General features: G+C 69.2%; 56 protein-coding genes (2 of these 56 only partly in view). 36 read left to right on the top strand and 20 right to left on the bottom strand.

What is annotated here, in order from left to right:
- The 11 genes from AC07RV_RS10365 to AC07RV_RS10315 all read left to right on the top strand — a co-directional run.
- Positions 1-918 carry the 3' portion of a microcin C ABC transporter permease YejB gene (locus tag AC07RV_RS10365; RefSeq protein WP_093341754.1) on the top strand. It extends 117 nt beyond the left edge of the window, so only the last 918 of its 1035 coding nucleotides appear in the window; its start codon lies off the left edge, out of view; it ends in the stop codon at positions 916-918.
- 4 nt (positions 919-922) lie between these two features.
- Positions 923-1981, top strand: coding sequence for an ABC transporter permease (locus tag AC07RV_RS10360; RefSeq protein ID WP_093341756.1), 1059 nt, complete (start codon positions 923-925; stop codon positions 1979-1981).
- Positions 1978-3624, top strand: a complete 1647-nt coding sequence (locus AC07RV_RS10355) for an ABC transporter ATP-binding protein (RefSeq protein ID WP_296787834.1) — start codon at positions 1978-1980, stop codon at positions 3622-3624. The genes AC07RV_RS10360 and AC07RV_RS10355 overlap by 4 nt, the downstream gene beginning before the upstream one ends.
- 39 nt (positions 3625-3663) lie before the next feature.
- On the top strand, positions 3664-4884 hold the full coding sequence (locus AC07RV_RS10350; protein ID WP_296787837.1) for a YbfB/YjiJ family MFS transporter: 1221 nt from the start codon (positions 3664-3666) through the stop codon (positions 4882-4884).
- A gap of 235 nt (positions 4885-5119) precedes the next feature.
- Positions 5120-5764 carry a ribosome maturation factor RimP gene (rimP, locus tag AC07RV_RS10345; protein WP_296787839.1) on the top strand — a complete coding sequence of 215 codons (645 nt, stop codon included), beginning with the start codon at positions 5120-5122 and terminating at the stop codon, positions 5762-5764.
- A 16-nt stretch (positions 5765-5780) separates the two neighbouring features.
- On the top strand, positions 5781-7265 hold the full coding sequence (gene nusA / locus AC07RV_RS10340) for a transcription termination factor NusA (RefSeq protein WP_093341763.1): 1485 nt from the start codon (positions 5781-5783) through the stop codon (positions 7263-7265).
- Between the two features lie 24 nt (positions 7266-7289).
- Positions 7290-10313, top strand: a complete 3024-nt coding sequence (infB, locus tag AC07RV_RS10335; RefSeq protein ID WP_296787841.1) for a translation initiation factor IF-2 — start codon at positions 7290-7292, stop codon at positions 10311-10313.
- Between the two features lie 117 nt (positions 10314-10430).
- Positions 10431-10802 (top strand): 30S ribosome-binding factor RbfA, encoded by a 372-nt coding sequence (gene rbfA / locus AC07RV_RS10330; RefSeq protein ID WP_093341767.1) that lies wholly within the window; start codon positions 10431-10433, stop codon positions 10800-10802.
- A gap of 2 nt (positions 10803-10804) precedes the next feature.
- Positions 10805-11761 carry a tRNA pseudouridine(55) synthase TruB gene (gene truB, locus AC07RV_RS10325; RefSeq protein ID WP_296787844.1) on the top strand — a complete coding sequence of 319 codons (957 nt, stop codon included), beginning with the start codon at positions 10805-10807 and terminating at the stop codon, positions 11759-11761.
- Positions 11758-13590 carry a translational GTPase TypA gene (typA, locus tag AC07RV_RS10320; protein WP_093341770.1) on the top strand — a complete coding sequence of 611 codons (1833 nt, stop codon included), beginning with the start codon at positions 11758-11760 and terminating at the stop codon, positions 13588-13590. Before truB ends, typA begins: the two co-directional genes overlap by 4 nt.
- A gap of 16 nt (positions 13591-13606) precedes the next feature.
- Complete coding sequence (locus AC07RV_RS10315) at positions 13607-14530, top strand: DMT family transporter (protein WP_296787846.1); 924 nt, start codon at positions 13607-13609, stop codon at positions 14528-14530.
- A 57-nt stretch (positions 14531-14587) separates the two neighbouring features.
- Here the strand turns inward: AC07RV_RS10315 and AC07RV_RS10310 are convergent, their stop codons facing one another.
- The 7 genes from AC07RV_RS10310 to AC07RV_RS10280 all read right to left on the bottom strand — a co-directional run bounded on the left by AC07RV_RS10310 (position 14588) and on the right by AC07RV_RS10280 (position 20533).
- A complete protein-coding gene (locus tag AC07RV_RS10310) occupies positions 14588-16483 on the bottom strand; it encodes a hypothetical protein (protein WP_296787848.1) in 1896 nt (631 codons plus the stop codon).
- Positions 16484-16598: 115 nt separating this feature from the next.
- A complete protein-coding gene (locus tag AC07RV_RS10305; protein WP_093341773.1) occupies positions 16599-16994 on the bottom strand; it encodes a COG4315 family predicted lipoprotein in 396 nt (131 codons plus the stop codon).
- Positions 16995-17073: 79 nt separating this feature from the next.
- On the bottom strand, positions 17074-17892 hold the full coding sequence (locus AC07RV_RS10300) for an anti-sigma factor family protein (protein ID WP_296787851.1): 819 nt from the start codon (positions 17890-17892) through the stop codon (positions 17074-17076).
- 4 nt (positions 17893-17896) lie between these two features.
- Positions 17897-18460, bottom strand: a complete 564-nt coding sequence (locus tag AC07RV_RS10295) for a sigma-70 family RNA polymerase sigma factor (RefSeq protein WP_296787853.1) — start codon at positions 18458-18460, stop codon at positions 17897-17899.
- 21 nt (positions 18461-18481) lie between these two features.
- Positions 18482-18865, bottom strand: coding sequence for a COG4315 family predicted lipoprotein (locus tag AC07RV_RS10290; protein ID WP_093341776.1), 384 nt, complete (start codon positions 18863-18865; stop codon positions 18482-18484).
- 107 nt (positions 18866-18972) lie between these two features.
- Entirely contained in the window at positions 18973-19449 is a 477-nt protein-coding gene (smpB, locus tag AC07RV_RS10285; protein WP_057591776.1) for an SsrA-binding protein SmpB, read from the bottom strand.
- 85 nt (positions 19450-19534) lie between these two features.
- Positions 19535-20533, bottom strand: coding sequence for an AraC family transcriptional regulator (locus AC07RV_RS10280; protein ID WP_208507819.1), 999 nt, complete (start codon positions 20531-20533; stop codon positions 19535-19537).
- Between the two features lie 131 nt (positions 20534-20664).
- On the opposite strand from AC07RV_RS10280, the gene AC07RV_RS10275 reads away from it, so the two are divergent.
- The 6 genes from AC07RV_RS10275 to AC07RV_RS10250 all read left to right on the top strand — a co-directional run bounded on the left by AC07RV_RS10275 (position 20665) and on the right by AC07RV_RS10250 (position 25482).
- Positions 20665-21453 carry an SDR family oxidoreductase gene (locus AC07RV_RS10275; RefSeq protein WP_296787856.1) on the top strand — a complete coding sequence of 263 codons (789 nt, stop codon included), beginning with the start codon at positions 20665-20667 and terminating at the stop codon, positions 21451-21453.
- A 52-nt stretch (positions 21454-21505) separates the two neighbouring features.
- Positions 21506-22780 carry a styrene monooxygenase/indole monooxygenase family protein gene (locus AC07RV_RS10270; protein WP_296787858.1) on the top strand — a complete coding sequence of 425 codons (1275 nt, stop codon included), beginning with the start codon at positions 21506-21508 and terminating at the stop codon, positions 22778-22780.
- A 2-nt stretch (positions 22781-22782) separates the two neighbouring features.
- Positions 22783-23325, top strand: a complete 543-nt coding sequence (locus AC07RV_RS10265; RefSeq protein WP_057591703.1) for a flavin reductase family protein — start codon at positions 22783-22785, stop codon at positions 23323-23325.
- 51 nt (positions 23326-23376) lie between these two features.
- Positions 23377-24615, top strand: a complete 1239-nt coding sequence (locus AC07RV_RS10260; RefSeq protein WP_296787860.1) for a dienelactone hydrolase family protein — start codon at positions 23377-23379, stop codon at positions 24613-24615.
- Between the two features lie 77 nt (positions 24616-24692).
- Positions 24693-25139: a type II toxin-antitoxin system RatA family toxin gene (locus tag AC07RV_RS10255; protein WP_093341784.1), complete on the top strand. Its 447-nt coding sequence runs from the start codon at positions 24693-24695 to the stop codon at positions 25137-25139.
- A 7-nt stretch (positions 25140-25146) separates the two neighbouring features.
- Positions 25147-25482: an RnfH family protein gene (locus AC07RV_RS10250; RefSeq protein WP_296787864.1), complete on the top strand. Its 336-nt coding sequence runs from the start codon at positions 25147-25149 to the stop codon at positions 25480-25482.
- A 15-nt stretch (positions 25483-25497) separates the two neighbouring features.
- Here the strand turns inward: AC07RV_RS10250 and AC07RV_RS10245 are convergent, their stop codons facing one another.
- Positions 25498-26016, bottom strand: coding sequence for a DUF4124 domain-containing protein (locus AC07RV_RS10245; RefSeq protein WP_296787865.1), 519 nt, complete (start codon positions 26014-26016; stop codon positions 25498-25500).
- Positions 26017-26218: 202 nt separating this feature from the next.
- On the opposite strand from AC07RV_RS10245, the gene guaB reads away from it, so the two are divergent.
- The 4 genes from guaB to guaA all read left to right on the top strand — a co-directional run bounded on the left by guaB (position 26219) and on the right by guaA (position 30088).
- Positions 26219-27688, top strand: a complete 1470-nt coding sequence (gene guaB, locus AC07RV_RS10240; RefSeq protein ID WP_203205972.1) for an IMP dehydrogenase — start codon at positions 26219-26221, stop codon at positions 27686-27688.
- Between the two features lie 90 nt (positions 27689-27778).
- Positions 27779-28027: a type II toxin-antitoxin system Phd/YefM family antitoxin gene (locus AC07RV_RS10235; RefSeq protein WP_296787868.1), complete on the top strand. Its 249-nt coding sequence runs from the start codon at positions 27779-27781 to the stop codon at positions 28025-28027.
- Complete coding sequence (locus AC07RV_RS10230) at positions 28024-28458, top strand: type II toxin-antitoxin system VapC family toxin (protein WP_057591696.1); 435 nt, start codon at positions 28024-28026, stop codon at positions 28456-28458. The genes AC07RV_RS10235 and AC07RV_RS10230 overlap by 4 nt, the downstream gene beginning before the upstream one ends.
- A gap of 10 nt (positions 28459-28468) precedes the next feature.
- Positions 28469-30088, top strand: a complete 1620-nt coding sequence (gene guaA / locus AC07RV_RS10225) for a glutamine-hydrolyzing GMP synthase (RefSeq protein ID WP_203205974.1) — start codon at positions 28469-28471, stop codon at positions 30086-30088.
- Positions 30089-30137: 49 nt separating this feature from the next.
- Here the strand turns inward: guaA and AC07RV_RS10220 are convergent, their stop codons facing one another.
- From AC07RV_RS10220 to AC07RV_RS10190, 7 genes are all read right to left on the bottom strand, one after another.
- Positions 30138-31109 (bottom strand): zinc-dependent alcohol dehydrogenase family protein, encoded by a 972-nt coding sequence (locus AC07RV_RS10220; RefSeq protein ID WP_296787870.1) that lies wholly within the window; start codon positions 31107-31109, stop codon positions 30138-30140.
- A 66-nt stretch (positions 31110-31175) separates the two neighbouring features.
- Positions 31176-31478, bottom strand: a complete 303-nt coding sequence (locus AC07RV_RS10215) for an ArsR/SmtB family transcription factor (protein WP_093341792.1) — start codon at positions 31476-31478, stop codon at positions 31176-31178.
- Positions 31479-31532: 54 nt separating this feature from the next.
- On the bottom strand, positions 31533-32570 hold the full coding sequence (locus AC07RV_RS10210; protein WP_296787873.1) for an MBL fold metallo-hydrolase: 1038 nt from the start codon (positions 32568-32570) through the stop codon (positions 31533-31535).
- Between the two features lie 35 nt (positions 32571-32605).
- Positions 32606-33196, bottom strand: a complete 591-nt coding sequence (locus tag AC07RV_RS10205; RefSeq protein WP_296787875.1) for a TetR/AcrR family transcriptional regulator — start codon at positions 33194-33196, stop codon at positions 32606-32608.
- A gap of 199 nt (positions 33197-33395) precedes the next feature.
- Positions 33396-34340 (bottom strand): bifunctional Delta(1)-pyrroline-2-carboxylate/Delta(1)-piperideine-2-carboxylate reductase, encoded by a 945-nt coding sequence (gene lhpI / locus AC07RV_RS10200; RefSeq protein WP_296787877.1) that lies wholly within the window; start codon positions 34338-34340, stop codon positions 33396-33398.
- A 31-nt stretch (positions 34341-34371) separates the two neighbouring features.
- Complete coding sequence (locus AC07RV_RS10195; protein WP_296787878.1) at positions 34372-37830, bottom strand: molybdopterin-dependent oxidoreductase; 3459 nt, start codon at positions 37828-37830, stop codon at positions 34372-34374.
- Positions 37831-37847: 17 nt separating this feature from the next.
- Positions 37848-39329, bottom strand: a complete 1482-nt coding sequence (locus AC07RV_RS10190) for a short-chain fatty acid transporter (protein ID WP_444813844.1) — start codon at positions 39327-39329, stop codon at positions 37848-37850.
- Positions 39330-39452: 123 nt separating this feature from the next.
- Here AC07RV_RS10190 and AC07RV_RS10185 point away from each other — a divergent pair, with 123 nt between their 5' ends.
- Entirely contained in the window at positions 39453-40391 is a 939-nt protein-coding gene (locus AC07RV_RS10185; protein ID WP_296787880.1) for a LysR family transcriptional regulator, read from the top strand.
- A 46-nt stretch (positions 40392-40437) separates the two neighbouring features.
- Here the strand turns inward: AC07RV_RS10185 and AC07RV_RS10180 are convergent, their stop codons facing one another.
- Positions 40438-41304, bottom strand: a complete 867-nt coding sequence (locus AC07RV_RS10180) for a pirin family protein (protein ID WP_296787882.1) — start codon at positions 41302-41304, stop codon at positions 40438-40440.
- A gap of 131 nt (positions 41305-41435) precedes the next feature.
- Between AC07RV_RS10180 and AC07RV_RS10175 the strand changes: the two genes are divergently transcribed.
- From AC07RV_RS10175 to AC07RV_RS10145, 7 genes are all read left to right on the top strand, one after another.
- On the top strand, positions 41436-42338 hold the full coding sequence (locus tag AC07RV_RS10175; RefSeq protein WP_296787884.1) for a LysR family transcriptional regulator: 903 nt from the start codon (positions 41436-41438) through the stop codon (positions 42336-42338).
- Between the two features lie 210 nt (positions 42339-42548).
- On the top strand, positions 42549-43172 hold the full coding sequence (locus AC07RV_RS10170) for a hypothetical protein (RefSeq protein ID WP_296787885.1): 624 nt from the start codon (positions 42549-42551) through the stop codon (positions 43170-43172).
- A gap of 12 nt (positions 43173-43184) precedes the next feature.
- The gene (locus AC07RV_RS10165; RefSeq protein ID WP_296787887.1) at positions 43185-43727 is read left to right on the top strand and encodes a GTP-binding protein; all 543 of its coding nucleotides are present in this window, start codon (positions 43185-43187) and stop codon (positions 43725-43727) included.
- Positions 43724-44107, top strand: a complete 384-nt coding sequence (locus AC07RV_RS10160; RefSeq protein WP_296787889.1) for a roadblock/LC7 domain-containing protein — start codon at positions 43724-43726, stop codon at positions 44105-44107. The genes AC07RV_RS10165 and AC07RV_RS10160 overlap by 4 nt, the downstream gene beginning before the upstream one ends.
- A 90-nt stretch (positions 44108-44197) precedes the next feature.
- Positions 44198-44557, top strand: a complete 360-nt coding sequence (locus AC07RV_RS10155; RefSeq protein ID WP_296787891.1) for a hypothetical protein — start codon at positions 44198-44200, stop codon at positions 44555-44557.
- A gap of 233 nt (positions 44558-44790) precedes the next feature.
- Positions 44791-45399 carry a nitroreductase family protein gene (locus AC07RV_RS10150; RefSeq protein ID WP_296787893.1) on the top strand — a complete coding sequence of 203 codons (609 nt, stop codon included), beginning with the start codon at positions 44791-44793 and terminating at the stop codon, positions 45397-45399.
- 176 nt (positions 45400-45575) lie between these two features.
- Positions 45576-46232 carry a 2'-5' RNA ligase family protein gene (locus AC07RV_RS10145; RefSeq protein WP_296787895.1) on the top strand — a complete coding sequence of 219 codons (657 nt, stop codon included), beginning with the start codon at positions 45576-45578 and terminating at the stop codon, positions 46230-46232.
- A gap of 8 nt (positions 46233-46240) precedes the next feature.
- Here the strand turns inward: AC07RV_RS10145 and AC07RV_RS10140 are convergent, their stop codons facing one another.
- Entirely contained in the window at positions 46241-46900 is a 660-nt protein-coding gene (locus tag AC07RV_RS10140) for an outer membrane beta-barrel protein (protein ID WP_296787897.1), read from the bottom strand.
- A 229-nt stretch (positions 46901-47129) separates the two neighbouring features.
- On the opposite strand from AC07RV_RS10140, the gene AC07RV_RS10135 reads away from it, so the two are divergent.
- Complete coding sequence (locus AC07RV_RS10135; RefSeq protein WP_296788005.1) at positions 47130-48014, top strand: NAD(P)-dependent oxidoreductase; 885 nt, start codon at positions 47130-47132, stop codon at positions 48012-48014.
- Here AC07RV_RS10135 and AC07RV_RS10130 read toward each other — a convergent pair whose 3' ends face one another.
- A complete protein-coding gene (locus AC07RV_RS10130) occupies positions 48015-48830 on the bottom strand; it encodes an AraC family transcriptional regulator (protein ID WP_296787899.1) in 816 nt (271 codons plus the stop codon).
- Positions 48831-48885: 55 nt separating this feature from the next.
- The gene (locus AC07RV_RS10125; RefSeq protein WP_093341826.1) at positions 48886-49800 is read right to left on the bottom strand and encodes a LysR family transcriptional regulator; all 915 of its coding nucleotides are present in this window, start codon (positions 49798-49800) and stop codon (positions 48886-48888) included.
- Positions 49801-49928: 128 nt separating this feature from the next.
- Between AC07RV_RS10125 and AC07RV_RS10120 the strand changes: the two genes are divergently transcribed.
- From AC07RV_RS10120 to AC07RV_RS10095, 6 genes are read left to right on the top strand one after another with little or no spacing between them, the layout of a single operon-like run.
- A complete protein-coding gene (locus AC07RV_RS10120; RefSeq protein ID WP_296787901.1) occupies positions 49929-50921 on the top strand; it encodes a 2Fe-2S iron-sulfur cluster-binding protein in 993 nt (330 codons plus the stop codon).
- Between the two features lie 30 nt (positions 50922-50951).
- Positions 50952-52211 carry an aromatic ring-hydroxylating dioxygenase subunit alpha gene (locus AC07RV_RS10115; protein WP_093341829.1) on the top strand — a complete coding sequence of 420 codons (1260 nt, stop codon included), beginning with the start codon at positions 50952-50954 and terminating at the stop codon, positions 52209-52211.
- Positions 52208-52690 carry an aromatic-ring-hydroxylating dioxygenase subunit beta gene (locus AC07RV_RS10110; RefSeq protein ID WP_296787904.1) on the top strand — a complete coding sequence of 161 codons (483 nt, stop codon included), beginning with the start codon at positions 52208-52210 and terminating at the stop codon, positions 52688-52690. Before AC07RV_RS10115 ends, AC07RV_RS10110 begins: the two co-directional genes overlap by 4 nt.
- A 3-nt stretch (positions 52691-52693) precedes the next feature.
- Complete coding sequence (locus AC07RV_RS10105) at positions 52694-53062, top strand: chorismate mutase (RefSeq protein WP_296787906.1); 369 nt, start codon at positions 52694-52696, stop codon at positions 53060-53062.
- Positions 53059-54018, top strand: a complete 960-nt coding sequence (locus tag AC07RV_RS10100) for a Bug family tripartite tricarboxylate transporter substrate binding protein (protein WP_296787908.1) — start codon at positions 53059-53061, stop codon at positions 54016-54018. The genes AC07RV_RS10105 and AC07RV_RS10100 overlap by 4 nt, the downstream gene beginning before the upstream one ends.
- 29 nt (positions 54019-54047) lie before the next feature.
- A complete protein-coding gene (locus AC07RV_RS10095) occupies positions 54048-54368 on the top strand; it encodes a non-heme iron oxygenase ferredoxin subunit (RefSeq protein WP_208509101.1) in 321 nt (106 codons plus the stop codon).
- Here AC07RV_RS10095 and AC07RV_RS10090 read toward each other — a convergent pair.
- Positions 54347-54846, bottom strand: partial view of a DUF2726 domain-containing protein gene (locus tag AC07RV_RS10090; protein ID WP_296787911.1) — the 3' portion only. The gene runs 118 nt beyond the window's last position; only the last 500 of its 618 coding nucleotides appear in the window; its start codon lies off the right edge, out of view — the gene reads right to left on this strand; it ends in the stop codon at positions 54347-54349. The genes AC07RV_RS10095 and AC07RV_RS10090 overlap by 22 nt on opposite strands.

Raw genomic sequence — 54846 nt, 5'->3', positions numbered from 1 at the left:
GCGCAGTTGCAGGGCCGCGATTCGGGCGGCGAGCGGGCCGCGAGCAGCGGTGCCGGCTACCGCGGCCGCCAGGGCCTCGATCCGCAGCGCATCGAGGAGATCAAGAAGCTCTACGGCTTCGACAAGCCGGCCCACGAACGCCTGTGGACCATGCTCAAGTCCTTCGCGCGCTTCGACCTCGGCACCAGCTTCTACCAGCGCAAGGACGTCTGGGAACTGGTCAAGGAGAAGATGCCGGTCTCGATCAGCCTGGGCCTGTGGACCTTCTTCATCAGCTACCTGATCGCGGTGCCGCTGGGCGTGGCCAAGGCGGTGCGCGCCGGCTCGCGCTTCGACTTCTTCACCACGCTGATCGTGCTGGTGGGCTATGCCATCCCGGGCTTCGTGCTCGGCGTGGCGCTGCTGGTGATCTTCGGCGGCCAGTTGCAGTGGTTCCCGCTGCGCGGCCTCACCTCGCCGAACTGGGAAAGCCTGAGCTGGGGCGCGCGCATCGTCGACTACCTCTGGCACATCGCGCTGCCGGTCACGGCGATGGTGATCGGCAGCTTCGCCGTGACAGCGATGCTGACCAAGAACTCCTTCCTCGAGGAGATCCGCAAGCAGTACGTGCTGACCGCGCGCGCCAAGGGCCTCGCCGAGCGGCAGGTGCTCTGGAAGCACGTGTTCCGCAACGCGCTGATCCCGATCATCACGGGCTTCCCGGCCGCCTTCATCGGCGCCTTCTTCACCGGCTCGCTGCTGATCGAGACCCTGTTCACGCTCGACGGCCTGGGCCTGCTGAGCTACGAGAGCGTGATCCGGCGCGACTACCCGGTGGTGCTGGGCACGCTCTACCTGTTCACGCTGATCGGGTTGGTGACCAAGCTGATTTCCGATCTCTGCTACGTCTGGGTCGATCCGAGGGTGAAGTTTGACTGAATCGATGCCCACTCCCGCCGCGCCGCGTCCGCCGGCCAAGTCGGACAGCCCGGGCCGGCGCGCCTGGCGCCGTTTCCGCCGCAATCCGCTGGGCTTCTGGAGCCTGGTCCTGTTCTCCGTGCTGGTGGTGCTGAGCCTGTTCGCCGAACTGCTGTCCACCGACAAGCCGCTGGTGGTGCGCTACGAGGGCCAGACCTACTTCCCGGTGCTGCGCGACTACTCCGAGAAGACCTTCGGCGGCGACTTCGAGACCCCGGCCGACTACCTCGATCCCTTCATCCGCGACCGCATCACGGCCGGTGCCAACTGGGCGCTCTACGCACCCAATCCCTACGGCCCGCGCACGCTCAACTACTTCGCGAAGCAGCCCAATCCAGCCGCGCCCTCGGGCGAGAACCTGCTGGGCACCGACGACCGCGGGCGCGACCTGCTGGCGCAATTGATCTACGGCTTTCGCGTCAGCGTGCTGTTCGCGCTGGCGCTCACGGTCGTGGGCGTGGTGCTGGGCATCGCCATCGGCGCGATCCAGGGCTTCTTCGCGGGCAAGACCGACCTGTTCCTGCAGCGGCTGCTCGAGATCTGGGGATCGATGCCCGAGCTCTACCTGCTGATCATCTTCAGCGCCATCTTCACGCCCAGCGTGCTGCTGCTGCTGGTGCTGCTGAGCCTGTTCGGCTGGATGGCGCTGGCCGACTACGTGCGCGCCGAGTTCCTGCGCAACCGCCAGATGGACTACGTGCGCGCCGCGCGCGCTCTCGGCGTGAGCAACCTGCAGATCATGCGGCGCCACATCCTGCCCAACAGCATGGTGCCGGTCGTCACCTTCCTGCCGTTCCGCATGAGCGCGGCGATCCTCGCGCTGACCTCGCTCGACTTCCTCGGGCTCGGCGTGCCGCCGGGCACGCCCTCGCTGGGCGAGCTGCTCAACCAAGGCAAGGCGAACATCGACGCCTGGTGGATCTCGATGTCCACCTTCGGCGTGCTGGTCTTCACCCTGATGCTGCTGACCTTCATGGGCGACGCGCTGCGCGACGCCCTCGATCCACGGAAGGCCGACAAGTGAAGCCGGGCGCAATCTCCCTCGCGGCCGGCGCGCCGCTGCTCGACGTGCGCGGCCTGCGCGTGGCCTTCGGTGGCAAGCCGGTGGTGCACGGCGTCGATTTCCGGATCGCGGCCGGCGAGAAGTTCGCGCTGGTGGGCGAGTCGGGCTCGGGCAAGACCGTCACCGCGCTGTCGCTGCTGCGGCTGGTGCAGAACGCCGAGCTCTCGGGTTCGGCGCGGCTGTTCGATGCCGAGCGTGCACAGGACGGACGTGACCTGCTGTCGATCCCCGAGCGCGAGCTGCGCGGCATCCGCGGCAAGGAGATCGCGATGATCTTCCAGGAGCCGATGACCGCGCTCAACGCGCTCTACAGCGTGGGCGACCAGATCGCCGAGGTGCTGCAGCTGCACGAGGGCCTGCCGGCGCGCGCCGCGCAGGAGGCCGCGGTGCAGCTGCTGGCCGACACCGGCATTCCCGAGCCGGCGCGGCGCGCGCGCGCGCTGCCGCACCAGCTCTCGGGCGGCCAGCGCCAGCGCGCCATGATCGCCATGGCGCTGGCCTGCCGGCCGCGCCTGCTGCTGGCCGACGAACCGACCACCGCGCTCGACGTGACGGTGCGCGCGCAGATCCTCGCGCTGCTGGCCGAGCTGCAGCGCAAGTACGGCATGGCGGTGCTGCTGATCACCCACGACCTGAACCTGGTGCGGCACTTCGCCGACCGCGTCGCGGTGATGGAGCAGGGCCACATCGTCGAGCACGGCCCGGTCGCGGGCGTGTTCGAGGCGCCGCAGCATCCCTACACGCGCAAGCTGATCGACAGCCATCCCACGCGCGACGTGACGCCCGCGCCGGCACGCCCCGACGCGGCGCCGATCCTCTCGGCCACGGGCTTGCGCGTGAGCTACCCGGTGCCCAAGCCGGGTTTCGCCGGCTGGTTCGGCAAGGGCGAGTTCGTGGCGGTGCAGGGCGCCGATTTCCGCATCGCGCCCGGCGAAACCCTGGGCGTGGTCGGCGAGTCGGGCTCGGGCAAGTCGACCCTGGCGCTGGCCGCGCTGGGGCTGCTGCGCTTCCAGGGCGCGCTCAAGGTCGAGGGGCAGGGCTGGGGGCAGGGCCAGGCGTCGGACCTCGCGCTGCGGCGCGCGATGCAGGTGGTGTTCCAGGACCCGTTCTCCTCGCTCTCGCCGCGCATGACCGTCGAGCAGATCGTCGGCGAGGGCCTGCTGGTGCACGCGCCCGAGCTCAAGGCCGCCGACCGGCGCGCGCGCGCGCTGCAGGCGCTGGCCGACGTCGGGTTGACCGAGGCGCAGTTCCCCGCGCTGCTCGACCGCTATCCGCACGAGTTCTCGGGCGGGCAGCGGCAGCGGCTGGCGATCGCGCGCGCGCTGATCGTCGATCCGCGCCTGCTGGTGCTCGACGAGCCCACCAGCGCGCTCGACGTCACGATCCAGAAGCAGGTGCTGGGGCTGCTGCAGCGGCTGCAGCGCGAGCGCGGGCTGAGCTATCTGCTGATCACGCACGACGTGGAGGTGATCCGCGCCATGGCGCACCAAGTCATCGTCATGAAGGACGGGGCGATCCTCGAATCGGGCCCGGTCGACCGGGTGCTCGATGCGCCCGAACACCCCTACACGCAGAAACTGGTGGCCGCCGCGCAACTGGCCTGACGGCGAACACGACCACAACAACGAGCATTGCGCGAAAAGATGTCGGAAATCGGACAAGACAGGCGCGGCGCCTGGCGGGCGGCGCTCGCCTGCATGGTGACGCTGGCGGTGGCCATGGGGCTGGGGCGCTTCGCCTTCACGCCGATGCTGCCGATCATGCTGCACGAGGGCAAGCTCGAGCTCGAGGCCGGCGGGCTGCTGGCTTCGCTCAACTACCTCGGCTATTTCGTTGGCGCGGTGAGCTGTGCCGCCATCGGCGTGCGCGCCAAGACCATGGTGCGCGGCGGCCTGCTGGCCACCGCCGTGCTGCTGATCGGCATGGGGCTGCTGCACAGCTTCGGTGCCTGGGGCGTGCTGCGCGCGGCGGCCGGCGTGATGAGCGCCTGGGTTTTCGTGTTCGCCTCGAGCTGGGGCCTGCGCCGGCTGGCCGAAACCCGCTCGCCGGCGCTCGGCGGCGTGATCTACACCGGCCCGGGCGTCGGCATCGCCATGACGGGGCTGCTGGGCGGGGCGCTCGGCCGCTGGGGATCGGAAACCGGCTGGATCGGCCTGGGCCTGCTGGCGCTGGTGCTGATCGCGGTGATCTGGCGTGTCTTCAACGACGGCGAGCAGGTAGTGGCCGGCGGGGCGGCGCCCGCGCCCGCCGCGGCGCCGAGCGCGCGGGATTCGGCCGCGGCGCGCACCGATGCGATCTGGCTGGTCGCGCTCTACGGGCTGGCGGGCTTCGGCTACATCATCACCGCCACCTTCCTGCCGGTGATCGCGCGCCAGGCGCTGCCGGGTTCGTTCTGGCCCGACTATTTCTGGCCGCTGTTCGGCGCGGCCATCATCCCGGGCGCCCTGATCGGCGCGCGCGCGCCGGTGCACTGGGACAACCGGCTGCTGCTGGCGATCGCCTATGCGCTGCAGGCGGTCGGGGTGGTGCTGTCGGTGGCCTGGCCCAGCGTGGTCGGCTTCGCCCTCGGCAGCCTGCTGCTGGGCATGCCGTTCACCGCGATCACGCTGTTCGCGGTGCGCGACGCGCGCCGGCTGCGCGGCAACGCGGCGGCCGGGCTGATCGGCTATGCCACCGCCTCGTACGGCGTGGGACAGATCATCGGCCCGCTGTTCGCGGCGCCGCTGGCGCAGCGCACCGGTTCGTTCCAGATCCCGCTGCTGGTGGCGGCGGCCGCGCTGGCGCTGGGCGCGGTGCTTTTCGCGGCTGTCTGGGCACGTTCCAGGCGCGTCGCCGCCGCCCGCGAAAGGGCCGCCATGCCCTGAGCTGCGAACGGGTGTGGCCCGTGTGCAGAAGTGCCCCTTCATTTATCACAGAAGTGGCATATAATTCGAGGCTCACGACCAAACGGGCGGGTACCAACCGCCCGTTTTTTTTGGTCCATCCGTTCTCGGATCGCTGGGCAAGACCCGGTTTCTCACGGATTTTTTTATCGATCGCGCGGTACCTGGCGGGCGGGTCCTGCGCATCGTTGACTGAATAAAAGGCACCTTCGAACACGTGGCATTGCAGCAGACAGTGGAACAAACCGTGGCCGGTCTCGGCTACGACCTGGTCGAGATCGAACGCTCGGCGGGAGGATTGCTGCGCGTGACGATTGATTTGCCGTGGACGGCCCCCACATCGGAGGCTCTCGCCGCCGGCACGCCCGAGCCCTTCGTCACGGTCGAGGACTGCGAGAAGGTCACGCGACAGCTCCAGTTCGCGCTCGAGGTGGATGGCGCCGATTACAAGCGGCTCGAGGTGTCCTCGCCGGGTATCGACCGTCCGCTGCGCCACGAGAAGGATTTCGAGCGCTTCGAGGGCGAGGTGATCGACATCACGCTGAAGGCGCCGATCGGCGAGGCGGCGGCCGGCCAGGTGTCGGCCAATCGCAAGAAGTTTCGCGGCACGCTCGAGCGGGCCGCACAGGCGGGAGGGGCCGACGGCCCTCAGGGCTGGCAGATCGTCTGGAGCGACGAGCCGGAGCCCAAGCCGGGTCAGAAAGTCAGCAGGAAGCGCGCGCCGGCACCGTTGCAGGCGCTGGGCTTCGTGCTGGACGAGCTGCGCGAAGCGCGGCTGGCACCCATCGTGGATTTCAAGGGGCGCAAGCCCAGGGCCCGTCAGGGCTCGCAGGACATTGGCGGAACAAAGGTTCCGGACTGACTAGAGGAGTGGTGGCATGAATCGCGAAATGTTGATGTTGGTGGATGCGATCTCGCGCGAGAAGAACGTCGAGCGTGACGTCGTCTTCGGCGCGGTCGAGTCCGCGCTGGCGCAGGCCACCAAGAAGCTGTACCAGGGCGAGGTGGACATCCGCGTCGCCGTCGACCGCGACAGCGGCGACTACGAGACCTTCCGTCGCTGGCACGTGGTGCCCGACGAAGCCGGCCTGCAGCAGCCCGACCAGGAAATCCTTCTGTTCGAGGCCAAGGAAGAGATGCCCGACATCGAGGTCGACGAGTACATCGAGGAATCGGTGGACTCGGTGCCGATCGGCCGCATCGGCGCCATGGCCGCCAAGCAGGTGATCCTGCAGAAGATCCGCGACGCCGAGCGCGAGATGCTGCTCAACGACTTCATGTCGCGCGGCGACAAGATCTTCGTGGGCACCGTCAAGCGCCTGGACAAGGGCGACATCATCGTCGAGGCCGGCCGCGTCGAAGGCCGCCTGCGCCGCAGCGAGATGATCGCCAAGGAAAACCTGCGCAACGGCGACCGCGTGCGCGCGATGATCATGGAGGTCGACCTGACGCTGCGCGGCGCGCCGATCATCCTGTCGCGCTCGGCCCCCGAGTTCATGATCGAGCTGTTCCGCCAGGAAGTGCCCGAGATCGAACAGGGCCTGCTCGAGATCAAGAGCTGCGCCCGCGACCCCGGTTCGCGCGCCAAGATCGCCGTGCTCTCGCACGACAAGCGTGTCGACCCGATCGGCACCTGCGTCGGCGTGCGCGGCACCCGCGTCAACGCCGTGACCAACGAGCTCGCCGGCGAGCGCGTGGACATCGTGCTGTGGAGCGAGGACCCGGCCCAATTCGTGATCGGCGCCCTGGCGCCGGCCAACGTGTCGTCCATCGTGGTGGACGAGGAAAAGCACGCCATGGACGTGGTGGTCGACGAGGAAAACCTCGCGATCGCGATCGGCCGTGGCGGCCAGAACGTGCGTCTGGCTTCCGAGCTCACCGGCTGGAAGATCAACATCATGGACGCCAACGAGTCGGCCCAGAAGCAGGCGAACGAAACCGACGCCGCGCGCCGCCTGTTCATGGAGAAGCTCGACGTCGACGAGGAAATCGCGGACATCCTGATCTCCGAGGGCTTTACCAGCCTCGAGGAAGTGGCCTACGTGCCGATCTCCGAGATGCTCGAGATCGAAGCCTTCGACGAAGACACGGTCAACGAACTGCGCTCGCGTGCCAAGGATGCGCTGCTGACCATGGAAATCGCCAAGGAAGAGGGCGTCGATACCGTCTCGCAGAATCTGCGCGACCTCGAAGGCCTGAACCCCGACCTGATTCCGAAGCTGGCCGAGGCGGGGGTGAACACCCGCGACGACCTGGCCGACCTCGCGGTCGATGAACTCACCGAGATCACCGGCCTGAGCGCCGATGACGCCAAAACCCTCATCTTGAAGGCCCGCGAACACTGGTTCGCTGGCCAAGAGTGATGGTCATGGAGGCACGAAACGAATATGTCCAGTACCACTGTCGCCGAGTTCGCGAATGAACTCAAGAAGACTCCCGAAACCTTGCTCGATCAGCTTCGCAGCGCCGGCGTGCCCAAAGCGGCCGCCAGCGACGCGCTGACCGAGTCGGACAAGCAGCGCCTGCTCGGTTTCCTGAAGGCCAGCCACGGCACTGTCGAGCCCGAGCGCAAGAAGATCACGTTGACCAAGAAGTCGACCAGCGAGATCAAGCAGGCCGACGCCACCGGTCGCGCCCGCACGATCCAGGTCGAGGTGCGCAAGAAGCGCACCTTCATCCAGCGCGACGAAGGCCCCGCGGGTGCCGTCGAGGCCCCGGCACCGGTTGCCGCCGCGCCCGTCGCCGCGCCGGCCGAGCCGGCCACGCCGCGCATCGATGAAGCCGAACTCGCCCGCCGCGAGGAGGAAGCCCGCCGCCAGGCCGAGCTGATCCGCCGCCAGGAAGAAGAGCTGGCCGAGAAGCGTCGCCAGCGCGAGGAAACCGAAGCGCGCGAACGCGAGAAGGTCGAACGCGCCGAGCAGGCCGAACAGGCCGAGCAGGCACGCCAGGAAGCCGCGCAGGCGGCTCGCCAGGAAGCCCAGAAGAAGGCCGAGACGGCCGCCGAAGCGGCCAAGCCGGTCGCCCGCAGCTCCGCCAACAGCGCCGCCAAGGCCGAGGCCGAAGTCGCCGCGCTGAAGGAAGCCGCGGAAGCGCAGGTCGTCGCCGCCAAGCAGGCCGCCGAGGCCAAGGCCGCGGCCCAGGCCGCCGCCACGCAGGCCAAGGAAGATGCGAAGGCCAAGGCCGCCGCCGAGTCCAAGGCCCGTGCCGACGAGGAAGCCGCGCGTGCGCGCGACCTCGACGAGCGCCGCCGCAAGGCCCTGGCCGAAGCCGAGGCCATCCGCGCCATGATGAATGCACCGGCCCGCGTGCTGGTGCCGCACAAGGTCGAGAAGCCGGTCGCCGAGGTCAAGCCCGCCGGTGGCGTCAAGGGCACGCTGCACAAGCCGACCGCGCCCGCGGCCCGCGCCGGAGCCCCGGCCGCGCCGGGTGCTGCGGCCGCGCCTGCCGGCGGTGCCGCCGGCAAGGAAGTGAAATCGGCCAAGCTCTCCTCGAGCTGGGCCGGCGACACCGCCAAGAAGAAGGAAATCAAGACCCGCGGCGACGCGAGCGGCGGCGTGGGCCGTGGCAACTGGCGCGGCGGTCCGCGCGGACGCCGCGGCAACGACCGTGGCCACGACGACCAGCAGCACGCACCGGCAGCACCGGTCGAGGCCCGCATCATCGAGGTGCACGTGCCGGAAACCATCACGGTGTCCGAGCTCGCGCACAAGATGTCGGTCAAGGCGTCCGAGGTGATCAAGCAGCTGATGAAGCTGGGCCAGATGGCCACGATGAACCAGGCGCTCGACCAGGACACCGCGATGATCGTGGTGGAGGAAATGGGTCACAACGCGGTGGTTGCCGCGCTCGACGATCCCGAAGCCTTCACCGACGAGGACGTGTCGGCGCAAACCGCCGAAGCCCTGCCGCGCGCACCGGTCGTGACCGTCATGGGTCACGTCGACCACGGCAAGACCTCGCTGCTGGACTACATCCGCCGCGCCAAGGTGGCCGCGGGCGAAGCCGGCGGCATCACGCAGCACATCGGTGCCTACCACGTGGAAACCGAACGCGGCATGGTGTCGTTCCTCGACACCCCGGGTCACGAGGCGTTCACCGCCATGCGTGCCCGTGGCGCGCAGGCCACCGACATCGTGATCCTGGTGGTGGCGGCCGACGACGGCGTCATGCCCCAGACCAAGGAAGCCATCAAGCACGCGAAGGCGGCGGGTGTGCCGATCGTGGTCGCGATCAACAAGATCGACAAGCCCGATGCCAACCTGGACCGCGTGAAGCAGGAACTGGTGGCCGAAGAGGTGGTGCCCGAAGAGTACGGCGGCGACGTTCCGTTCGTCGGCGTCTCGGCCAAGACCGGCCAGGGCATCGACGACCTGCTCGAACAGGTGCTGCTGCAGGCCGAAGTGCTGGAACTCAAGGCGCCGGTGGATGCCGCCGCCAAGGGCCTGGTCATCGAAGCGCAGCTCGACAAGGGCCGCGGCCCGGTCGCGACCGTGCTGGTTCAGTCCGGCACGCTCAAGACCGGCGACGTGGTGCTGGCCGGCTCGACCTATGGCCGCGTGCGCGCCATGCTCGACGAGGACGGCAAGCCGACCAAGACGGCCGGTCCGTCGATCCCGGTCGAGATCCAGGGCCTGACCGAAGTGCCGCAGGCCGGCGACGAGTTCATGGTGATGAGCGACGAGCGCCGTGCGCGCGAAATCGCCACCTACCGTGCCGGCAAGTTCCGCAACACCAAGTTGGCGAAGCTGCAGGCCGCGAACCTGCAGAACATGTTCACCGACCTGTCGGCGGGCGAAGTGCAGACGCTGCGCATCATCATCAAGGCCGACGTGCAGGGCTCGCAGGAAGCGCTCGCGCAATCGCTGCTCAAGCTCGCGACCGACGAGGTCAAGGTGCAGGTGGTGTATGCGGGCGTGGGCGGCATCAGCGAAAGCGACATCAACCTCGCGATCGCCTCGAAGGCGGTGGTGATCGGCTTCAACGTGCGGGCCGATGCCGGCGCGCGCAAGCTGGCCGAGGGCAATGGTGTCCAGCTCAACTACTACAGCATCATTTACGACGCGGTGGACGAGATCAAGGTCGCCATGTCGGGCATGCTGGCACCGGAGCGCCGCGAGGAAATCATCGGCTCGGCCGAGATCCGCACGGTGTTCGTGGCCTCGAAGATCGGTACCGTGGCCGGTTCGTACGTCACCTCGGGCTATGTCACCCGCAGCTCGCACTTCCGCCTGCTGCGCGACAACGTGGTGGTCTACACCGGCGAAGTCGACTCGCTCAAGCGCATGAAGGACGATGTCCGCGAAGTGCGCGAAGGCTTCGAGTGCGGTATCAAGCTCAAGAACTACAACGACATCAAAGAGGGCGATCAGCTCGAGTTCTTCGAAATCAAGGAAATCGCGCGTACGTTGTAAAGCGCGCCACGATATCGGGCTCATTGCCGCGTTGCAGCCGCCTTGCCGTACGGATGTACTGTCTGCGGCGGCGCGCCTTGCACTGAGCCCGATCTCGTGACGCTAGTGATTGATCAAATGCCCAAAAGAAAAGCCGCCACTCCCAACCGCGCCTTCAAGGTCGCCGATCAGATCCAGCGCGATCTGACGGAGCTGATCGCGCGCGAGTTGAAGGACCCGCGCGTGGGCATGGTCACGTTGCAGGCGGTGGAAGTCACGCCCGACTATGCGCACGCGAAGATCTTCTTCAGCCTGCTCACCGGCGACGTGGACGAGACCACCGAAGCGCTCAACCAGGCCGCGGGCTTCCTGCGCAACGGCCTGTTCAAGCGCCTGCACATCCACACCGTGCCCACGCTGCACTTCGTGTTCGACCGCACCACCGAGCGTGCCGCCGACATGAACGCGCTGATCGCGCAGGCCGTCGCTTCGCGTTCGAAAGACGACTAGCCATGAATGCGCCACGCACAAGGGTGCAGCGGCGCCCTGTGCATGGGGTGTTGCTGCTCGACAAACCGCTGGGACTGTCCAGCAACCAGGCCTTGCAGAAGGCCAAGTGGCTGCTGCGCGCCGAGAAGGCGGGCCATACCGGCACGCTCGATCCGCTGGCCACCGGCGTGCTGCCGCTGTGCTTCGGCGCGGCCACCAAGTTCAGCCAGCTGCACCTCGACGCCGACAAGACCTACGTCGCCACCGCGCGGCTGGGCATCCGCACCGCCACCGGCGATGCCGAGGGCGAGGTGATCGCCGAACGTCCGGTCCAGGTCACGGCCGAGGACCTGGCGCGCGCCGAGGCGCTCTACACCGGCCCGATCCGCCAGGTGCCGCCGATGCACAGCGCGCTCAAGAAGGACGGCAAGGCGCTCTATGAATACGCGCGCGAGGGCATCGAGGTCGAGCGCGCGCCGCGCGACGTCGTCATCCACGCGCTGAAGATCGCGCAGACCGCGGCCGATGCCATCCGCATCGAGGCCTCGGTCAGCAAGGGCACCTACATCCGCACCCTGGGCGAGGACATCGGCGAGGCACTGGGCTGCGGTGCCCACCTGAGCTCGCTGCGCCGCACCGCCACCGGCGGCTTCGTGGCGGCCCAGTGCATCACGCTCGAGGCCCTCGAGGCCATGGACGAGGACGAGCGGCTGGCGCGGTTGTTGCCTGCCGAATGTCTGGTCGAGGGCCACACGATCGTCACGCTGGGCAGCGAGGATGCAGGGCGCTTTCTGTCCGGCCTGCGTCGGCGCGGGCCGTGGGCCGATGCGGCCCGGGTCGCGGTGTTCGGCGAATCGCCCCCGGCCTTCCTCGGCACGGCCCACGTGGCCGCCCATGAACTGATCCCGGGGCGCTTGCTGAACCCCATCGAAATCCAGCAAATTCTTTTGAACGCACCACAGACCGAAGCGACACCATGACCAAGCAAATCCGCAATATCGCCATCATTGCCCACGTGGACCATGGCAAGACCACGATGGTCGACCAGCTGCTGCGCCAATCGGGCACCTTCGCCGAGCACGAGAAGGTCGTCGACACGGTGATGGACAACAACGCGATCGAAAAGGAACGTGGCATCACGATCCTGGCGAAGAACTGCGCCGTGACCTGGCAGGGCACGCACATCAACATCGTCGACACCCCCGGCCACGCGGACTTCGGCGGTGAAGTGGAACGCGCGCTGTCGATGGTCGACGGCGTGGTGCTGCTGATCGACGCGCAGGAAGGCCCGATGCCGCAGACGCGCTTCGTGACCAAGAAGGCACTGGCCCTGGGCCTGAAGCCGATCCTGGTGGTGAACAAGGTCGACAAGCCCGGTGCCAACCCCGACAAGGTGGTCAACGCCGCCTTCGACCTGTTCGACAAGCTCGGCGCAACCGACGAACAGCTCGACTTCCCCGTGGTCTACGCCTCGGGCATCAACGGCTGGTCCTCGCTCGAGGAGGGCGCGCCCGGCGAGCAGTGGGGTCCCGACATGTCGGCCCTGTTCGACACCATCCTGAAGCACGTGCCTTCGCAGAAGGGCGACCCGGCCGCGCCGCTGCAGCTGCAGATCTCGGCCCTCGACTTCTCGACCTTCGTCGGCCGCATCGGCGTGGGCCGCATCAGCCAGGGCACCCTGAAGCCGATGATGGACGTGCTGGTGATGGAAGGCCCGGACGGCCAGTCCGTCAAGGGCCGCATCAACCAGGTGCTGACCTTCCAGGGCCTGGACCGCGTGCAGGCCACCGAAGCCGGCCCGGGCGAGATCGTGCTGATCAACGGCATCGCCGACATCGGCATCGGCGTCACCGTGACCGACCCCGCGAGCCCGGCGCCGCTGCCGATGCTCAAGGTCGACGAGCCCACGCTGACCATGAACTTCTGCGTCAACACCAGCCCGCTGGCCGGCCGCGAAGGCAAGTACGTCACCAGCCGCCAGATCTGGGACCGCCTGCAGAAGGAACTGCAGCACAACGTGGCGCTGCGCGTGAACGAGACCGACGAAGAAGGCGTGTTCGAGGTCATGGGCCGCGGCGAACTGCACCTGACCATCCTGCTGGAGAACATGCGCCGCGAGGGCTACGAGATGGCCGTCTCGAAGCCGCGCGTGGTGTTCCGCAACGTCAACGGCGAGAAGCACGAGCCGATCGAGCTGGTGACGGCCGACATCGAAGAGCAGCACCAGGGCGGCGTGATGCAGGCCCTGGGCGAGCGCAAGGGCGAACTGGTCAACATGGAACCGGACGGCCGTGGCCGCGTGCGCCTCGAGTACCGCATCCCGGCGCGTGGCCTGATCGGCTTCACCAACGAATTCCTGAACCTGACGCGCGGTTCGGGCCTGATCAGCAACATCTTCGACAGCTACGAGCCGCACAAGGGCGAGATCGGCAGCCGCAAGAACGGCGTGCTGATCTCGATGGACGACGGTGAAATCTTCACCTACGCCCTCGGCAAGCTCGACGACCGCGGCCGCATGTTCGTGAAGGCGAACGATCCGGTGTACGAAGGCATGATCGTCGGCATCCACAGCCGCGACAACGATCTGGTGGTGAACGCCACCCGCACCAAGCAGCTCACGAACTTCCGCGTCTCGGGCAAGGAAGACGCGATCAAGATCACGCCGCCGATCGACCTCACGCTCGAATACGGCGTCGAGTTCATCGAGGACGACGAGCTGGTCGAGATCACGCCCAAGAGCGTGCGCCTGCGCAAGCGCTTCCTGAAGGAACACGAGCGCAAGCGCGCGAGCCGCGAATCGGCCGTCTGAGGACCGCCTCCGCGCCATGCCCCTGCACCTGACCCACGGCGGCGCCGTGGGGCTGATGGTGGCCGTGACCCTGATGTGGGGCACGGCGGGCATGGTCACGCGCCATCTCGAGGGCGCGCACAGTTTCGAGATCACCTTCTGGCGCGGCCTGTTCACCGTGCTGTCGCTGTGCGCGATCCTGCCGCTGTGGCGCGGGCCGAAGGTGTTCCGCGCGCTGCTGGCCGGCGGGCGCGAGCTCTGGATCTCGGGCCTGTGCTGGGCCGTGATGTTCACGGCCTTCATGGTGGCGCTCACGCTGGCGTCCACCGCGAGCGTGCTGGTCACCATGTCGCTGGGGCCGTTGCTCACCGCGCTCGCGGCGCGGCTGTTCATCGGCCACAGGCTGCCGGCACGCACCTGGCTCGCCATCGTGGTGGCGGGGCTGGGCATCGGATGGATGTACGGCGCGCAGCTGCTCGGTGGTGCGGGCGGATCGCTGCTGGGCACGCTGGTGGCGCTGTGCGTGCCGCTGGCCGGCGCCGCCAACTGGACCGTGGTGCAGCATGCGCAGGCCAGGGGCCAGCGCATCGACCTCGTGCCCGCGGTGCTGATCGGCGCCGTGCTGTGCACGCTCGCCACCTTGCCGCTGGCCATGCCGTTCCGCGCCAGCGCGCACGACCTCGGCCTGCTGGCTTTTCTCGGCCTGTTCCAGCTCGCGATTCCCTGCGTGCTGTCGGTGCTGTGCGCCAGCGTGCTGAAGGCACCCGAGGTGGCGCTGCTGGCCCTGCTCGAGGTGATCTTCGGCATCGCGCTGGCCTGGCTCGGCGCGAACGAGAAACCGGCTCCCAGCGTGCTGACCGGCGGCGCCATGGTGATCGGCGCGCTGCTGTTCAACGAGCTGCTGGCGCTGCGCGATCGGCGCACGACGGTGGCCGACCAGGCCGTGCCGGGCGCGCATTGAACGCGCACTGAGCGCGGCGCGTCGTCTATCGCGCCTTGGGCGGCGGCAGCTTCGGCATCACGAGCGTCGGCGGGGGAGGCGGCGGCTCGGGCAGCTCGAGCGGTCCCAATGCGCATCGGTCGCGCCCTGTTTGCCGAGCCGTGCCTCGACCACCGCCATCGCGAAGCGTCGATCGAAATCCCCATCCACACGCCAGATGCCGGTGTCGTCGGGCGCCAGCGTGATCTCGGCGCGCAGCGGCAGCGACGCGGCTCCGCTGGCTTGCACGCCGCCGAGCGCGCCGAGCCGGCGGTCGTCGTAGACCATCACCACCGGACAGACCTGCTGCTGCCCGTCCCCGGCCTGGCAGGCGCCGGCGGGTTCGACCTCGGTCAGCGGGAGCCTGGGGTTCGGATCGATCGCCATGAGCGGCGCTTCGCGCAGCGCGCGCAGGCGTTCCTGCAGGTTCTTGGGCGCCCGCATGCGCGCTTCCAGGTTGTCCACGCCTTCGCGCAGCGCGTCCGCGAGCGCCAGCCGGCCGACCGGCTCGGCGTTGTAGCGCGGGCGGCCTTCGGCATCGAGCTGGCCGAAGCGCGCCTCGACGATCGCCGCCTCGGCGCCGCGCACCACCGTGTCGCCGCTCGAGCCGCCGCTGTCGGACCCGATGGTGAAACCGATGGTCTCGGTCTTCCCGTCGCGCGACAGCGTGGCCAGGCAGCCGCGTACGTTGTCGGCCTTGAGGAAGCCGATCTCGTGCAGCGCGCTCACGCGGGCCTCGACGCCGGGCTCGGAACGCAGCCGCTCGTCGTTGCTGGTGCTCGATACCAGGCCGTCGAGTTCGCGCCGCGCGAGGTCGCTGTTGCAGGCTGGCAGGGCGTTCAGCTTCCACAGGTACGCGCCCGCCGCGCCGATCATCGCGATCACCGCGAGCACGCCGAGCCAGCGCGGGGGCCGCAGCCCCGTCGAGCGCTTGCGCGCCATGACCTTCGAGCTCGCGTTCTCGGCCGCGATGCGTTCGCGCGCCTGCGCGATGATCTGCCGCCGCTCGTCCGCGCCGACGAAGGCCGGCTCGGCCTCCACGCGCGCGGCGATGGCCTCGAAGCGCTCTTCCTCGAGCCAGCCATCGGTCACGAGCCAGGCGAGGGCGGTGGCCGGATCGGCACGCTGGTCGGACACCAGCGGCACCCACGGCAGCGCCTCTTCGAGGTCTTCGGCGTCGAGCAGGCCGTCGTCGCGCAGTGCCTGCACCACCGCATGCGAGAGGCCGAGCGCGCCGGCCTCGAGCAGCTCGTCGGATTCGTCGAGCGTGTCCTCCGCGTCCTCGGCCATCGAATCGCCGTGGGTCGCGACGATGCGCTCGATCAGCGCATCCTGGTCCTCGTTCTCGGCCGGCAGCAGCCCGCGCAGCCGCATCCAGGCATAGGCATGGGCCGGCGTCGGCGGCTTGGGCAGGCTCGCGTATTCGGGATGGGCGCGCGCGGCGGCGAGCCGAGGCGCGTCGACCAGGCCCTGGAGGACCAGCGCCTCGAAGGGCTCGGGATCGAGCCAGGCGTGCGCGGCCTCGGGGTCGGGAGCGGCGCCGCTGACCGGCACGCGCTCCAGTGCCTCGTCGCGCGCCTCGGCGTCGAGGCGGCCGTCCGCGTGCAGCGCGAGCACGGCCTCGCGCACGATGCCGCGCTCGCCGAGCCGGTGCAGCGCCTCGGCCTGCTCGGCGACCTTCACGGCCTCGTCGCGCGTGCCGCGGTCGAGTTCGTTGCGCTCGACGCGCCGGTCGAGCTGGATGCACAGCACGTGCGAGGCCACGGGATCGATCAGCCCCTGCTGCTGCATCCAGTCCAGCGCATGGGCCGGGCTCGGCAACGGCGCCAGCGTGGGGAAGCCGGGGTGGGCCAGCACGGCATCGTGCTGTTCGTCGGTGATCAGCCCCAGGGGGAGCAGGGCGGCGAAGGCGTCGAGATTGGCATTCGAAGGCATCGGGCCATTCTGCCGTCTGTGCGCGCCGGGCCCGGAAACGAAAAAGGCGGCCGTTGCGGGCCGCCTTCGTGGCGTGGATCACCCGGGCGCGAGCCCCGGGGTGACGAGCGCGGTCTCAGGGACGCGCGAGCTTCCAGGCGCCGTTGGCGAAGCCGTCGCCGGTCTTGTCGCCCGGCTTGGCGTCCTTGGCCCAGTAGTACAGCGGCCAGCCCTTGTAGGCCCATTGGCGCTTGCCGTCCTCGCGGATGATGATGGTGTAGCCACCCATCGGCCGGGCGGTTTCGGCCACGCCCAGCGGCGGCCAGTTGGTCGCGCACTGGCCGTTGCAGGCCGAGGTGCCCGAACCGGCGGCATCCTTGGTGAAGGTGTAGAGCGTCATGCCGTTCGGGCCGACGAGCACGCCGTCGGCGGTGCGCGTCGGGGTGTCGGGCGCGCTGGCGCTCTGGTTGGACATGCTGCCGCAGCCGGCGAGCAGGGCGGCCGCGAGGATCGAGGCGCTGAGCAATTTCATGCAGTTTCTCCTTCGTTGAGTGATCGCGAACATGGAAATGAGGGAATGCATGCGCGAACCGGCCGAGTGTATGCCGCGCTCAAGACAGATCCCGGTAGGCCAGCGTCGCCAGTTTCATCAGCGTCTCGCGCGGCAGCCGGCCGGCCACCGCGTAGCCGAAGCCCTGGTCGACCCAGTAGAAGCTGGGCACGGCGCCCTCGGTGGCGAAGCGGAACGCGGTCTCGGGCGCGGAGGGCGGTTTGGCGCCCGCGGTCTTGGGATCGAGCTGGCCGACATAGAGCGTGACCCGCTCGCCGGCCGCATCCTCGAACATGAACTGGGCCCGGGCGCCGTTCTCGCCGGGCAGCAGCCGGCCGCCGACCAGCGTGTAGCCCAGGGTCGAGAAGTCCGGCACCTTGAGCGGCCGGTCGAGCCGGCGCGACAGCCACTGCACCAGGTGCTGCTGCTCGGCCGCGGCCACCTCGACCGGATGGCGCTTCTCGGGCGTGTAGACCTGGTGCGCGAGCGAGGCCGCATGGACGAATTCGCGCACCGCCGGCGCGCGCGCCAGCGCGGTGCCCGGGCGCTGGGTGGCGCTCCACTGGGCATTGCCGAGCCAGCCGGCGCCGAAGGCGACCAGCAGGCCGGCCGCGATGCCGCCCCAGCGCCACCAGCCGTCGCGCGGCGCGGCCTCGCGTTCGAGCACGGCCGACAGGTGGGCCGGCGCGGGTTCATGGAGCAATTCGGCATGCAGTTGCCGCAGCGTGTCGCGCTGCGCCTGCCAAAGCGAAACCCGGGCCGCGAGGGCCGGATCGTCCGCCAGCGCGGCCTCGACGGCGGCGCGGCGCTCGGGCGCGAGCTGGCCGTCGACCCAGGCGTGCAGATCGTCGTCGGAAGGGGGCGGGGCGGGGCGGTTCATGGCGTTACTTGAGGCGGCGCAGGCCGGGGCGCGGGGCAGCACTGCCCGCCAGTGTGCCTGTCGACGTGCCCGCCGACGTGCCGGCTACGGCCGCGCCGTCGAGCAGTTCCTGCAGCCGCACGCGGGCGCGCGACAGCCGCGACATCACGGTGCCCAGCGGGATGCCGAGCACCTTCGCGACCTCGGCATAGGACAGATCTTCGAGCGTCACCAGCAGCAGCACGGCGCGTTGCTCTTCCGGCAGCTGCAGCAGGCAGCGCTGCAGGTCGAGCCGCACGCCGTGGTCGCGGCCGGGATCGACGCCGCCCTGCTGTTCGGGCGGCAGTTCGTCGAGCGACACGGCCGCATGCGGCGGCGGCGCGCGGCGCACCTGGCTCGCGAAGAGGTTGTGCATGATCGCGAACAGCCAGGCACGCAGGTCGCTGCCCGCCACCCACAGCCGCCACTTGCTGCAGGCGCGCTCGAGCGTGTCCTGCACCAGGTCGTCGGCGGCCCAGGCATTGCCGGTCAGCGCGCGCGCATAGCGGCGCAGGCCGGGAATGTGCGGGGCGAGCTGGCGGGCGTCCATGGAAGGCGGGAAGGCCCGGGCTCAGGGCTTGGCGGTCTTCCAGCTGCCGTTGACGCCGTCGCCGGTCTTGTCGCCGGGCTTCGTGTCCTTGATCCAGTAGTACAGCGGCCAGCCCTTGGCGGCCCACTGCTTCTTGCCGTCGTCGCGCGTGACGATGCTGAAGTCGCCCGCGGCCTTGTCGCCATCGGCCGCCATGTACGGCGGCCAGTTGGTGGCGCACTGGCCGTTGCAGACCGACTTGCCGTTGCCGGCCGTGTCCTTGTCGAAGGTGTAGAGGGTCATGCCGTTGGGGCCGACCAGGGCGCCGTCGGCGGCCTTGGGTTGGGCCGCGGCGGGCAGCGAGAGGAAACCGGCGGCCAGCAGCGTGGCGGCGAGGAAGGGAAGGCGGCGCGAGGTCAGCGGCATGGAAGAGCTCCTGGTTGTGGCGCCGGACGATCCGGCGACACCTGCATGAACGCCCGCGGCGCCGCGTTTATTCCATGGCCGCGCAAAAAAAGCGCGAACGCCGCGGCTCAGCGGCTGCGGCTCTTCATCGCGCGCTCGACTTCGCGCTTGCCTTCGCGGTCCTTGATGGTGTCGCGCTTGTCGTGCTCGGCCTTGCCCTTGGCCAGCGCGATCTCGCACTTCACCTTGCCGGCCTTCCAGTGCAGGTTCAGCGGCACCAGGGTGTAGCCCTTCTGCTCGACCTTGCCGGTCAGGCGGCGGATCTCTTCCTTGTGCAGCAACAGCTTCTTGGTGCGCACCGAGTCGGGCGTCACGTGGGTCGAGGCGCTCTTGAGCGGGTTGATCTGGCAGCCCAGCACGAACATCTCGCCGTCGCGGATCACCACGTAGCCGTCGGTGAGCTGCACCTTGCCTTCGCGCAGCGCCTTCACTTCCCAGCCTTCCAGCACCATGCCGGCCTCGAAGCGTTCCTCGAAGAAATAGTTGTACGCCGCCTTCTTGTTGTCGGCGATGCGGGAGGAGGTGTCTTGTTTCTTGGTGGCCATCGTTGTCATTTGGGGGCGCATGGCGCCCGGACAACCGCCCGGCATGCACAGGGCGTGGATTCTATGAAAGTGGCAGCAGGTGCCTTCAGCGCTGCCGCTGCAGCGTGCGATGGGGCGATTCGCCGAAGCGGCGCGCGTAGTCCTGCGCGAAGCGCCCGAGGTGGGCAAAGCCGAACTGCAGCGCGACCGAGGTGACGGTGGTGTCGGCCCCCGGTTCGCTCAGGCGCTCGTGCACGGCGAGCAGCCGCCGCTCGCGCAGGTAGGCCATCGGCGTCTGGCCCGCATGCTGGCGGAACGCCACCTGCAGGCTGCGCACGCACAGCCCGCTGGCCGAGGCGATCTCGTCGACCGTGAGCGCATCGGGCAGGTGGGCCTCGATGTACTCGCGGGCACGGCGCAGCGCGCGCGGCGAGACGTCGCCGCGCTCGGCGCCCAGGCGCGCGCTCTGGTTGTGCGGCAACTGGCCCAGCAGGGTGTGGATCAGGCCCGATTCGGCCTGGGCCAGGAAGGGCGTGGTCAGCGGCGTGCGGCCGCACGAGAGCTCCTGCGCGAGGAATTCGACCAGGTGCTTCACGCTCGCGCCCGCGCCCTCGTCGAGCGCGATCTCGGGCTCGAATTCGAGCGGCCGCGCGCCGGCCGCCTCGCCGCACAGCGACTCCCAGTGGCGCTGCACCACCGCCTTGCCGATCTTCACGATCAGGTGCGGCGTGTCGTCGCCCCAGCGCATGCGCAGCGGCTGGCTCGGCGAGGCCAGCGAGGCCCGGTGCGCGTCGGAGGTGAAGGAGCGGCCGGCCCACTCGATGCGGGCGTTGCCCCTGAGCGGGATCTGCAGCAGATAGAAGTCGCCGAGGCAGCCGGGATCGATCTCGACCTCGGCGCCGTACTGCACGTAGTTCAGCGAGATGTCGCCCAGCGGCGCGACATGGTGGCGCGCGTCGAAGCGCGAGCTGCCGTGCCCGAGGTGCAGCCGGTGCGGACAGAAGATGCGCGCCACCTCGTCGCGCGCCTCGTCGAGGTCGGGCGTGGCGATGACGGCATAGCGCGACAGGGGAAGCGAGGCCGATGCAGCGACAGCGTGTTCCATGCGGGGCGGCGTGGGGCAGCGAATAAATGCGTTTTGCGGACAGCGGCTGCGCAATCCGGATTGGGGTCTGAATCCTTCAAATCTAAAGTAACTGCAAGCAATTGACAACGGGACCAACCAGGAGAAAAGGCATGAGCGACAAGGACTTGCAGGACAGGACGGTGCTCGTCACCGGTGGCGCGACCCTCATCGGTGCGGGCGTGGCCCGTTGCCTGCGCGATGCCGGTGCACGCGTGGTGCTGGCCGACATCGACGTGGCGCGCGGCGAGGCGGTGGCGCGCGAGATCGGTGCGAAATTCATCGCCACCGACATCACCGATGACGCCGCGGTGCAGGCCTGCGTCGAGCAGGCGGCCGATGCCGAGGGCCGCATCCACGCGCTCGTGAACCTGGCCTGCAGCTACCTCGACAACGGCCTGGCCTCGCCGCGCGGCGAATGGCAGACCGCGCTCGACGTGAACGTGGTCTCGGCCGTGATGATGGCGCGCGCCACGCTGCCCTTCATGCAGACCGCGGGCGGCGGCGCCATCGTCAACTTCACCTCGATCTCCTCGGGCGTGGCCCAGACCGGCCGCTGGCTCTATCCGGTGAGCAAGGCCGCGCTGGTGCAGCTCACGCGCAACATGGCGCTGGACCTGGCGGCGATGAACGTGCGCGTCAATTCCGTCTCGCCGGGCTGGACCTGGTCGGCCGTGATGGACCAGCTCACCGGCGGCAACCGCGCCAAGACCGACGCGGTGGCCCGGCCCTTCCACATGCTCGGCCGTGTGGGCGACCCGACCGAGGTCGGCCACGTGGTGGCCTTCCTGTGCTCGCACAAGGCCTCGTTCGTCACCGGTGCCGACTGGGCCGTGGACGGCGGCTACTCGGCCCTGGGCCCGGAGCAGGGCGAACCGGCCATTCCCAAGCTCGCGGCCTGAAGGCGGCCGGCGCATCCCTTTCATCACCCCCACCCACGAACGAGGCATACCCATGAGCAACATCGCATCGCAGGGCGCCAAGCCGCGCCGTTTCATGATTGTCGGCGCGGGCCAGTCGGGCCTGCAACTGGCGCTGGGCCTTCAGCGCGAGGGCCACGAGGTGACCGTGGTCTCGAACCGCAGCGCCGAGGACATCGCAACCGGCCGCGTGATGTCGAGCCAGTGCATGTTCGACGCCAGCCTGCAGATCGAGCGCGACCTCGGCATCGACCAGTGGGCCGACAGCTGCCCGCCGGTCGAGGGCATCGGTTTCGCCGTGCCGCATCCCGAGAAGCCCGGCGAGAAGCTGCTCGGCTGGTCGCACCGCCTCGACGCGCCCGCGCGCTCGGTCGACCAGCGCGTGAAGGTGCCGGCCTGGATGAAGACCTTCGAGGAACGCGGCGGGCAGATCCTGTTCCAGGACGCGGGCATCGAGGACCTCGAGCGCTGGACCCAGTCGCACGACCTGGTGATCGTGGCCGCCGGCAAGGGCGAGATCGCGCAGATGTTCGAACGCGACGCGCAGCGCTCGCCCTACGACAAGCCGCAGCGCGCACTGGCCCTGACCTATGTGCACGGCATGACGCCGCGCCCCGAGTACTCGGCCGTCAACTTCAACCTGATCCCCGGCGTCGGCGAGTACTTCGTGTTCCCCGCGCTGACCGTGACCGGGCCGTGCGAGATCATGGTGTTCGAGGGCGTGCCCGGCGGCCCGATGGACTGCTGGGCCGACGTGAAGACGCCCGCGCAGCACCTCGAGCGCTCGCTGTCGATCCTCGACACCTTCACGCCCTGGGAGGCCGAGCGTTGCCGCGACGTGCGCCTGACCGACGACAACGGCATCCTGGCCGGCCGCTTCGCGCCCACGGTGCGCAAGCCGGTCGGGCGGCTGCCCTCGGGCCGCGCCGTGCTCGGCATGGGCGACGTGGTGTGCCTCAACGACCCGATCACCGGCCAGGGTTCGAACAACGCCGCCAAGTGCGCCGATGCCTACCTGCGCGCCATCCTCGCGCAGGGCGAGGGCGCCTTCGACACGGACTTCATGCAGTCGGCCTTCGATGGCTACTGGCGCTATGCGCGCCACGTCGTCGAGTGGACCAACGCGATGCTGCAGCCGCCGCCCCCGCACGTGCTCGAGGTGCTGGGCGCGGCCCAGGGCAACGCGGCCGTGGCACGGCGCTTCGTCAACGGCTTCAACGATCCGCGCGACTACGCCGAGTTCTTCATGACGCCCGATGCGAGCAGCGCCTACCTGCGCTCGCTGGCGCCGCAACCGGAGGCGGCCTGACCATGCGCGGCGAGTTCCGGGCCATCGAGTCGCTGCGCTGCGAACCCAACGTGGGCGCGGGCGACTTCCGGCGCGCCATGCGCTGCCTGGTCGGCGCCGTGACCGTGGTCACGAGCACCGACGGGCAGACGCCCGTGGGCCTCACGGCCACGGCCGTGACCTCGTTCTCGGCCGAGCCCGCGCGCATCCTGGCCTGCGTCAACCTGCAGGGCAGCAGCTTCCGCACCATCGCGCAGAGCCGCCGCATGGCGGTCAACCTGCTCGCGCTCGACCAGTCGGCGCTGGCGCTGGCCTTCTCGCGCCAGGGCGAGGCCGGCGAGCGCTTCGATCCCGCGCACTGGGAGACGCTGGTGACCGGCGCGCCCGTGCTGCGCGGCGCGCTCGCGGTGTTCGATTGCGTGGTCGACGAGATGATGGTGGCGCACAGCCACGCGATGCTGATCGGCGAGGTCAAGGCCGCGCGCATCACCGATGCGCAGGGGCTGCCGCTGCTCTATGCCTGCGGCCAGTTCACCACCCTGCGCGACGAGTGCGTGCCGGCCTGAGCGCCGGCCGCACCACCCCACGATTCGAAGATTCGGAACAAGGAGAAAGACATGACAGCTCAGAAGGGCCGCTGGCTGCAGGTGCCGGCCATCGACGGCAGCGGCAGCTTCCGCGCCTACCTCGCCACCCCGGCCTCGGGCAAGGGCCCCGGCATCGTGCTGGCGCAGGAGATCTTCGGCGTCAACGCCACCATGCGGCAGGTGGCCGACTACTACGCGGAAGAAGGCTACGTGGTGCTCGCGCCCGACCTGTTCTGGCGCCAGCAGCCCGAGGTCGAACTCGGCTATGCGCCCGACGACTGGCAGAAGGCCTTCGCGCTCTACAAGGGCTTCGACGAGGACAAGGGCACCGAGGACGTGGCCGCTTCGCTGGCGCTGCTGCGCTCGCTGCCCGAGCAGCAGGGCAAGGCCGGCGTGCTGGGCTTCTGCATGGGCGGCAAGCTCGCCTACCTCGCGGCCTGCCGCACCGACGCCGACGTCTGCGTGGGCTACTACGGCGTGGGCATCGAGCAGCGGCTCGAGGAGGCCGACCGCATCCAGGGCCGGCTGGTGCTGCACATCCCCGAGCTCGACGGCTTCTGCCCGCCCGAGGCGCGCTCGCGCATTGTCGAGACGCTCGGTGCGCGGCCTGGGTGCGAGCTCTATGTCTATCCGGGCGTCGACCATGCCTTCGCACGGCTGGGCGGCGACCACTACCACAAGCCTTCGGCGCTGATGGCGCACGAGCGCAGCGTGGCCGCGTTCCGCCGCGAGATGGGTCCGCACTACGACTTCTCGGCGCTGTGGGACAAGCACTGCGAGTACGAGTTCGCCACGCGCAACGTGGCCGACACCATGGCCACCATGGTGGCCGAGCCCTACGTCAACCACATCCCGACCATGACCGGCGGCGTGGGACACGCGATGCTGAGCCGCTTCTACCAGCACCATTTCGTGAACAGCAATCCGCCCGACACGCGGCTCGTGCCGATCTCGCGCACGGTGGGCGCGACGCAGATCGTCGACGAGATCCTGTTCAGCTTCACCCATACCTGCGAGATCGACTGGCTGCTGCCCGGCGTGGCGCCCACGGGCAGGCCGGTGGAGATTCCGCTGGTGGCGATCGTGAAGTTCCGCGGCGACAAGCTCTACCACGAGCACATCTACTGGGACCAGGCCAGCGTGCTGGTGCAGGTGGGGCTGCTCGATCCGAAGGGCCTGCCGGTGGCCGGCGTCGAAACCGCACGCAAGCTGCTCGACGAGACGCAGCCCTCGAACACGCTGATGGCGGCCTGGTCGCGTTCGGGCTGAAGCGGCGGACTCTCGTCCCGCGAGAGGAGGGAGCCACGGAGGCTCCCTACAATGAATCGGTCTCTCGATCCGATTCAATGAAAACAGTCAACAAGTCCGTTCTCATCTGGTACAGCGCCGAAGAGATGTACGCGCTGGTCACCGATGTGGCGAAGTACCCCCAGTTCCTGCCCTGGTGCGACAAGGCGCGCGTCATCGAGCAGGACGAGGCCGGCATGACCGCCGAGGTCGGCCTGGCCTTCGCGGGCCTGCACCAGAGCTTCACCACGCGCAACACCCACGTGCCCGGCCGCGAGGTGCAGCTCAAGCTGGTCGACGGGCCGTTCTCCAACCTCGACGGCCACTGGAAATTCGTGCCGGTGGGCGAGGGCGGCGAACGCGCCTGCCGCGTCGAACTGCACCTGAGCTACGGCTTCAGCAACTTCGCGCTGCAGGCCCTCGTGGGCCCGGTGTTCGACACCATCGCCTCGAGCCTGGTCGAGGCCTTCGTCAAGCGCGCCGAGCAGGTCTACGGCGCGCCCTGAAGCACCGATGATCGAGGTGACCCTGAGCTGCTCGCCGGCACCGCGCGAGGTGTTCGAGGAGCCGCTGCGCCTGGCCGCCGGCGCCACCGTGAACGACGCGATCCGCGCCAGCACCCTGGCGCAGCGTTTTCCCGCGCTCGATTGGCGCGAGACGATGACGCCCGGCATCTGGGGCCGGACCGCCGATTGGGACGATGCACTCGAAGACGGCGACCGCGTCGAGCTGTGCCGCGCGCTCGAGGTCGATCCGAAGGTGGCGCGGCGCGAGCGCTTCCAGCAGCAGGGCGCGCGCGGCACCGGGTTGTTCGCGAACCGGCGCAAGGGCGGCAAGGCGGGGTACTGAGCCCCTCGGCGCGGCTTACTTGCAGTCGCTGTCGATCACCGACTGCAGCCGGCGCTGCTCGGCCACGCGCTGGTTGTCGTCGAGGATCTCGCGCTCGCCCTTGGCGTTGACGCGCGCGATGCGCATGCCGCTGTCCATGGTGGCCTTGCTCTCGCGGGCGCGGCTGCAGTTCTCGGCCTTGGCCTTGGCGAGCTTCGCGGCCTCGGCCGCCTGCTTGGCCTTCTCGTCGGCCTCGGCCTTCCTTGTCTTTTCCTCGAGGTCCTTGTCGACCGTCGGCGCCTTCGGCGCGGCTGGTGCAGCCGGCGCCTCGGCGCCCTTGTCGGTGGTGGCCGTGCCCTCGGGCGCCGCCACGCCCGAGCCGGTGCGCGCCGGCGGGCCGGCGCGGCGCACGATGTTCTTCTCGGGAATGTCGGTCGGCGGCGGCTGGTCGCTGAAGACCTTCTTGCCGTTCTTGTCGATCCATTGCCATTGAGCGTCCGCGGCCAGGGGCAGCAGGCAGATCGATCCGAGCAGGAGGCTGAGCAGGAACTTCATGGGGCGCAAGTCTAGCGATGCCTTACGTTTTGCAACAGGCAGTGATTGGCTTTCGCCGCGGTCCGCAGACCGGGCAGTGGGCAAATGGCGACGCGGGATGCGACGGGCGGGCGATAGGCCCGCACCGCGCGGGGCCGAGCCGCGGTGAGCCCGCCAGCATACCCCGCGGCCTCGTTACAATCCGTCTTTTGGAGCCTCACCCATGCGCCTTCTCGGCAAAGCGCTCACCTTCGACGATGTGTTGCTGGTGCCAGCGTTCTCCCAGGTCCTGCCCAAGGACACCTCCCTCGCCACCAAATTCTCCCGAAACATCACGCTGAACATCCCGCTCGTCTCGGCGGCGATGGACACCGTGACCGAAGCCCGCCTCGCGATCGCCATCGCGCAGGAAGGCGGCATCGGGATCGTGCACAAGAACCTCACCGCGCAGCAGCAGGCCGCCGAAGTGGCCAAGGTCAAGCGCTACGAATCGGGGGTGCTGCGCGATCCGGTGGTGATCACGCCCACGCACTCGGTGCGGCAGGTGATGGCGCTGTCGGACCAGCTCGGCATCTCGGGCTTCCCGGTGGTCGACGCCGGCCGGGTGGTCGGCATCGTGACCGGGCGCGACCTGCGCTTCGAGAACCGCTACGACGTGCCCGTGAGCGAAATCATGACGCAGCGCGACCGGCTGATCACCGTGCCCGACGGCACCACGCTGGCCGAGGCCAAGGCGCTGCTCAACAAGCACAAGCTCGAACGCCTGCTCGTGATCAACAGCGACTGGGAGCTCAAGGGCCTGATCACCGTCAAGGACATCACCAAGCAGACCACCTTCCCCAACGCCGCGCGCGATGCCTCGGGCCGCCTGCGCGTGGGCGCGGCGGTCGGCGTGGGCGAGGGCACCGAGGAGCGCGTCGAGGCGCTGGTCAAGGCCGGCGTCGATGCCATCGTGGTCGACACCGCGCACGGCCACAGCAAGGGCGTGATCGAGCGCGTGCGCTGGGTCAAGCAGAACTATCCGCAGATCGACGTGATCGGCGGCAACATCGCCACCGGCGACGCCGCGCGCGCGCTGGCCGAGGCCGGTGCCGATGCGGTCAAGGTCGGCATCGGCCCGGGCTCCATCTGCACCACCCGCATCGTGGCTGGCGTGGGCGTGCCGCAGATCATGGCGGTCGACAGCGTCGCCACCGCGCTGCAGGGCAGCGGCGTGCCGCTGATCTCCGACGGCGGCGTGCGCTACTCGGGCGACATCGCCAAGGCCATCGCGGCCGGCGCCAGCACCGTGATGATGGGCAGCATGTTCGCCGGCACCGAAGAGGCGCCCGGCGAGATCGTGCTGTACCAGGGCCGCAGCTACAAGAGCTACCGCGGCATGGGCTCCATCGGCGCGATGCAGCAGGGCAGTGCCGACCGGTACTTCCAGGAGTCGACCACCGGCAACCCCAACACCGACAAGCTCGTGCCCGAGGGCATCGAGGGCCGCGTGCCCTACAAGGGCTCGATCGTGTCGATCATCTACCAGATGGCCGGCGGCGTTCGCGCCAGCATGGGCTACTGCGGCTGCGGCACCATCGAAGAGATGAAGAACAAGGCCGAGTTCGTCGAGATCACCACCGCCGGCATCCGCGAGAGCCACGTCCACGACGTGCAGATCACGAAGGAAGCGCCGAACTACCGCGCCGAGTAACGCGGTGGCTGAACCTGATTCTGGCCAGACCTTGAAAGTCGGGCCAGATCAGGTTTAGAATTCGGGCCAGATTCAAATTTTCTGGCCCCAATGCAATCCATCGGCATCGCTGAAGCCAAGAACAATTTCTCGGCCCTGATCGACTCGGTCGAGAAGGGCGAGGAGGTGCGCATCACCCGCCACGGCAAGGAGGTGGTGCGCATGCTGCCGGTGCGGCGCAAGCCGGTCATCACCGACGAGCAGATCGCGCGCGAACTGGGCCAGATCGACGCGCTCCATGCCGCCATCCTTCCGGGCACCTCGGCCAGCGCGCTGCTGAACCAGGGCCGCCAGCCATGACCGCCTTCGTCATGGATGCCTCGGTCACCGCCGCCTGGCTGCTGCCCGACCACGCCAACGAACACACGCGCAGGCTCTACGCCGCCATCCGCCGCGACGAGGTCGAGCCGCAGGCGCCCAATGCCTGGCAGTGGGAGTGCGCCAACGTCATCGCCAACGGTGTGCGCAGCGGCCGCATTCCCTCGTCGGCCGTCGAGGGCCTGTGGAGCGTGCTCGATGCCATCCGCCATCGCGTCGAGCTGCACGAGCTCGCGCCGGCCCAGCACAAGGCCGTGCTCGCCGTCGCCATCGATGCCGGCGTGTCGCTCTATGCCGCGGGCTACCTCTGGCTCGCGCGCTCGCTCGGTCTTCCGCTCGCCACCTTCGACGAGCAACTCATCCAGGCCGCGCCGCAAGCGGGCGTCCGGCTGTTCGACATTTCAACGCTCTGAGTCCCCGCCCATGCAACACGACAAGATCCTCATCCTCGATTTCGGCTCGCAGGTCACCCAGCTCATCGCGCGCCGCGTGCGCGAGGCCCATGTGCTCAGCGAAGTGCATCCCTGCGACGTCAGCGACGAATGGGTGCGCGAGTACGCGGCCGACGGCCACCTCAAGGGCGTGATCCTCTCGGGCAGCCATGCCAGCGTGTACGAGGAGACCACCGACAAGTGCCCGCAGGCCGTGTTCGACCTCGGCATTCCCGTGCTCGGCATCTGCTATGGCATGCAGACCATGGCGCACCAGCTCGGCGGCAAGGTCGAGGGCGGCCACAAGCGCGAGTTCGGCTTCGCCGCCGTGCGCGCCCATGGCCACACCGCGCTGCTCAAGGAGATCGCCGACTTCGCCACGCCCGAAGGCCACGGCATGCTCAACGTGTGGATGAGCCACGGCGACAAGGTCACCGAGCTGCCGCCGGGCTTCAAGCTCATGGCCAGCACCGACAGCTGCCCCATCGCCGGCATGGCCGACGAGGCGCGCCGCTACTACGCCGTGCAGTTCCATCCCGAGGTCACCCACACCGTGCAGGGCAAGGCCATCCTGGAGCGCTTCGTGCTCGGCATCTGCGAGGCCAGGCCCGACTGGGTCATGCGCGACCACATCGCCGAGGCCGTGCAGAAGATCCGCGAGCAGGTGGGCGATGAGGAGGTCATCCTCGGCCTGTCGGGCGGCGTCGATTCGAGCGTGGCCGCCGCGCTGATCCATCGCGCCATCGGCGACCAGCTCACCTGCGTCTTCGTCGACCACGGCCTGCTGCGCCTCAACGAGGGCGACATGGTCATGGAGATGTTCGAGGGCAAGCTGCACGCCAAGGTCATCCGCGTCGATGCCAGCGAGCTGTTCCTCGGCAAGCTCGCCGGCGTGAGCGACCCCGAAGCCAAGCGCAAGATCATCGGCGGCGAGTTCGTCACCGTGTTCAAGCAGGAAGCCGCCAAGCTCAAGGCCGGCGACGGCGGCCACAAGGGCGCCACCTTCCTCGCGCAGGGCACCATCTATCCCGACGTCATCGAGAGCGGCGGCGCCAAGAGCAAGAAGGCCGTCACCATCAAGAGCCACCACAACGTCGGCGGCCTGCCCGAGCAACTCGGCCTGAAGCTGCTCGAGCCGCTGCGCGACCTGTTCAAGGACGAGGTGCGCGAACTCGGCGTCGCGCTCGGCCTGCCGCCCGAGATGGTCTACCGCCACCCGTTCCCCGGTCCGGGCCTGGGCGTGCGCATCCTCGGCGAAGTGAAGAAGGAATACGCCGACCTGCTGCGCCGCGCCGACGCCATCTTCATCGAGGAGCTGCGCAACTTCACCGACGCCGAGACCGGCAAGACCTGGTACGACCTCACGAGCCAGGCCTTTACCGTGTTTCTGCCCGTGAAGAGCGTCGGCGTGATGGGCGACGGCCGCACCTACGACTACGTCGTCGCGCTGCGCGCCGTGCAGACCAGCGACTTCATGACCGCCGACTGGGCCGAGCTTCCGTATGCGCTGCTCAAGAAGGTGTCGGGGCGGATCATCAACGAGGTGCGGGGGATCAATCGGGTGACCTACGACGTGTCTAGCAAGCCGCCGGCGACGATTGAGTGGGAGTGAGGTCGGGTCCTTCGCGGACTGTCGTCCGCGAAGAAAACCCCATCGGTCTTCAAGAGCCCGACGGCACGACCTCGATCGCGATCTTCCCTCGAACCCCGTTGTTGGGACTTTCCAGCCGCGCATGGGCAAGCGGAATGTCTGCCAGCGAATAGACAGCACCCACATGCGGCCGTAGCTGCCCGCGCTCGATCAAGGCACTCAACTCATCGAGCTTGCCGCGGTTCTGTCGCGTGAAGACGAAGTGGTAGCTCGCGTTCTTGCCCCAGGCCTGGACGAGGTTCTGCGGCCGGGCGATGTCCACGATGCTGACAACACGGCCGAGCTGGGCGAGCGCGTCGGGGCTGCGCGACAGGGTGTCGCCGCCGATGGTGTCGAACACGACATCGACGCCGTGGCCACCCGTCTCGCGCAGGACGGCGTCGACGTAGTCCTCCTTCTCGTAGTCGATGAGCACGTCGGAACCCAGGCTGCGTGCGAACTCGAAGTTGGCTTCGCGCACGGTGGTGAATACCCGGGCTCCGATGGCTCTGGCGAGCTGGATCGCCACATGGCCGACGCCTCCCGCGCCGCCGTGCACCAGGACGCTTTCGCCCACCCTGAGCCCCGCGCGCACGACCAGTGCTTCCCACGCCGTGCCACCCACCAGGGTCAGGCTCGCCGCCTCGAGATGGCTCAGGGAGGAGGGCTTCTTGCCGACGATGCCTTGGGCGGCGACGTGGTACTCGGCATAGCTGCCCGGCCCGTCGAAGATCTGCGGCGTGTACCAGACCTCGTCTCCGGGAGAGAAGGCCGTCACGCCCGGCCCGACCTCTTCGACAACACCCGATACGTCGTGGCCGGTGATGGCCGGCAGCGGCACCAGGTCGGGATAGTCGCCGCGCCGGACCTGGTAATCGAGCGGATTGATCGAGGTCGCATGGACCCGGACCAGGACCTGTCCCGCATGGGGCACAGGCCGGGGCAGGTCGCACAGTTCGAACGCTTCGGGGCCGCCGAACGATGTGAGTCTCAGGGCTTTCATGGCATGTCCTTCATTTCTGAAAAAAGGGATATCGGGAATTTCCGATGTTTGCGGGTAAAAAAAGGGTCAAAGCTCCTTGCCGATGATCTCGGCCAGGGCGCTGATGGTTGCCTCGTTGCGCTTGTAGTAGGTCCACTGGCCGATGCGACGGACTTCGACGAGACCGGCCCGCTGCAGGGTCGCCAGGTAGTCCGACACCGTCGACTGCGACAGCCCGACGCCTTCCTGGATGCTGCTGACGCAGACGCCCACCGTCAGGACGTCGCCTTCGTCCTGCGGAGGGAAGTTCTTCGCGGGATCCTTCAAGCCCTTCAGGATGTCGAGGCGCGTCCGGTTCGAGAGGGCCTTGAAGACTTCGAGCAGTTCCATGCGCCAATCGTATCGGAATTTACCGATATCCCAATGCCGATGACGTATGACCCTTCAAGTCTCAGGGGCCACCCACCACGCACGCCCCGTGCGCGGCGCCTCCAACGCCACCCGTTCCCCCATCACTGGCGTGGCCAGCTTCACATCGCGCGCCCGCGCCAGCGCCTGGATGCGCTCGAACGGCTCGTTCCAGGCATGCATCGCCAGGTCGAAGGTGCCGTTGTGCACCGGCAGCAGCCAGTGCCCGCGCAGGTCGAGGTGGGCCTGCAGCGTCTGCTCGGGCTGCATGTGGACCTCGGCCCATTGCCTGTCGTAGGCACCGGTCTCGAGCATGGTCACGTCGAAGGGACCGTAGCGATCGCCGATGGTCTTGAAGTCGGCGTGGTAGCCGGTGTCGCCGCTGAAGAAGAGCCGCAGGTCGCCGGCCATGATCACCCATGAGGCCCAGAGGGTGCGGTCCTCGTCGAGCAGGGTGCGGCCCGAGAAATGTTGCGCGGGCACGGCCGCGAGGCGGATGCCGCCGACGCTGGTCTCGTCCCACCAGTCGAGCTGCCGCACCCGCGCCGGGTCGACGCCCCAGCCGATCAGGCGGTCGCCCACGCCGAGCGGCGTGACGAACACCTCGACCTTCGGCGCGAGCCGCGCGATGGCGGCGCGGTCCAGGTGGTCGAAGTGGTCGTGCGAGAGGATCACGCCCTTGATCGGCGGCAGGTCGTCGATGTCGATCGGCGGCGCATGAAAACGCTTGGGGCCCGCCCATTGCACCGGCGACGCACGCTCCGAGAACACGGGGTCGGTGAGCCAGAACTCGCCGTCGAGCTTGAGCAGCAGGGTCGAATGGCCGAGACGGTAGAGGCTGCGGTCCGGCGCCGCCAGCAGCGCCGCGGTCGTCAGCGGCCGCACCGGGATTGGGGTGCTCGGCACGGTGGTGTCGCTCTTGCCAGTCAGGACCCGCCAGCCGATCGCCACGGTCTTCAGGAAACCCATCGGCGTGCGCGGCACGACGTTGCGATAGACGCCGTCGCGCTGCTGCGGCGACTGGGGATGGGCCGTGGGTCGCGAACCGCAAGCGCACAGGGAGAAGGTGGACATGGCGAGGACTCCGTTCGTGAACAGGTGAAAGGGGCTCAGGCGCCGGCCGCCGGGCCGGGACGGCCGCAGACGAGGCGCACGGCGATGCGGATGCCGGCCTGGTACTCGGCCGGCGTGCGGGCGTAGTGCTTGAGGCCGTGCGAGGCGGCATACAGGTGCTGCGCGAGCGCCTTGGCCGTGAGGCCGGCGCCGCGCCAGGGCACGGCGTCGCCGCTGGACTGGATGGCGCGCGCCAGTTCCTTGGGGACGGCCTGGTCGAACTCCTCGAGCACCGGGCCGACCAGTTCCCGCGCGGTCGCGACGATCTCGTTCATGTGCTCGAGCGACATCTGCGAACCGTCGTTCTGCGCATGCAGCGCCGCGAAGGCGCCGACCAGCCGCTCCTCGATCGGCAGCTCCTCGCGCGCCAGCGCGGCGCGCATGGCCGCGAGGCCGCGTTCCGCGAACCAGGTGACGGCCTGCTTGAAGAGCTCGTCCTTCGCGCTGAAGTGCAGGTAGAGGCCCTGGCGCGAGATGCCGGCGGCGCGCGCGAGGTCGTCCATCGAGGTCTTGCGGTAGCCGTAGCGCAGGAAGACGCCGATCGCGGCCTCCATGATCGCGACGCGCCGGTCGGGGGTGGGGGCCATCAGCGGGGAACTCCGGCAAGGCCGAAGGAGATCGGGGACAGCGAAGGCATGGGGCGAACTCGACGGTGAGGGTGGATGTTCAAGGTCCCCGCCGATCGACGCGCCGCGAAGCTCGGCCGCCGGTCCGTGAGGACAGGCATCGAACTTTACAATATTGATCTATTTTGTCAATTTGGTCTGGAAGTCGAGACCCTGATCCTCACGCGGTTTCAACGCTCTCGTAGACGAGGATCGCCGCCGCGAGGTCCTCGAGTGCCGTGCCCACGGCCTTGAAGACGGTCCGTCCGTCGGAACCGGTGCGGCCCTGCACCCGTCCGCTGGCAAGGTCGGCCAGCTCTCCCGCCACGTTCGTAGCCGCGAACACGCCGCGCGACATCGGACCGAGCAGTTCGCCGCTCTTCTGCAGCGCCTCCCGCGTGTCGATGAAGAGCTTCGCGCCGACGAACGCGGCGTCGTCGGCCTCGCGCATCTGCGGCGTGAAGCTGCCGATCAGGTCGAGGTGGCTGTGCGGCCGCAGCCAGGCCCCCTCGATCACCGGCTGCGTGGCGAGCGTGGCGCAGCTCACGATGTCGGCCTCGCTCGCGGCCTGGCCGATGTCGGCGGCGACGAACGCATCGATATCTTGCGCGTGGAGGCGCGCGGCGAGTTCCTTCGCCGCCACTTCGTTGCGATCCCAGACCGCGATGCGCTCGATCGGCCGCACGGTGCGAAAAGCCTCGGGAACGAGGCCACCGACACGGCCGCAACCGACGACGAGCAGATTGCGCGCCTGCGCGGGCGCGAGGTAGGAGGCGGCGAGGGCCGACGCGGCGGCGGTGCGGCGCGAGGTGATCTCGTTGCCATCGATCTGCGCCAGCGGCTCGCCCGTGCTTGCGTCGTAGAGCGTGTAGGTCGAGAACAGCCCGGGCAGGCCGCGTTCGGCATTGCCCGGGAAGATGTTCACCGTCTTGATGCCCAGGTAGCGGCCCTCCTGCCACGCCGGCATGATCAGCACGGTCCCGCCCGGTTGCGCGGCCTGGCCGGGAAGCGCATGCACATGCCGCAACGGTACTTCGCAGCCGGCGACGAACATGTCGCGCAGCGCGGGGATCAGGCGCTCGAAGCGCAGGGCGCGGCGGGTGGTTTCGGTATCGATGGTTCTCATGGGGCGGTGGGATGGAAACGGAGGGCGGGGCTCATGCATCGAGCACGAGGTCTTCGAGCGGCACGGCCTGGCATGTCAGGCACACGGCCGGGTCTTCGGGTTCACGGCCATGCAGGTGGACCACCTTGCCGGCGATCACGCGCACGGCGCAGCTTTCGCATTGCCCCACGCGGCAGCCGCTGGGCAGTTGCAGGCCCAGCGATTCGCCGAAGCTCAGCAAGCTGCCTTGCCTGGGCGTCCACGTGGCCGGCCCGCGGCCCGAGCGCGCGAAGCGGACATCGAACTGCTGCGGACCATCCGTCGGCGGCACCGCGGGCGAGCGGAACACCTCGCTGAAGATGTCGAAGCGCGGAACGCCGCGCGCCACCAGTCCCGCGATGACGCTGTCCATCATGGCGGGCGGGCCGCACAGGTAGAAGCGGGCCCGCTGCGCGATCAGCGCATCGTTCACCACGCCGGCATCGATGTAGCGGTCCGACTGGTAGTCGATGTCGAGGCGGTCTTCGGGCAGCGGCGCGTTGTAGTGGTCGATCACCTGCAGCCGTGGCAGGCGTGCGCGGTGCTGCGCGATGCGTTCGCGGAAGGCGTGCGTCGCGCTGTTCTGGTTGGCGTAATAGAGCCGGATCGCGGGGCCTTCGGCGCCATCGGGCAGCGACTCGAGCAGGCTGATGAACGGCGTGATGCCAATGCCGCCCGCGAACAGCACCAGCGGCTGGGGCGAACGGCGCGGAATCACGAAACCGCCCGACGGTGCCCGCAGCTCGACCGTGTCGCCGAGCTTCAGCTCGCGATGCAGGTGGCCCGACATGCGCCCCTGGTACGGCGTGCCATCGGCCGCGCGGCCGCGCTGGTGCCGCACCGCGATGCTGTAGCCGCACCGGTCCTCTTGCTCGGCCGCACCGGTGAGCGAGTAGGCACGCGAGACCGGCGTGCCATCGCCGGGATCGAGCTTCAGTTCCACATGCTGGCCGGGCCGGTAGTCGGGCAGGGGCCCTCCATCGACGGGCGCGAAGCGGATGCCCAGCACGCCCTCGGCCTCGGGCCGCAGTGCGTCGATGCGAAAGCGGCGCATGCCCGTCCATGCGCGCTGCCGCAACGCCGTGGCGGGATCGCGTTCGATGTCGCAGAGAAAGGAACGGTGCGGCACCGAGCCGCTGACCGGATCGCAATGGTCGGCGGAGATCAGCGCATTGAAATTGCTGCTCAGCGCACCGTCGAGCGGCAGGCCCTCGCGGTCCAGTTCGCTGCAGCCCTGCCACCAGCCGAACTCGGCCACGACGAGGTCGTCGGCCAGGTCGGGCGTGATGCGCGCGACGAAGCGGGCCTCGCCCACGCGCGTGCGGATGCGCAGCCAGTCGCCGTCGACGATGTGCTTGGCCTTCGCGAGCGCGGGGCTCAGCTCGGCCACCGGCTCGGGTGCGCGCCTGCGCAGCGAGGGCAGGCTGCGATGCTGGCTGTGGCAGTAGAGGCCGTTCTTGGCCGAGCTCAGCACGTAGGGGAAGCGGCCCTGTCCGGTCGCCCTGGCGTCGCGCGGCGTGTCGGCGGGCTCGACGAAGCTCGCCACGGGCGGCTGGCCGTGGCGCAGCAGGGTTTCGGAATAGAGCTCGACGCGGCGCGTGGGCGTGTCGAAGCCTCGCACGCCGGTGGGCGTTTCGCGCGCGTACTTCCGCTCGCCCGCGTCGATGTCGCAGGCCATGCCTTCGGGCCGCTCGCGCAGTTGCGCCACCGTGAGATCCAAGGGCTCGAGGATGTGGTTCCACCCGGCCTCCAGACTGCCGCCGAAGAATGCGTCGCCCATGCCGAGGCGTTGCGCGAGATCGAACAGCACCTCGTTGTCGGAACGCGATTCGCCGCGCGGCGCCACCATGCGCTGGCGCAGTTGCACCCAGCCGGCCGCGCGGTCGTCGATCTCGAAGCCGATGCGCAGGCCCTCGCGCTCCCAGGGCGTGTCGATCGGCAGCAGGATGTCGGCGTAGCGCGCGGCCGGCGTCTCGAACAGGTCGCAGTGCACGTGGAATTCGAGTTGCGACAGCGCCTGCTGCGCGAGCGCGGTGTCGGCCTGCGAGACCGGCAGGTTGGTGCCGAAGGCCATCATCGCGCGCACCTTGTAGGGCTCGCCCTCGACGATCGCGCGATAGGTGTCGCGCGCGGTCACCCAGCCATGGGCGGGCGGGCCGATCGGCCGTTCCTTCAAGCCGAGCGCCTTAGCGCGCTGCGCATCGGGCAGCAGTGAGAGCGCATTGACCGCGTTGACGCGCGGACCGGTGCGCACGCGGTTGCCGCCGATGCGATCGAAGCTGCCGCACAGCGCGTACAGGGTGGCGACCGCGCGTTCCGACTGGGTCGCGTTGGTGTGCTGGCCGATGCCGGTCCAGGCGTGATAGGCCGTGCGGTGCCCGCCGCCGAACAGTTCGGCCGCGGCGCGCAGCGGGGCTTCGGGCACGCCGGCGATGCGTTCCACCTCCCGTGGCGTCCAGGTGGCGCAGGCTTGCGCCAACAGATCGAAGGCCGGGCGGCATGCGAGGCATTGGCCGTCTTCCCTCGTCACTTCGACCGCGCCGCGCAGGCGGAAGTGGGCCGAACCTTGAGCTCGTGCGGCCCGAGCGGTGTCGTAAGGCACTGCCCCCTGGTCCGCATCGCTCCAGACCATGAAGCGGTCGTGCTCGGCATCGGGCCGCAGGTCGCGCTCGCGCAGCAGATGCCCGTTGTCGTCGCGCACCAGCAGCGGCGCATTGGTCCAGTCGCGCACGAAAGCTTCGTCGAAGCGCTCGTCCGCGATCAACAGACGGATCAGCCCGAGCGCGAGCGCCGCATCGGTGCCGGGCCGCACCGGCAGCCACACGTCGGCCTGGCGCGCCAGCGCCGTGGGACGCGGGTCGACCACGATCATCCGGGCGCCTTTCGCGCGGCCCTTCGCGATGGCATTGGCCTGGGCCAGCCAGGTGTTGCTGGGGTTGTGACCCCACAGCACGATCAGCTCGGCCTGCGCATAGTCGGCCGGCGGCATGCCGCAGCCGAAGGTGAAGGCATGGGCGAAGTCCTTGTGCCAGTTGCAGACCTCGGTCGCATAGCAGATGTTGGGGCTGCCGAAGAGGCGCACGAAGCGCTCGATCCAGTCGATGCTGTCGGACAGCGGCGTGCCGCTCGGCGTGGTGACCGCGAACACCACCGATTCGGCGCCGCTCTCGGCCCTGATGGCGCCGAGGCGCCGGGCGGTCTCGGCCAGCGCCTCTTCCCAGCCGATGCGCACCCAGCCCGGATCCGGATCGCCCTTGGGCCGCGTGCGGCGCATGGGATGCAGCACGCGATGCGGGCTGTGCACGAGCTCGGGCGCGGCCTTGCCCTTCATGCACATGGCCTGGCCGGTCGGATGCGCCGTGTCGGGCCGCACCGACACCAGCATGTCGCCGCGCACCTCGTTGAGCGTGCCGCAGCGCGAGCGGCAGAGCGTGCAGTAGCCGGGCTTGGTTTGCGTCGTGGCCGCGTCCATTCGAGTGCCTGGTCCGTTCAAGGCATCACGGGTGCCACGTAGCTCAGCGTGCGACCCAGGAACCACAGCATGAAGAGCACCAGCGGCGCATGGACCAGCAGCTGCAGGAAGGTGAAGCCGACGATGTCGCGCGCCTTGAGAGAGAGCACGCCCAGCAGCGGCAGCATCCAGAACGGGTTGATCAGGTTGGGCAGCGCCTCGGCCGCGTTGTAGACCTGCACCGCCCAACCGAGGTGGACCTTGAGTTCGTTGGCCGCCTGCATGACGTAGGGCGCCTCGATGATCCACTTGCCGCCGCCCGAGGGAATGAAGAAGCCCAGGATGGCGGAGTACGCGCCCATCACCACCGCGAAGCTGTCGACGCTGGAGATGCTCACGAACAGGTGCGCGATGCGGTCCGACAGCGTGTGGCCGCCGTCGCCCTTGGCGGCGGTCAGCATGGCCGCGATGGCGCCGTAGAGCGGAAACTGGATGATCACGCCCGCGGTCGAGGGGACCGAGCGCGACACCGCGTCGAGAAAGCTGCGCGGGCGCCAGTGCAGCAGCATGCCGATCATCAGGAACAGCAGGTTGTAGGTGTTGAGCCCCGCGATCGCGATCAGCGGGCTCTTGGCCATGAACTCCTGCGCGAGCCAGCCGAAGCCGAGGGCGCACAGCAGCAGCGTGAGCAGCGGGCTGCGCTCGAGCCATTCGCCGGGGCGGCGAGCGGCGGTCGCGTCCGTTGCCGGCTTGGCCTCGGCCAGGTCGATGCCCAGGTCCTGCGCCGTGACGGCGCTCTCGGCCGTGGGCGCGGACCACAGCGCGATCGCGACCGAGACGGTGATCAGCACCAGCGCCATCACCATCGACTGCCACAGGAAGATGGTCTGGCTGAACGGGATCACGCCGGTGATGTCGAGGATGCTCTTGGGCAGGCTGGCGGCGTTCGCCTGCAGTTGCGCCGCCGAGGAGCTCAGGCCGAGCGCCCAGGTCGCGCCCAGCCCGAGATAAGCGGCCGCGCCGGCGGCGCGGTAGTCCATGCGCAGCTCGGTCCGGCGCGCCAGCGCGCGCACGTAGAGCGCGCTGAAGATCAGCGAGATGCCCCAGTTGAACAGCGACAGGATCATGCTGATCGCCGCCACGTAGGCGATGGCCTGGCGCCCCGACACGGGCACCGATGCCAGGCGGCCGATGAAGCGCGCGGCCGGCGGCGAGGTCGCGACCACGTAGCCGCCGATCGCGACCAGCGCCATCTGCATCGTGAAGACGTTCAGGCTCCAGAAGCCGTCGCCGAAGGACTTGGCCACGACCAGCGGGCTCGATCCATTGAGCAGCGCCGCGACCGCGACCACCGCCGCCGCGATGGCCGCGAACACGTAGGCATCGGGGAACCAGCGCTCGGCCCAGGCGGTGAAGCGCAGGCCCAGTCGGCTCAGGAGGCCGGGACCCGCAGGGCCGGGATGCGCGGCGGAAGGGAGCAGGGCGTCTTGGCCGGGGGCTGTTCTTGATGTCGAGGGCATGGTGTCTCCAGTGGCTGGGCCTGGGGCGTCTTTCGCGCCCGGGATGTCGTGCGGGGCGACTATGGGCGAATGCCCGCATCAATTCAAATATTGAATATCAATAGAGTGATATAGGATTGATCTATGTCAATCACGATCAAGCAGCTGCAGCACTTCGTCGCCACGGCCCACACGGGCCAAGTCTCGCGCGCGGCCCAGCGCTGCTATGTGAGCCAGCCCTCGTTGACGACCTCGCTGCGCAATCTCGAGACCGCGCTGAAGGTCCAGCTCTTCACGCGGCACTCCGACGGGCTGCGGCTCACGGTGCATGGCGAAGGTTTCCTGCGCCACGCGCAGCACATCCTGCGCACGCTCGAAGTGGCGGTGGAGGAGACCCACGGCTCGGCGTCCTCGGTCGAGGGGCGCGTGCGCATCGCCATCACGGACACGGTGTCCGAATACATGCTGCCGAAGATCATCGGCGCCATGCGCCGGCAGTTGCCGTTGATCGAGTTCGAACCGGTCGAGCGCAACCGCGAGGAGATCGAGGCGGGCCTGCGCAGCGGCGAGTTCGACCTCGCCGTGGTGCTGGTCTCGAACCTCTCGCAGGCGCCCGACATCCGGCGCGAGAACCTGCTGAAGTCGCAGCGGCGCCTGTGGACCTCGCTCGACCATCCATTGGCGACCGGACAGTCGGTGTCGCTGCAGGAGATCGCGGAGCTGCCCTTCGTGCTGCTCGACATGGACGAGCACGTGGAGACCGTGGGCCGCTACTGGGGCGCGGCGAAGCTCGAACCCAAGGTCGTGTTCCGGACCAAGTCGATCGAAGCGGTGCGCAGCCTGGTCGCGCAGAACGTCGGCGTCACGATCCTGTCGGACCTGGTGTTCCGGCCGTGGTCGCACGACGGCGGCCGCATTCGCCGCACGGCGATGGCGGGCGCGGTGCCGTCGATGGACCTGGGGCTGGCCTACCGGCGCAGCGGCGTGTTGTCCGAGGCGGTCGCCGCCTGCGCGAGCACCTTGCGGCTGCTGGCCAAGACGGTGACACGCGAGTCGGATCTGCGGGCCGGCGACGGCCCCTGAATGAAAAAAGCCCCCGCGTCTTCTCGAAACGCGGGGGCTCGATCGCTCAGGCCGGCATGCGCCCGAAGCGGCCGCCGTTGAAGTCGGCCATGGCCTGGCGGATCTCGGCCTCGCTGTTCATCACGAACGGACCGTAGCCCACCACGGGCTCGTCGATCGGTTCGCCCGACAGCCACAGCACCGTCGCGTCGCTGTTGGCCTCGATCTCCACGCCGCTGCCGGCGGTGTCCAGGTGCACCAGCTGCCCTTCACGCGCGATCGTCTCGCCATTGACCAGCACCGTGCCGCGCAGCACCACCAGCGCCAGCGTGTGGCCTTCCTTCGCCTCGAAGCGACCGGTTCGGCCCTGGGCGATGCGAAGGTCCCACACGTCCATCGGCGTGAAGGTGCGCGCCGGGCCGCGGTGGCCGTCGAAGTCGCCGGCGATCACGCGCACCCGGCCCGCGCCCTCGGGCAGGTCCACCGACGGGATCTGCGCGTCGAGCAGGGTCTGGTAGCCGGGCTCGGCCATCTTGTCCTTCGCGGGCAGGTTGACCCAGAGCTGCACCATCTCCATCGTGCCACCGCGCTCGGTGAAGGCGCGCGAGTGGAACTCCTCGTGCAGGATGCCGCCGCCGGCGGTCATCCATTGCACGTCGCCCGGGCCGATCAGGCCGCCCGCGCCGGTGGAGTCGCGATGCTCGACCTCGCCCTGGTAGACGATGGTCACGGTCTCGAAACCGCGGTGCGGATGCTGGCCCACGCCACGCGGGCGGACGGCCGGTTCGAAGGACGTCGGCGCCGCATGGTCGAGCAGCAGGAACGGGCTCAGGTGCTTGCCCAGGCCGTCGTAGCCGAACAGCGAGCGCACCGGAAAACCGTCGCCCACCCAGTGCGTGCGAGGGGCGCTGTAGACACCGAGAACCTTCTTCATCTTCATCTCCTTGCGTCGCCAGGACGAGGGTCCTGGCCGATGGATAGAGAATATGGGTTGAACGATGGATGCGGTAGATGGCGATATTTGCCGTCAGTGTTCTATTCTATGAACGATGAGGTGTGCGAGCGATGAAGGATCTGAACGACCTCTACTACTACGTGCAGGTGGTGGACCACGGCGGCTTCGCGCCCGCGGGCCGCGCGCTGGGCATGCCCAAGTCCAAGCTCAGCCGGCGCATCGCGCTGCTCGAGGAGCGCCTGGGTACGCGCCTGATCCAGCGCTCGACGCGGCGCTTCGCCGTCACCGAGCCGGGCCAGACCTACTACGGCCACTGCAAGGCGATGCTGGTCGAGGCCGAGGCGGCCGACGAGGCGATCGCGCTGACCCAGGCCGAGCCGCGCGGCGTGGTGCGCATGACCTGTCCGGTGGCGTTGCTCGACACGCACGTCGGCGACATGGTGGCGGCCTTCATGGTCGCGCACCCGCGCGTGCAGATCCACCTCGAGGAAACCAACCGCCGCGTGGACGTGGTGGGCGAGGGCGTCGACGTGGCCATCCGCGTGCGGCCGCCGCCGATCGAGGACAGCGAGCTTGTGATGCGCGTGCTCGCCGAGCGCGGGCAGTGCCTGGTGGCGCATCCGCAGCTGCTGTCGGGCGGCATCCCGCGCGTGCCCGCCGATCTCGCGGGCCTGCCGAGCATGGACCTCGGCCTGCCGCAGCACGAGCACGTATGGACCCTGCTCGGCCCCGATGGCGCGCAGGCCGCCATCCGTCATCAGCCGCGCCTCGTCACGCGCGGCATGCTGGCGCTGCGCGCCGCGGCCCTCGCGGGCGTGGGCGTCGTGCAGCTGCCGTCGATGATGGTGCGCGAGCAGATCGCGCGCGGCGAGCTGATCCACGTGATCCAGGGCTGGGCACCACGGCGCGAGATCATCCACGCCGTGTTCGCTTCGCGGCGCGGGCTGCTGCCGGCGGTGCGGGCGCTGGTGGACTTTCTGGCGCAGCGCTTCGCGGCGCTGGACGAAGACTGAATCCGCGTTCCATTCGCCTCGGGCCGCGGTTCCTCACCCGCAACAGTTCGCTTCCATCGCAACCTGAAACCGATTCTTCGGCAACAAGTGTTGTGGATTTGTTCTCAGTGTTTGTCCGAATCTGAAACCGCGTTTGTACATCCGTACATCATTTGGTTAACAGCAATAACAATATGCAACCATCCAAAAAAGACAGTCAGGGAAGAAGGTATGCCACTCGTTCTGGGCGTGATGGGGCTCCCTCCGGTTGAGGTCGAGCTCCTGAGAATCATCGTCCGCCTCAGCTCCAATCTCCGTTCGCGCTGGACGGTCAGCGAATCGCAGTCCTGCGACCTGCTGCTGATCGACGGCGAAGGCCCGGCCGCGGAGCGGCAAGCGCCGCCGGCCCGTTTCGTGGTGCCGATGGTGCCGCGCCACGGCGCCGCCGCCACGCCACCCAGTCCCGCGCTGGCGCGCCCCATCTACGCCGAGGAACTGGTCGAGCTGCTCAACCAGATCGCGCCGAGCGCGGTGACGGGCCATGCAGCGCAATCCGGTGCGCGTGCCTCGCTGAGCCGCTGGCCGTCGCAGGCGACGCTGCAGTGCCACCCGGCCCATGTCCGGTTGGCGGCGGCGCTCGCCAGGAGCGCGCAGTCGGCCGAGAGCCTCGGGGTGCTGGGCCAGGTCGATGCCGAGGTGTGCCGCGCTTTCCTTCGCCTGCTCGACGAAGAGGGGGCCCTGGTCTGGGTCCGGGAAGAAGCGATCCCCGCACCTCGCGTGGCCGCGGCCGCCGATGCGCGGCAACACAAGCAGGGGCTGCTCTCGCGCATCCGCCGGCGTCTCGGCCTGTTCTGAGCGGGGCGCGCCATGAGGGATTTCAAGCTCGTCTTCACGGGCCCGATGGGCGTGGGCAAGACCACGGCCATCGCCGCCATCAGCGAGACCGCGCCCATCGCCACCGAGGTCGCCAATGCCGATGCCTCCGTGGCCAAGGCCACTACGACGGTGGGACTCGACTTCGGCCAGCTGACGCTGGACAACGGCGACCGGCTGCGCCTGTACGGCACGCCGGGGCAGGCCCGCTTCGACTTCATGTGGAAGATCCTGGTGCGCGATGCGCTGGGCCTCGCGATCCTGGTCGACAACAGCCGGCCCGATCCGCTGGCGGACCTGGTGGCCTATCTCGACGGCTTCGCGGGTGCGCTCGAGAAGATGCCCTGCGCGATCGGCGTCACCCGGCTGCCCACGCATCCTTCGCCCACGCTCGACGACTACGCCGGCGCGCTCGCGGCCCGCGGGCTGGTGCTGCCGGTGCTGGCGATGGACCCGCGCCGCAAGGACGACGTCGTCGCCTTGATCGAGACCTTGCTGATGCAGATCGAGGTGATCGACGAGGAGATCGCACCATGAGGATTCCCCACGCGCTCAAGCTGCGTGCCGCGGCCGAGGCCCGCAGCGTGCTCGACGAGACGAGCGGTGTCGTCTCGGTGGTGGTCGCCACGCCCGACGGCTTCGAGATCGCGCATGCCAGCCTGCGCGACTTCGACCCCTCGCGCATCGCCGCGATGGCCAGTTCGATGGCCGCCATCGGCGCCGTGGCCTCGCAGGAGGCGCGGCTGGGCCGCTGCACCTGCATCACGGTGGCCACCGACAAGGGCTTCGCGCTGGTCAGCCCGGTGCGCAACGGCGAGACGGAACTGGTGGTGAACGTCATCGCCGACGCCGGCGCGGTGCTCGCGCAGGCGCTGTACCGGACCGCCGCCTGCGTGCGGGCGCTCGAGGCGCCTTGAGGCGTCGATCGCAATTTCCGGCGGAGGCGGGTTGCATGCGACGCCGCCGCTTCATCCTTTCATTCGCATGATCCACAGGGAACAAGACACATGGCCACGATCCAGAACAGCCTCGACAACCTCATGACCGCCGACGGCGCACTGTGCGCCGCCGTGGTCGACTCCGCCAGCGGCATGATGCTGGGCGCCATCGGCTCCGGCGTCGACCTCGAAGTGGCGGCCGCCGGCAATACCGAAGTGATGCGCGCCAAGCTCAAGACGATGCGTGCCCTCGGCCTCAACGACAGCATCGAGGACATCCTGATCACGCTCGGCAAGCAGTACCACCTGCTGCGGCCGATGGCGCAGAAGGAGGGCGTGTTCATCTACTTCGTGCTCGACAAGGCCAAGTCGAACCTGGCGCTGGCCCGGCGCAAGCTGCAGGAGGTCGAGAAGGACATGAACTTCTGAGCGTCCGCGCCCGGGTGCCTTAGGCGCACCCGGTGCATGGGCAATGCGGCGCCGATACGATGGCCGCTCGTTCGCCGCCCCGTCGAACCTTGGTGACCGCTCTCTTCGTCGCGCACGAGGACCCGGATGCCAGCCATCTCGCCCGACGCGGCGAGACAGCCCGCCACTGAACCCTTGCAGCACCTGTCGTTCCCGCGGGGCGGCTTCCTCGTTTCGTTTCGAAGGACGCCGACATGCACGCCGACACCTCCATCTCCCGTTCCGTCCGGCGCGAAGCGCTCGACCTGCTGCTGCAACGCCATTCCCCCTGGCCGCTGACCGACCCCGCGCCCTCGGCGCAGGACCTCGACCTCGTCTTCCAGGCCGCGCTGCGCGCCCCCGACCACGGTCAGCTCCAACCCTGGCGGTTCATCAGCATCCGCGGCGATGCCCGCATCGCGCTCGGCGAAGTGTTCGCACGAGCCGCGCGCCAGCGGGATCCCGAAGAAGACGGCGAGCGCTTCCGCAACAAGGCGATGGCCGCGCCGCTGCTGATCGCGCTCTGCGCACGCGTGCTGGCGCCGCACAAGATCCCCGAGTCCGAGCAGGTGCTGGCGGTCGGCGCCGCCGCGATGAACATGCTCAATGCGCTGCACCTGCTGGGCTATGGCGGCTTCTGGGCCACGGGGCTCAACAGCTACGACCCGCGGGTGCAGCACGCGCTGGGCCTGGGCGAGGCGGACCGGCTGCTGGGCTTCCTCTACGTCGGTACGGCGAAGGAGGCGACGCGCGCGCCCGAGCGCCGTGCGCCCGAGTCCTTCGTGCGCGAATGGACGGGCCCGGCGGTCGACGCGGCGCGCTGAAATTTCTTCGCGCGGCGGTCCCGGATCGCGCCGGGCATCTGTACCATTCAGCCCCCCAACGAATGCCATCCGCCGTGCGGTCCTCGACCGCCACCGCACGCGCCCCCACGCTTGACTGCCGCCATCCGCCACACCCGCCGCCGCGCGCCCACGTCCCCGCACGAGGGCCGACGCGCATGAAGTCCCGCCGCACCGCCCCCGCGAGCGAACAGCAACTGCTGCTGCCCGGCATCGACGCGCCGCCGCCACCGCTGCGTACGCGCAGCCGCGCCACGCCCGGCGAACGCGCGCCGCGCAAGCCGCCGCCGGCACACGTACTGTTCTTCGCGATCCATCCCGGAGAGGAAGATGCCGCGCGCATCGCGGCCTGGAGCGCGCAATGGCATGCGGAACGGGACCTCCGTGCCATGCATGTGGAGCCCGACCGGTTGCACGTCACGCTGCATGACCTGGGTGAGCACGACGAGTTGCCGCGCGACAAGGTCGAGCTCGCGATCGCGGCCGCCTCGCGGCTGCACCTGCCGCGCTTCGAGGTGGCCTTCGACAGCGCGATGCGCTTCGCCAAGGGCGCCTGCGTGCTGCTCGGCGGCGAGAACGCCGAGGTGGCCGCGCTCGCGGCCTTCCGACAGCGCCTGGGCGAGGTGCTGGCCGATGCGGGCTTCGCGCCCAAGCGCGCCTTCACGCCGCACCTCACGGTGTCGTACATGCGCGGCGCGATGGAGCCGGCCACGGTCGAGCCGGTGCGCTGGACCGCCGCGAGCTTCGCGCTGATCGACAGCCGGCGCGCCGAGGGCGTGCACGAGGTGCTGGGCCGCTGGGCGCTGCCGGGCTGACGCCGGCGTCAGAAGTTCGCGCGCACGCCCACGGTCAGCAGGCCGGCCTTGGCGTGCTTCGAGACCTTGCCGAAGTAGTCGTAGTCGGCGGTGATCGAGAGATTGCGCGTCACGGCGTACTCGGCGCCGAAGCCGGCCATGAGGCCCGTGCCGTTGCCGCCGATGCTGTCGCCGCCGAACAGGCGGTGGTTGTTGCCGGCCGAGACCCGGCCGTGCGCCACGCCGAGCCGGCCGTTGAGCGCGAAGGATTCGCCCAGCGGCAGCCGCGCGGTGGCAGCCGCGTAGAACACCTGGCCGGTGCCGTTCTCGAGCACCGAGTTCGCGCCGAACACGCTGTAGCTGGTGTTCCACTGCTTCACGCGGCCCAGCCGCGCATAGCCGCCTTCCACGCCGAAGGTGTCGGTAAAGCGGTAGCCGCCATAGACCTTGAACGCGGTGCCGCTCTTGCTGTTCTTCTCGCCGCCCCAGGGCACGGGCACGCGCGAGGACGAGGGCAGGCTGTAGCTCGAGCGGCCGATGGCGCCGCCGACGTACAGGCGCGTGGGTTCCTTGCCGTACTCGGCGGCGCCGGCCTTCATCGACACTGCGGCGCCCAGCAGCAGGGCGGACAGGAGGAGGGCGGCGCGCAGGGACGAGGACTTCGGAAGCGAGGCGGGGTTCGAATGCATGGAATGCCTGGAAAAGTGGGATGAAAAAGAAGGGAGCCAACGGCGGCACGCGGTGCGCCGGTGGTTGCGTTCATTCTCGAAACCGAGCCTGAAGAAAGGCTGCGCCTCCCCTGAAGGCTTCGTGAAGGTGGCCGCTGCACAAAGCTTCAAGACGCGGCCTGCACCGAGGGCTAAGGTGCCACGCCATCCCCCATCCATTCATGCATTCACGGAGACACGGTTGACTGACATCGGACCCCTCGGATTCATCGGACTCGGCGTCATGGGCCAGCCCATGGCGCTCAACCTCGCGCGCGCGGGCACGCCGCTGGTCGTGTGGAACCGCTCGCCCGCGCGCGCCGAGCCCTTGCGCGAGGCCGGCGCGCAGGTCGCGGACACACCCGCGCAGGTGCTGCGCCGAACGCGCATCGCGATCCTGATGCTGGCCCACGGCGAGGCGATCGACGAGGCGCTGGGCCGCGGCACGCCGGCCTTCGCCGACAACGTGGCGGGGCGCACCATCGTCCACATGGGCACCACCTCGGCCGCGTACTCGCAGGGGCTGGCCGACGCGGTCCGCGCCGCGGGCGGGCGCTATGTCGAGGCGCCGGTCTCGGGTTCGCGCAAGCCGGCCGAGGCCGGGCAACTGGTGGCGATGCTGGCCGGCGACGCGGACGCGGTGGAAGCGCTGCGGCCACTGCTCAAGCCCATGTGCCACGAGACCGTGGTCTGCGGCCCGGTGCCGCAGGCGCTGCTGATGAAGCTCTCGGTCAACCTGTTCCTGATCACCATGGTCACGGGCCTCGCGGAGGCCTTCCATTTCGCTGACCGCCACGGGCTCGACACGCGCAAGCTGGTGTCGGTGCTCGAGGCCGGGCCGATGGCCAGCGCCGTGTCGCGCATGAAGGCGCAGAAGCTGCTCGCGCAGGACTTCGAGGTGCAGGCCTCGATCACCGACGTGCTCAAGAACAACCGGCTGGTGGCCGAGGCGGCGCGCGCGGCCGGCGTGGCCTCGCCGCTGCTCGATGCCTGCCATGCGCTCTATGGCGAGACACAGGCGCTGGGCCTGGGCGCGCTCGACATGGCGGCCGTGGTGCGCGCGATCGAGGCGCGCACCGACGCCGGCGTGCGCTGATCAGCTCAGCGCCGCGCTCCAGCGCGCGGGCGTGAGGCCGTAGGCCTGCTTGAACTGGCGCGACATGTGGCTCTGGTCGGCGAAGCCGGCTGCATCGGCCGCATCGGCCAGCGAGCTGCCGCGCCGCAGCAGTTGGCGCACCGCGTCGAGCTGGCGCAGCGTGCGGAAGCGGCTCGGGCTGGTGCCGAAGGCCGCGCGGAACTGGCGCGCGAGCGACCAGCGGTCGAGCCCGGCCAGGCGCTCGAGCGCCGCCATCGCGGGGCGCTCGGTCGGCGTGGCGGCGATGTGGTCGCGCACGCGCGTGAGGCCCGCGAGTTCGAGCGAGCCGGGTGCCTGGGGTTGCCCGGTGGCGGCGTTGGCCAGCAGTTGCGCCACCGCGACCGCGAACTCGGTGCGCAGCACCTCGTCGTCGATCGCGGCGTCGAAGTCCCAGAGCTCGCGCGCGGTGCGCAGGCCCGTGCCGAGGGCCCGCAGCCGCGTCGCATCGAGCACCGGCTGCGCCACGAAGGGCAGCGGCTTGCCGTGGAGCGCGCGCTGCACCAGCGCCGGGTCGACGTAGAGGATGCGGTAGCCGAAGCCGTCGTCGGTGCCCGCGCCGCCGTCGTGCAGCTCGTCGGGATGCAGCACGTGGCACTGGCCCGGCAGGCACTGTTGCTGCGTGCCGCGGTAGCGAAAGCGCTGCACGCCCGCGAGCGTGATGCCGATCGCGTAGGTGTCGTGGCGGTGCGGCGAGAAGGCCTGGCCGTGCAGATGGGCCTCGAGGCGTTCGATGCCTTCGGTGCTGGGAGCGATCCGGATGCGGGGGGAGGGCGCCATCGTGATGCGGAAAGGGACGATGGCCGTGTTTGTACGCCGAACCCGAAGACCGTGCTCAGTCGCCGTCGGCGAACTGGTCGAACAACAGGCCGCGCAGCCACTGGTTGCCCGGGTCGCGGTGCAGCTTGGCGTGCCAGAACAGGTTGATCGCGATCTGCGGCAGCGCCACCGGGTGCGGGCGCCACACCAGCCCGAAGGGTTCGGCGATGCTCTGCGCGAGCCGCTCGGGCACGGTGGCGATCATGTCGCCCGAACGCAGGATGTGGCCGATGGCCACGAAGTGCGGCACGCGCAGCCGGATGCGCCGCTGGATGCCCTGCGCGGCCATCACGTCGTCGGCCTTGCCGTGGCCGGTGCCCGCGGCCTGCACCAGCACGTGGTCGGCCGCGACGAAGTCCTTGAGCGACACGCTGCGCTTCTTCGCGAGCGGATGGCTGCCGGCGAACAGGCACACGTAGCGTTGGCGGAACAGCCGGCGCTGGAACACGCCCGACTTGAGCTGCGGCAGCAGCCCGATCGCCAGGTCGACATGGCCGGCCTCGAGCTCCTCGCGCAGATTCGTGGCCGTGTTGTTGCGCACGGTGCTGATGGTCACGCCCGGCGCCACGGCCGACAGCGCGGCCATCAGCTTCGGCGTGAAGTAGATCTCGCCGATGTCGGTCATCGCGAGCGCGAAGGCGCGCGTGCTGGTGGCCGGGTCGAACACCACCTGCTGGTTGAGCGCGGTGTGCAGCGCGCCCATCGCATAGGCCACCGGCTCGGCCAACTGCAGCGCGAAGGGCGTGGGCTCCATGCCGCGCGCGGTGCGCAGGAACAGCTCGTCGCCCAGCAGCTTGCGCAGGCGCGCGAGCGCATTGCTGATCGCGGGCTGCGACAGGCCCAGCGACGCGGCCACGGCCGACACGCGTTTCTCGGCCAGCATGCGGTCGAACACCAGCAACAGGTTGAGGTCGATGTCCTTGAGCTGCATGCCGGACCTTTATTCATTTCGGTGATGAAGAGGATTCACGGAATTCTATTGGTCAATCGGCGAGGGCCGCGCATCATCCGTCCCCGAGACAACCGGCGCACCGCGCCCGCCCACGAGAAGAACATCCGATGGACCTGCACATCCACCCCCTGGCCCGCACGCTCGAGGTCCGCCCCGGCGCGAACCTGCTCGAGGTGCTGCGCGAGCACCATGTGCCGGTGTCGTACAGCTGCATGGCCGGGCGCTGCGGCACCTGCCGCTGCAAGCTGGTGTCGGGCCAGGTGCTCGACGCGGGCCAGGATGCCATCCGCCCCGACAGCCAGGGCGAGCGCTACGTGCTGGCCTGCCAGGCCACCCTGACCGAGAGCTGCGCGATCGAGATCCCCGAGCCCGACGAGGTGGTGGTGCATCCGGCGCGGGTGCTCAAGGCCACGGTGACCGGCATCGAGACGCTGACCCACGACATCCGCCGCCTGCGCCTCAAGCCCAACAAGCCGCTCGAGTTCTCGCCGGGCCAGTACGCGCAATTGCAGTTCGCGCCGGGACTCGCGCGGCCGTACTCGATGGCGGGCCTCGGCCGCGACGACGAACTCGAGTTCCACGTGCGCCGCGTGCCCGGCGGCCGCGTCACCGCGCATGTGTTCGAGCAGCTGCGCGTGGGCGACGCGGTGCGCGTCAGCGGGCCGCTGGGCACCGCCTACCTGCGCACGAAGCACCGCGGGCCGATGCTCTGCGCGGCCGGCGGCACCGGGCTGGCGCCGATCCTGTCGATCGTGCGCGGCGCCATCGAGGCCGGGCTCACGCAGCAGTCGATCCACCTCTACCTCGGCGTGCGCTCGGGGGCCGACGTCTATGGCCTCGCCGAGCTGCGCGAACTGCAGGCGCTGCATCCGCGCCTGACGGTGCAGGTGGTGGTGGTCGCCGGCCCGGCCGAGGCGGGCCAGCGCCTGGGCCTGATCACCGACGCGATACGCGCCGACTGGCCCGGCAGCCTCGAGGGCTGGCGCGCCTACCTCTGCGGCTCGCCGCCGATGGTCGAGGCCGTGACGCAGCTGGTGCGAGGCCGCGGCCTCGCGCCCGAGCAGATCCATGCCGATGCCTTCTACCTGCAAGGCACCTGAAGAATTGCCGGAAAGACAAGGAGACCCGCGATGACAACGCAAGCCGTGTTCCCCATCGAGCTGCGCTGGGAGAACGAGCAGACCAGCCGCATCCCGTTCAAGGCCTACACCGACGAGGAACTGCACAGGAAGGAGCTGCAGCGCTTCTTCTACGAGAAGCACTGGTGCTACGTCGGCCTCGAGGCCGAGATCCCGAACCCCGGCGACTTCAAGCGCACCGCCGTCGGCGAGCGCTCGGTGATCCTGGTGCGCGACATGGAGGGCGAGATCCACGTGGTGGAGAACGTCTGCGCGCACCGCGGCATGCAGTTCTGCCGCGAGCGCCAGGGCAACCGCAAGGACTTCGTCTGCCCCTACCACCAGTGGAACTACTCGCTCAAGGGCGACCTGCAGGGCGTGCCGTTCCGCCGCGGCGTGAAGCAGGACGGCAAGGTCAACGGCGGCATGCCGGGGGACTTCAAGCTCGAGGAGAACGGCCTCAACAAGCTCAAGGTCGCGCGGCGCGGCGGCGTGGTGTTCGCCTCCTTCGACCACGACATCGAATCCTTCGAGGACTTCCTCGGCCCCGAGATCCTGCGCTACTTCGACCGGCTGTTCGACGGCCGCAAGCTCACCATCCTCGGCTACAGCCGCCAGCGCATCCCGGGCAACTGGAAGCTGATGCAGGAGAACATCAAGGACCCGTACCACCCGGGCCTGCTCCATACCTGGTTCGTGACCTTCGGGCTCTGGCGCGCCGACAACAAGTCGGAGCTCAAGATGGATGCGCGAGGGCGCCACGCCGCGATGATCTCCACGCGCGGCAGCGCGGGCAAGGCCGCGCAGGTGACGCAGGTCGCTAGTTTCAAGGAGAGCATGCAGCTCAAGGACCCGCGCTTCCTCGACATCGTGCCCGAGCCCTGGTGGGGCGGGCCGACCGCGGTGATGATGACGTTGTTCCCGAGCCTGATCCTGCAGCAGCAGGTCAACAGCGTGTCGACGCGCCACATCCAGCCCGTGGGCCACGACGCCTTCGATTTCGTCTGGACCCATTTCGGCTTCGAGGACGACAGCGAGGAGATGACGCAGCGCCGCCTGCGCCAGGCCAACCTGTTCGGGCCGGCGGGCTTCGTGTCGGCCGACGACGGCGAGGTGATCGAGTTCTCGCAGCAGGGCTTCGAGCAGAAGCCCTACCACCGCACGCTGGCCGAGCTCGGCGGGCGCGAGGTCGAGAACACCGACCACATGGTGACCGAGACGCTGATCCGCGGCATGTACCGCTACTGGCGCGAAGTGATGGAGGCCGCATGAAGCAGCTCGACCCCGCCGCCTACCTCGACCTGGCGCGGCTCTACGCGGCCTATGCCCACGCGGTCGATTCGGGCCAATGGAGCCTGTGGCCGGCCTTCTTCACCGAGCAGTGCAGCTACCGCCTGCAGCCGCGCGAGAACCACGAGCGCGGCCTGCCGCTGGCCACGCTGTCCTTCGAGAGCCGCGGCATGCTCGAGGACCGCGTCTACGGCATCCAGGAGACGCTGTTCCACGACCCGTACTACCAGCGCCACGTGGTCGGGCTGCCGGTGGTGCACGGCGTCGATGACGACGGCGCCATCCACAGCGAGGCCAACTACGCGGTGTTCCGCACCAAGCTCGACGGGCCCTCGACCGTGTTCAACGTGGGCCGCTACATCGACCGCGTGGTGCCCACGCCCGAAGGCCTGAAGTTCGCGTCGCGCCTGTGCGTGTTCGACAGCGAAATGATCCCTAATTCCATCATCTATCCGATCTGAGCCATGCAGGACAAAGAACCCGAGACCCATGGCGCGCCGCTGCGCCGCTTCACCGACCCGGCCTACCGGCCGCTGTGCGCCAACCTCGCCGAGGTGCGCGAGAACATCGACGCGCTCGACCGCAGGATCGTCGCGCTGCTGGCCGAGCGCGGCCGCTACGTGAAGGACGCGGCGCGCTTCAAGCGCGATGCCTTCCAGGTCTCGGCGCCGCGGCGTCAGCAGGAGGTGATAGCCAAGGTGAGGGCGCTGGCCGAGCAGGAGGGCGCCTATCCCGAGGTGGTGGAGGCCGCCTACCGCGCGTTGATCGCGGGCTTCATCGCGCGCGAGCAGCAGGACCACCTGGGCATGGTGGACGTGGAGGCCAGGCCATGAAGACGCTGTTCGTGCTGGCCGCCACGGCCACCGTCGCCATCACGGCCCAGGCCCAGGACTGGCCGCAGCGCCCCGTGCGCGTGATCGTGCCCTTCGCCGCCGGCGCCTCGCCCGACATCCTCGCGCGCATCGTCAACGACAAGCTCGCCTCGCGCATCGGCCAGCCGCTGATCGTGGAGAACAAGCCCGGCGCGGGCGGCAACAGCGGCACCGACCAGGCCTCGAAGGCCGCGCCCGACGGCTACACCTTCCTGCTCTCGGTCAATGCGCCGCTGGTCTACAACACCATCCTCTACAAGAACCTGCCGTACGACCCGTTCAAGGACCTGGTGCCGGTGTCGCTCGCGGCCACCACGCCCAATGTGTGCGCGGTGTCGAACGGCATGAACGTCGACTCGGTCAAGGGCTGGCTCGACGCGATGAAGCGCAACCCCGGCCAGTTCAACTTCGCCTCGACCGGCAACGGCTCGATCTCGCACCTGGGCGTGGAGCTCATCAAGCTCAAGACCCGGTCCTTCGCGGTCCACATTCCCTATGCGTCCTCGGGCCAGGCTGTCACCGCGATCATCCAGGGCGACGTGCAGTTCGCCTGCCTGCCGCCGGTGTCGGTGATGCCGCAGGCCAAGGCCGGCCGGCTCAAGGCCATTGCCGTGACCTCGGCCGAGCGCTCGGGGCTGCTGCCCGAGCTGCCGACGCTGCGCGAATCGGGCCTGGCCGACATCCAGGCCGTGCCGTGGTTCGCCTACATGGCGCCCAGGGGCACGCCCGATGCGATCGTGCAGCGCATGAGCCGCGAGATCGCCGCGGTGCTCAAGGACCCCGAGGTGCAGAAGCGCCTGCAGACCGCCTACTTCGATCCCGTGGGCAGCACGCCCGAGGCGCTGGCGAAGTTCATGGGCGAGGAACTGCGGCGCTGGAAGCCGGTGATCGAGCGCACGGGCCTCAAGCCCGACTGACAGCCACCCACGCCACGAAGGAAAAGAACATGACCACGATCACCTGGATCGACGCCGCGGCGGTGGACGATGTCCCCGCCGACGACGTGATCGGCATCGACGTGCAGGGCCGCGACATCGCGCTCTACGGCACCGAGGACGGCATCCATGCCACCGACAACATCTGCACCCACGGCCATGCGCGGCTGTGCGACGGCTTCCTCGAGGGCCACGAGATCGAGTGCCCGCTGCACCAGGGCCGCTTCGACGTGCGCAGCGGCAAGGCGATGTGCGCGCCGCTCACCGAGGACCTGCGCAGCTATCCGGTGAAGATCGAGGACGGGCGGGTCTACCTCGCGTTCGAGGGCTGATCGGCGGGCAGCTCGCGCGGGCGCTCGCGGCGCCGGCGCTTGGCCTTCGACGGATGCCACTGGTGCGTCGAGGGCTTGAAGGCCGGCCGTTCGAGCGCCATCGCCTCGAGGAAGCGCGGGCCGATCTGCAGCCGCGGCGTGGCCAGCGAGGGATCGAAGTCGGCCTCGACGCGGCCCACGTCGGGCACGCGCGCATAGCGCAGCACGCGGTAGCCGGCATCGACCAGCAGCGCGTCGTGGGTCTCGCGCAGCGCGCGCTCCTTGCGGCCGGCCTTCTCGTCGAGGCCGACCACGGCCACCACCTCGAAGTTGCGGTCGCAGATGACGAAGTCGGCGATCTTGCGGCCGAAGCCGCTGCGCGCGGCGCGGGTGCGCGCCGTGAGCAGGGCGCCGAAGCTCACCTGCGGCAGCACCACGAGGTCGGGCAGCGTCTGCACCAGGCGGTGGTACATGGCCTGCTGGCGTTCGTTGAGCGGCG

It is taken from the genome of Variovorax sp. GW821-FHT09B01, assembly GCF_059418345.1.
This window is presented reverse-complemented; position numbering and strand designations above follow the sequence as displayed.

Bases quoted from the DNA above. Each gene is read 5' to 3' on its own strand.
- AC07RV_RS10360 (WP_093341756.1), top strand. From the start codon at position 923: ATGCCCACTCCCGCCGCGCCGCGTCCGCCGGCCAAGTCGGACAGCCCG.
- AC07RV_RS10350 (WP_296787837.1), top strand. From the start codon at position 3,664: ATGTCGGAAATCGGACAAGACAGGCGCGGCGCCTGGCGGGCGGCGCTC.
- nusA (WP_093341763.1), top strand. From the start codon at position 5,781: ATGAATCGCGAAATGTTGATGTTGGTGGATGCGATCTCGCGCGAGAAG.
- infB (WP_296787841.1), top strand. From the start codon at position 7,290: ATGTCCAGTACCACTGTCGCCGAGTTCGCGAATGAACTCAAGAAGACT.
- rbfA (WP_093341767.1), top strand. From the start codon at position 10,431: ATGCCCAAAAGAAAAGCCGCCACTCCCAACCGCGCCTTCAAGGTCGCC.
- truB (WP_296787844.1), top strand. From the start codon at position 10,805: ATGAATGCGCCACGCACAAGGGTGCAGCGGCGCCCTGTGCATGGGGTG.
- typA (WP_093341770.1), top strand. From the start codon at position 11,758: ATGACCAAGCAAATCCGCAATATCGCCATCATTGCCCACGTGGACCAT.
- AC07RV_RS10315 (WP_296787846.1), top strand. From the start codon at position 13,607: ATGCCCCTGCACCTGACCCACGGCGGCGCCGTGGGGCTGATGGTGGCC.
- AC07RV_RS10310 (WP_296787848.1), bottom strand. From the start codon at position 16,483: ATGCCTTCGAATGCCAATCTCGACGCCTTCGCCGCCCTGCTCCCCCTG.
- AC07RV_RS10305 (WP_093341773.1), bottom strand. From the start codon at position 16,994: ATGAAATTGCTCAGCGCCTCGATCCTCGCGGCCGCCCTGCTCGCCGGC.
- AC07RV_RS10300 (WP_296787851.1), bottom strand. From the start codon at position 17,892: ATGAACCGCCCCGCCCCGCCCCCTTCCGACGACGATCTGCACGCCTGG.
- AC07RV_RS10295 (WP_296787853.1), bottom strand. From the start codon at position 18,460: ATGGACGCCCGCCAGCTCGCCCCGCACATTCCCGGCCTGCGCCGCTAT.
- AC07RV_RS10290 (WP_093341776.1), bottom strand. From the start codon at position 18,865: ATGCCGCTGACCTCGCGCCGCCTTCCCTTCCTCGCCGCCACGCTGCTG.
- smpB (WP_057591776.1), bottom strand. From the start codon at position 19,449: ATGGCCACCAAGAAACAAGACACCTCCTCCCGCATCGCCGACAACAAG.
- AC07RV_RS10280 (WP_208507819.1), bottom strand. From the start codon at position 20,533: ATGGAACACGCTGTCGCTGCATCGGCCTCGCTTCCCCTGTCGCGCTAT.
- AC07RV_RS10275 (WP_296787856.1), top strand. From the start codon at position 20,665: ATGAGCGACAAGGACTTGCAGGACAGGACGGTGCTCGTCACCGGTGGC.
- AC07RV_RS10270 (WP_296787858.1), top strand. From the start codon at position 21,506: ATGAGCAACATCGCATCGCAGGGCGCCAAGCCGCGCCGTTTCATGATT.
- AC07RV_RS10265 (WP_057591703.1), top strand. From the start codon at position 22,783: ATGCGCGGCGAGTTCCGGGCCATCGAGTCGCTGCGCTGCGAACCCAAC.
- AC07RV_RS10260 (WP_296787860.1), top strand. From the start codon at position 23,377: ATGACAGCTCAGAAGGGCCGCTGGCTGCAGGTGCCGGCCATCGACGGC.
- AC07RV_RS10255 (WP_093341784.1), top strand. From the start codon at position 24,693: ATGAAAACAGTCAACAAGTCCGTTCTCATCTGGTACAGCGCCGAAGAG.
- AC07RV_RS10250 (WP_296787864.1), top strand. From the start codon at position 25,147: ATGATCGAGGTGACCCTGAGCTGCTCGCCGGCACCGCGCGAGGTGTTC.
- AC07RV_RS10245 (WP_296787865.1), bottom strand. From the start codon at position 26,016: ATGAAGTTCCTGCTCAGCCTCCTGCTCGGATCGATCTGCCTGCTGCCC.
- guaB (WP_203205972.1), top strand. From the start codon at position 26,219: ATGCGCCTTCTCGGCAAAGCGCTCACCTTCGACGATGTGTTGCTGGTG.
- AC07RV_RS10235 (WP_296787868.1), top strand. From the start codon at position 27,779: ATGCAATCCATCGGCATCGCTGAAGCCAAGAACAATTTCTCGGCCCTG.
- AC07RV_RS10230 (WP_057591696.1), top strand. From the start codon at position 28,024: ATGACCGCCTTCGTCATGGATGCCTCGGTCACCGCCGCCTGGCTGCTG.
- guaA (WP_203205974.1), top strand. From the start codon at position 28,469: ATGCAACACGACAAGATCCTCATCCTCGATTTCGGCTCGCAGGTCACC.
- AC07RV_RS10220 (WP_296787870.1), bottom strand. From the start codon at position 31,109: ATGAAAGCCCTGAGACTCACATCGTTCGGCGGCCCCGAAGCGTTCGAA.
- AC07RV_RS10215 (WP_093341792.1), bottom strand. From the start codon at position 31,478: ATGGAACTGCTCGAAGTCTTCAAGGCCCTCTCGAACCGGACGCGCCTC.
- AC07RV_RS10210 (WP_296787873.1), bottom strand. From the start codon at position 32,570: ATGTCCACCTTCTCCCTGTGCGCTTGCGGTTCGCGACCCACGGCCCAT.
- AC07RV_RS10205 (WP_296787875.1), bottom strand. From the start codon at position 33,196: ATGGCCCCCACCCCCGACCGGCGCGTCGCGATCATGGAGGCCGCGATC.
- lhpI (WP_296787877.1), bottom strand. From the start codon at position 34,340: ATGAGAACCATCGATACCGAAACCACCCGCCGCGCCCTGCGCTTCGAG.
- AC07RV_RS10195 (WP_296787878.1), bottom strand. From the start codon at position 37,830: ATGGACGCGGCCACGACGCAAACCAAGCCCGGCTACTGCACGCTCTGC.
- AC07RV_RS10190 (WP_444813844.1), bottom strand. From the start codon at position 39,329: ATGCCCTCGACATCAAGAACAGCCCCCGGCCAAGACGCCCTGCTCCCT.
- AC07RV_RS10185 (WP_296787880.1), top strand. From the start codon at position 39,453: ATGTCAATCACGATCAAGCAGCTGCAGCACTTCGTCGCCACGGCCCAC.
- AC07RV_RS10180 (WP_296787882.1), bottom strand. From the start codon at position 41,304: ATGAAGAAGGTTCTCGGTGTCTACAGCGCCCCTCGCACGCACTGGGTG.
- AC07RV_RS10175 (WP_296787884.1), top strand. From the start codon at position 41,436: ATGAAGGATCTGAACGACCTCTACTACTACGTGCAGGTGGTGGACCAC.
- AC07RV_RS10170 (WP_296787885.1), top strand. From the start codon at position 42,549: ATGCCACTCGTTCTGGGCGTGATGGGGCTCCCTCCGGTTGAGGTCGAG.
- AC07RV_RS10165 (WP_296787887.1), top strand. From the start codon at position 43,185: ATGAGGGATTTCAAGCTCGTCTTCACGGGCCCGATGGGCGTGGGCAAG.
- AC07RV_RS10160 (WP_296787889.1), top strand. From the start codon at position 43,724: ATGAGGATTCCCCACGCGCTCAAGCTGCGTGCCGCGGCCGAGGCCCGC.
- AC07RV_RS10155 (WP_296787891.1), top strand. From the start codon at position 44,198: ATGGCCACGATCCAGAACAGCCTCGACAACCTCATGACCGCCGACGGC.
- AC07RV_RS10150 (WP_296787893.1), top strand. From the start codon at position 44,791: ATGCACGCCGACACCTCCATCTCCCGTTCCGTCCGGCGCGAAGCGCTC.
- AC07RV_RS10145 (WP_296787895.1), top strand. From the start codon at position 45,576: ATGAAGTCCCGCCGCACCGCCCCCGCGAGCGAACAGCAACTGCTGCTG.
- AC07RV_RS10140 (WP_296787897.1), bottom strand. From the start codon at position 46,900: ATGCATTCGAACCCCGCCTCGCTTCCGAAGTCCTCGTCCCTGCGCGCC.
- AC07RV_RS10130 (WP_296787899.1), bottom strand. From the start codon at position 48,830: ATGGCGCCCTCCCCCCGCATCCGGATCGCTCCCAGCACCGAAGGCATC.
- AC07RV_RS10125 (WP_093341826.1), bottom strand. From the start codon at position 49,800: ATGCAGCTCAAGGACATCGACCTCAACCTGTTGCTGGTGTTCGACCGC.
- AC07RV_RS10120 (WP_296787901.1), top strand. From the start codon at position 49,929: ATGGACCTGCACATCCACCCCCTGGCCCGCACGCTCGAGGTCCGCCCC.
- AC07RV_RS10115 (WP_093341829.1), top strand. From the start codon at position 50,952: ATGACAACGCAAGCCGTGTTCCCCATCGAGCTGCGCTGGGAGAACGAG.
- AC07RV_RS10110 (WP_296787904.1), top strand. From the start codon at position 52,208: ATGAAGCAGCTCGACCCCGCCGCCTACCTCGACCTGGCGCGGCTCTAC.
- AC07RV_RS10105 (WP_296787906.1), top strand. From the start codon at position 52,694: ATGCAGGACAAAGAACCCGAGACCCATGGCGCGCCGCTGCGCCGCTTC.
- AC07RV_RS10100 (WP_296787908.1), top strand. From the start codon at position 53,059: ATGAAGACGCTGTTCGTGCTGGCCGCCACGGCCACCGTCGCCATCACG.
- AC07RV_RS10095 (WP_208509101.1), top strand. From the start codon at position 54,048: ATGACCACGATCACCTGGATCGACGCCGCGGCGGTGGACGATGTCCCC.